39 protein-coding genes, 1 tRNA gene and 1 pseudogene are annotated in these 57,671 nt (G+C 43.1%); 30 read left to right on the forward strand and 11 right to left on the reverse strand.

From position 1 onward, the window contains the following. The first annotated feature begins 413 nt into the window (after window positions 1-413). The 10 genes from JFC08_RS09700 (at window position 414) to JFC08_RS09745 (ending at window position 14,349) form a co-directional block, all read left to right on the forward strand. Window positions 414-489: transfer RNA gene (locus tag JFC08_RS09700), tRNA-Trp, on the forward strand. Window positions 490-540: 51 nt separating this feature from the next. After that, complete coding sequence (gene secE / locus JFC08_RS09705; protein WP_083475710.1) at window positions 541-1,029, forward strand: preprotein translocase subunit SecE; 489 nt, start codon at window positions 541-543, stop codon at window positions 1,027-1,029. Between the two features lie 57 nt (window positions 1,030-1,086). Continuing rightward, on the forward strand, window positions 1,087-1,617 hold the full coding sequence (gene nusG, locus JFC08_RS09710) for a transcription termination/antitermination protein NusG (protein ID WP_045443893.1): 531 nt from the start codon (window positions 1,087-1,089) through the stop codon (window positions 1,615-1,617). Between the two features lie 91 nt (window positions 1,618-1,708). Further along, window positions 1,709-2,140, forward strand: coding sequence for a 50S ribosomal protein L11 (gene rplK / locus JFC08_RS09715; RefSeq protein ID WP_010201717.1), 432 nt, complete (start codon window positions 1,709-1,711; stop codon window positions 2,138-2,140). Continuing rightward, window positions 2,141-2,842, forward strand: a complete 702-nt coding sequence (gene rplA, locus JFC08_RS09720; protein WP_045443901.1) for a 50S ribosomal protein L1 — start codon at window positions 2,141-2,143, stop codon at window positions 2,840-2,842. 460 nt (window positions 2,843-3,302) lie between these two features. After that, window positions 3,303-3,830: a 50S ribosomal protein L10 gene (gene rplJ, locus JFC08_RS09725; protein WP_045443904.1), complete on the forward strand. Its 528-nt coding sequence runs from the start codon at window positions 3,303-3,305 to the stop codon at window positions 3,828-3,830. A 126-nt stretch (window positions 3,831-3,956) separates the two neighbouring features. Beyond that, window positions 3,957-4,328: a 50S ribosomal protein L7/L12 gene (rplL, locus tag JFC08_RS09730; protein WP_011514491.1), complete on the forward strand. Its 372-nt coding sequence runs from the start codon at window positions 3,957-3,959 to the stop codon at window positions 4,326-4,328. Window positions 4,329-5,120: 792 nt separating this feature from the next. Next, complete coding sequence (rpoB, locus tag JFC08_RS09735) at window positions 5,121-9,239, forward strand: DNA-directed RNA polymerase subunit beta (RefSeq protein WP_087814768.1); 4,119 nt, start codon at window positions 5,121-5,123, stop codon at window positions 9,237-9,239. A gap of 188 nt (window positions 9,240-9,427) precedes the next feature. Next, complete coding sequence (gene rpoC, locus JFC08_RS09740; protein WP_055124834.1) at window positions 9,428-13,660, forward strand: DNA-directed RNA polymerase subunit beta'; 4,233 nt, start codon at window positions 9,428-9,430, stop codon at window positions 13,658-13,660. A gap of 167 nt (window positions 13,661-13,827) precedes the next feature. After that, complete coding sequence (locus JFC08_RS09745) at window positions 13,828-14,349, forward strand: DUF6586 family protein (RefSeq protein WP_045443911.1); 522 nt, start codon at window positions 13,828-13,830, stop codon at window positions 14,347-14,349. Between the two features lie 185 nt (window positions 14,350-14,534). Here the strand turns inward: JFC08_RS09745 and JFC08_RS09750 are convergent, their stop codons facing one another. Beyond that, window positions 14,535-17,192 carry a penicillin-binding protein 1A gene (locus tag JFC08_RS09750; protein WP_198330546.1) on the reverse strand — a complete coding sequence of 886 codons (2,658 nt, stop codon included), beginning with the start codon at window positions 17,190-17,192 and terminating at the stop codon, window positions 14,535-14,537. 193 nt (window positions 17,193-17,385) lie between these two features. Between JFC08_RS09750 and pilM the strand changes: the two genes are divergently transcribed. From pilM to JFC08_RS09810, 12 genes and pseudogenes are all read left to right on the forward strand, one after another. Then, on the forward strand, window positions 17,386-18,441 hold the full coding sequence (gene pilM, locus JFC08_RS09755) for a type IV pilus assembly protein PilM (protein WP_198330547.1): 1,056 nt from the start codon (window positions 17,386-17,388) through the stop codon (window positions 18,439-18,441). Then, window positions 18,441-19,103, forward strand: coding sequence for a PilN domain-containing protein (locus JFC08_RS09760; protein WP_198330548.1), 663 nt, complete (start codon window positions 18,441-18,443; stop codon window positions 19,101-19,103). The genes pilM and JFC08_RS09760 overlap by 1 nt, the downstream gene beginning before the upstream one ends. Then, window positions 19,100-19,841: pseudogene (locus JFC08_RS09765) on the forward strand (type IV pilus inner membrane component PilO). The gene JFC08_RS09760 and the pseudogene JFC08_RS09765 overlap by 4 nt, the downstream one beginning before the upstream one ends. Next, complete coding sequence (locus tag JFC08_RS09770) at window positions 19,841-20,374, forward strand: pilus assembly protein PilP (RefSeq protein ID WP_055124829.1); 534 nt, start codon at window positions 19,841-19,843, stop codon at window positions 20,372-20,374. Before JFC08_RS09765 ends, JFC08_RS09770 begins: the two are co-directional and overlap by 1 nt. Window positions 20,375-20,401: 27 nt before the next feature. Further along, window positions 20,402-22,741, forward strand: a complete 2,340-nt coding sequence (locus JFC08_RS09775; RefSeq protein ID WP_198330549.1) for a type IV pilus secretin PilQ — start codon at window positions 20,402-20,404, stop codon at window positions 22,739-22,741. A 164-nt stretch (window positions 22,742-22,905) separates the two neighbouring features. Further along, the gene (gene aroK, locus JFC08_RS09780) at window positions 22,906-23,466 is read left to right on the forward strand and encodes a shikimate kinase AroK (RefSeq protein WP_045453412.1); all 561 of its coding nucleotides are present in this window, start codon (window positions 22,906-22,908) and stop codon (window positions 23,464-23,466) included. Window positions 23,467-23,584: 118 nt separating this feature from the next. Next, window positions 23,585-24,694, forward strand: coding sequence for a 3-dehydroquinate synthase (gene aroB / locus JFC08_RS09785; protein WP_198330550.1), 1,110 nt, complete (start codon window positions 23,585-23,587; stop codon window positions 24,692-24,694). A gap of 129 nt (window positions 24,695-24,823) precedes the next feature. Then, window positions 24,824-25,897: a hypothetical protein gene (locus JFC08_RS09790; RefSeq protein ID WP_198330551.1), complete on the forward strand. Its 1,074-nt coding sequence runs from the start codon at window positions 24,824-24,826 to the stop codon at window positions 25,895-25,897. Window positions 25,898-26,808: 911 nt separating this feature from the next. Continuing rightward, complete coding sequence (gene gltB, locus JFC08_RS09795; protein WP_198330552.1) at window positions 26,809-31,272, forward strand: glutamate synthase large subunit; 4,464 nt, start codon at window positions 26,809-26,811, stop codon at window positions 31,270-31,272. A 180-nt stretch (window positions 31,273-31,452) separates the two neighbouring features. Further along, window positions 31,453-32,874, forward strand: a complete 1,422-nt coding sequence (locus JFC08_RS09800; RefSeq protein ID WP_060491863.1) for a glutamate synthase subunit beta — start codon at window positions 31,453-31,455, stop codon at window positions 32,872-32,874. 162 nt (window positions 32,875-33,036) lie between these two features. Further along, window positions 33,037-34,272 carry an FUSC family protein gene (locus tag JFC08_RS09805; RefSeq protein WP_198330553.1) on the forward strand — a complete coding sequence of 412 codons (1,236 nt, stop codon included), beginning with the start codon at window positions 33,037-33,039 and terminating at the stop codon, window positions 34,270-34,272. 225 nt (window positions 34,273-34,497) lie between these two features. Beyond that, the gene (locus tag JFC08_RS09810; protein WP_198330554.1) at window positions 34,498-35,742 is read left to right on the forward strand and encodes an FUSC family protein; all 1,245 of its coding nucleotides are present in this window, start codon (window positions 34,498-34,500) and stop codon (window positions 35,740-35,742) included. A gap of 215 nt (window positions 35,743-35,957) precedes the next feature. Here JFC08_RS09810 and JFC08_RS09815 read toward each other — a convergent pair whose 3' ends face one another. Beyond that, window positions 35,958-37,079 carry an ABC transporter substrate-binding protein gene (locus JFC08_RS09815; protein WP_198330555.1) on the reverse strand — a complete coding sequence of 374 codons (1,122 nt, stop codon included), beginning with the start codon at window positions 37,077-37,079 and terminating at the stop codon, window positions 35,958-35,960. A 404-nt stretch (window positions 37,080-37,483) separates the two neighbouring features. Between JFC08_RS09815 and JFC08_RS09820 the strand changes: the two genes are divergently transcribed. After that, complete coding sequence (locus JFC08_RS09820; RefSeq protein WP_198330556.1) at window positions 37,484-37,747, forward strand: hypothetical protein; 264 nt, start codon at window positions 37,484-37,486, stop codon at window positions 37,745-37,747. Window positions 37,748-37,822: 75 nt separating this feature from the next. Here the strand turns inward: JFC08_RS09820 and JFC08_RS09825 are convergent, their stop codons facing one another. Next, the gene (locus JFC08_RS09825) at window positions 37,823-38,653 is read right to left on the reverse strand and encodes a Cof-type HAD-IIB family hydrolase (RefSeq protein ID WP_227681881.1); all 831 of its coding nucleotides are present in this window, start codon (window positions 38,651-38,653) and stop codon (window positions 37,823-37,825) included. Between the two features lie 300 nt (window positions 38,654-38,953). Here JFC08_RS09825 and JFC08_RS09830 point away from each other — a divergent pair, with 300 nt between their 5' ends. Further along, complete coding sequence (locus JFC08_RS09830; RefSeq protein ID WP_198330557.1) at window positions 38,954-39,469, forward strand: hypothetical protein; 516 nt, start codon at window positions 38,954-38,956, stop codon at window positions 39,467-39,469. A gap of 382 nt (window positions 39,470-39,851) precedes the next feature. Beyond that, complete coding sequence (locus tag JFC08_RS09835) at window positions 39,852-40,331, forward strand: BLUF domain-containing protein (RefSeq protein WP_198330558.1); 480 nt, start codon at window positions 39,852-39,854, stop codon at window positions 40,329-40,331. Window positions 40,332-40,546: 215 nt separating this feature from the next. Here JFC08_RS09835 and JFC08_RS09840 read toward each other — a convergent pair whose 3' ends face one another. Continuing rightward, window positions 40,547-40,906 carry a hypothetical protein gene (locus JFC08_RS09840; RefSeq protein ID WP_045443948.1) on the reverse strand — a complete coding sequence of 120 codons (360 nt, stop codon included), beginning with the start codon at window positions 40,904-40,906 and terminating at the stop codon, window positions 40,547-40,549. Between the two features lie 435 nt (window positions 40,907-41,341). Further along, window positions 41,342-43,648: a DNA topoisomerase IV subunit A gene (gene parC, locus JFC08_RS09845; RefSeq protein WP_198330559.1), complete on the reverse strand. Its 2,307-nt coding sequence runs from the start codon at window positions 43,646-43,648 to the stop codon at window positions 41,342-41,344. 551 nt (window positions 43,649-44,199) lie between these two features. Here parC and JFC08_RS09850 point away from each other — a divergent pair. From JFC08_RS09850 to JFC08_RS09865, 4 genes are all read left to right on the forward strand, one after another. Next, the gene (locus tag JFC08_RS09850) at window positions 44,200-45,927 is read left to right on the forward strand and encodes an AMP-binding protein (protein WP_055124813.1); all 1,728 of its coding nucleotides are present in this window, start codon (window positions 44,200-44,202) and stop codon (window positions 45,925-45,927) included. Between the two features lie 608 nt (window positions 45,928-46,535). Further along, the gene (locus JFC08_RS09855; RefSeq protein WP_198330560.1) at window positions 46,536-48,308 is read left to right on the forward strand and encodes an AMP-binding protein; all 1,773 of its coding nucleotides are present in this window, start codon (window positions 46,536-46,538) and stop codon (window positions 48,306-48,308) included. Between the two features lie 241 nt (window positions 48,309-48,549). Continuing rightward, window positions 48,550-49,266 (forward strand): ribonuclease PH, encoded by a 717-nt coding sequence (gene rph / locus JFC08_RS09860; RefSeq protein ID WP_198330561.1) that lies wholly within the window; start codon window positions 48,550-48,552, stop codon window positions 49,264-49,266. A 77-nt stretch (window positions 49,267-49,343) separates the two neighbouring features. Further along, a complete protein-coding gene (locus JFC08_RS09865) occupies window positions 49,344-49,841 on the forward strand; it encodes a hypothetical protein (protein WP_198330562.1) in 498 nt (165 codons plus the stop codon). Between the two features lie 120 nt (window positions 49,842-49,961). Here JFC08_RS09865 and JFC08_RS09870 read toward each other — a convergent pair whose 3' ends face one another. Continuing rightward, a complete protein-coding gene (locus tag JFC08_RS09870; RefSeq protein ID WP_198330563.1) occupies window positions 49,962-52,097 on the reverse strand; it encodes a WG repeat-containing protein in 2,136 nt (711 codons plus the stop codon). 214 nt (window positions 52,098-52,311) lie between these two features. Here JFC08_RS09870 and JFC08_RS09875 point away from each other — a divergent pair, with 214 nt between their 5' ends. After that, entirely contained in the window at window positions 52,312-53,082 is a 771-nt protein-coding gene (locus tag JFC08_RS09875) for a hypothetical protein (RefSeq protein WP_198330564.1), read from the forward strand. Between the two features lie 116 nt (window positions 53,083-53,198). On the opposite strand, the gene hemJ is transcribed toward JFC08_RS09875, so the two are convergent. The 5 genes from hemJ to JFC08_RS09900 all read right to left on the reverse strand — a co-directional run bounded on the left by hemJ (window position 53,199) and on the right by JFC08_RS09900 (window position 57,661). Continuing rightward, window positions 53,199-53,633, reverse strand: a complete 435-nt coding sequence (gene hemJ / locus JFC08_RS09880; RefSeq protein WP_045453451.1) for a protoporphyrinogen oxidase HemJ — start codon at window positions 53,631-53,633, stop codon at window positions 53,199-53,201. Window positions 53,634-53,722: 89 nt separating this feature from the next. Then, window positions 53,723-54,757 (reverse strand): biotin synthase BioB, encoded by a 1,035-nt coding sequence (gene bioB, locus JFC08_RS09885; protein WP_198330571.1) that lies wholly within the window; start codon window positions 54,755-54,757, stop codon window positions 53,723-53,725. Window positions 54,758-55,116: 359 nt separating this feature from the next. Further along, on the reverse strand, window positions 55,117-55,623 hold the full coding sequence (locus JFC08_RS09890) for an SCP2 sterol-binding domain-containing protein (RefSeq protein ID WP_198330565.1): 507 nt from the start codon (window positions 55,621-55,623) through the stop codon (window positions 55,117-55,119). Window positions 55,624-56,025: 402 nt separating this feature from the next. Next, window positions 56,026-56,427 (reverse strand): AciT family ciprofloxacin tolerance protein, encoded by a 402-nt coding sequence (gene aciT / locus JFC08_RS09895; RefSeq protein WP_227697720.1) that lies wholly within the window; start codon window positions 56,425-56,427, stop codon window positions 56,026-56,028. A 238-nt stretch (window positions 56,428-56,665) separates the two neighbouring features. Continuing rightward, window positions 56,666-57,661 carry a DUF368 domain-containing protein gene (locus JFC08_RS09900; protein WP_198330566.1) on the reverse strand — a complete coding sequence of 332 codons (996 nt, stop codon included), beginning with the start codon at window positions 57,659-57,661 and terminating at the stop codon, window positions 56,666-56,668. Window positions 57,662-57,671 lie beyond the last annotated feature (10 nt).

The following is a 57,671-nucleotide window of genomic DNA, read 5'->3' on the forward strand; positions in this document are numbered from 1 at the left end:
AGGCGCTGGTGTTGTTGCTAACGTACTAAACTAATCTATCCGTCTCAGTAATGAGATTGTAAGTTAGTCATAAAAAAGCCATCCTTGAGAAAGGGTGGCTTTTTTTAGATCAAATGATCAGGAAATATGGTTATTCTTCGATAGTATGAACATACCTTTCGTTATCTTAGCAACATGATTAGCCAGTTATATCTATAACGTTTAGAATTTACTTTCCAATCTATTGTAATTCTTAGCGGAGCTTGCTATATTAACGCTGCTTCTTATTAGTCGCTTGCATCTTCATTTTGTTAAAGCAATGATGATTCAATAGCACATTCAAATAAGAGTAAAACTAGGTAAAAATAATAATTTTACCGCTAAAGGCTTGCATTTTATATCAAATATTGTATAATGCTGTCCTTTACACCCATAGGCGATTGGCTCAATTGGTAGAGCATCGGTCTCCAAAACCGAGGGTTGTAGGTTCGAGTCCTACATCGCCTGCCATCTTCTTATCACATCTTTGTTATACCTCACCATCTCCGAAGCGAGTTCTTTATGAGCAATGATCAAGATAACCTCGAGACTAAGTTATCTGATGCCAAGGCGGGTGCTGGTGGAATGCTGTCTAAAGGTAAGCACATCTCAGCGGGCAATCAAACAACTGCTGTTGAAGTGGCTAAAACAGGCTCAATAAAAGATGTGGTACTGTGGCTACTTGCCGCAGCAGTATTAATCGGGGCGACGTTAGTTAATCAGTATTTACCTGGCTATTGGCAACCTGCCAACGATGTCTGGGTACGTATTGGTATTATCGTTGCCCTTATTGTATTCGCCTTAGTATGCTTGGCATTAACGCATCAAGGTCGCGCTTTTAAAATATTATTAAAAGACGCTGCTGTTGAATTGCGCCGAGTGACATGGCCAGGTAAAGATGAAACGTTTCAATATACCTGGCAGGTCATTGTCATGATTGCCATTGTTGGTTTTCTGGTTTGGTTATTAGATAACTTTTTCAATTGGTTCGTTGGCATCTTTATTGGTTAGTCGCACGTATTAGTGAGTCTTACCCCAAAATTTACTTATAATGATCAGGAGCGTGATATGCGTTGGTATATTGTCCAAGCGTTTTCAGGATATGAAAAGCAAGTACAGCGTTCATTAACTGATCGTATTAATCGTAGTGACTTTGCTGAATCATTCGGTGACGTATTGGTTCCTACTGAAGAAGTCGTCGAAATGAAAGACGGCAAAAAGCGTAAGAGTGAGCGTAAGTTCTTTCCAGGTTATGTATTGATCCAGATGGAAATGAACGACAATACTTGGCACATCGTTAAAGAGTGCCCACGTATTATGGGTTTCATAGGTGGTACACCTGAAACACCAGCGCCAATTACGCAAGTAGAAGCGGATCGTATTTTAAACCGTTTGAATCAGACTGAAACTGACCCACGTCCTAAGACTCTATTTGAGCCGGGCGAAGAGCTGTTGGTTATCGATGGTCCATTTACTGACTTTAAAGGGTTGGTAGAAAAAGTGGATTACGAGAAGTCTAAACTGCATTTAACGGTAAACGTATTTAATCGACCGACTCAGGTCGAGCTTGAATTTAGTAAAGTTGAAAAGCTAGACTAAATCAGCAAAAAAGTTCATCAACCGGGGAGCTGTTAGTCAATAAGGTTTATACCACATTGATTTGGCGCTATTACCCATTTAGGAGAAAATCATGGCTAAGAAGATTGATGGTTACATCAAACTACAAGTCCCTGCAGGCAAAGCAAATCCTTCACCACCGATTGGTCCAGCATTGGGTCAAAAAGGCGTGAACATAATGGCGTTCTGTAAAGAATTTAACGCTGCGACCTCAAACCAAGAGCCGGGTCTACCGATTCCTACTGAGATCACTGTATATAGCGATAAGTCTTTTACTTTCATCATGAAGTCACCACCAGCTGCATACTTACTACGTAAGGCTGCTGGTATCGCTAAAGGTTCTGGTACACCAAATACCGCTAAAGTCGGTAAAGTTGACCGTGCACAACTAGAAGACATCGTTAAGACCAAAGATGCAGATTTAACTGCTGCTGATCTTGATGCTGCTGTTCGTACCATCGCTGGTACTGCACGTTCAATGGGTATTACCGTGGAGGGTGTGTAAATGAGCAAGCTAACCAAACGTCAAAAAGAAATTCAAAGCCGTATCGTACATGAAAAGCAGTATACAGTTGAAGAAGCGGTTCAAATCCTAAACGATTTGCCACCTCTTAAATTCAAAGAGTCAATTGATATTGCGATTAACTTGGGTGTTGACCCACGTAAATCTGATCAAGTGGTTCGTGGCGCTACCAACCTACCTGCTGGTACTGGTAAAACCAAACGCGTTGCTGTATTTGCTCAAGGTGCTGCTGCTGAAGCCGCCAAAGAAGCTGGTGCAGATATCGTTGGTTTTGAAGACCTAGCAGAATCGATCAAAGCTGGTAACATGGACTTTGATATCGTTATTGCTGCTCCTGATGCAATGCGTGTTGTTGGTCAACTAGGTACTATCCTAGGTCCACGTGGTCTAATGCCTAACCCTAAAGTCGGTACGGTTACGCCTAACGTTGCTGAAGCGGTTACTAACGCTAAAGCCGGTCAAGCACAGTATCGTGTAGACAAAGCAGGTATCATCCACACGACTATCGGTCAAGTTGGTTTTACTGCTGAGCAAGTAATCCAGAATGCTGAAGCACTGATTGCAGATTTAAGACGTGCTAAGCCTGCTACTTCTAAAGGTACTTTCATTAAGAAAATTACCTTGTCTAGCACGATGGGTCCTGGTCTAAGTATTGATCCAGTTCCATATCGCACAGCAAAATAATTATATATGTGCCTTTATTTGACGATTTTAAATAAAGGCTGCAAAAATATTTTAAAGAATTAGGTCAGCGTAGCAAACGCTATGCTGTCTAAGACCGTAGGTAGAGAGTAGTTTAGAGTCATAGTTAGCGATCTTCGGATAGTTGTTTATGATGATAAGTCACTTTTGTTAATCGACGACAGATGAAAATCTTAGTTGTCCTACGCAGACGGTGGCCCACACAGTTTAAGACACGAGCGAATAGGGCGATAGGGTTATTTATAACCTTCAAACTATTACTCAACGTCATTCTGATAACGGTGCCGTAATCAGTCGTTACCAGTAGATACTTTTTTTATTAATTGAGTCCACTGGTAATGTGTCGTATCAAGTCAGTCTTAGCTTACAGTTTGAGCGCATAAAAACCTTGTTTTTGGCACTTTTATTATAAGTCGATTGATAAGATTAAAGGAGTCAACTTATGGCATTAACGCTAGAACAAAAACAACAAGTTGTGGCTGAAGTGTCTGAAGTTGCTGCTAATGCTTACTCAGCAGTAGCTGCCGAATATCATGGTATTGGTGTTGCAAAGCTTACTAAGCTGCGCGAACAAGCCCGTGAAAAAGGCGTCGTTTTGAAAGTGGTAAAAAATACCCTAGCAAAACGTGCGTTTGAAGGCACTAAGTTTGAGAGCATGTCAGACCGTATGACTGGTCCATTACTTTTGGCTTTCTCTATGGAAGATTTGGGATCTGCTGCTCGAGTTGTTTTCGAGTTCAGTAAAGATCACAAAGCTTTAGAGACCAAATTGGTATCAGTTGGTGGTGTTGTTTATGGTCCAGAAGAGCTAGAGCGCGTATCGAAGCTACCAACTCGCGACGAAGCAATCTCTATCTTGATGGCTACTATGAATGCACCAGTTACCAAGCTTGTTCAAACTATGAACGCTGTTCCTAGTAAGCTTGTTCGCACGGTAGCAGCAATCAAAGACGCAAAAGAAGCGGCATAATTGCTTGTTTTAACGTAACTTTGACATCGCCGATTGCACTTTACTGCCAACACTATTTGAAAATTTGGCAAGCAATACAAGCGATTTTAAAATCAATTAATTTTTATCAGATAACGGAGAGTTCTCATGGCACTATCTAAAGATGACGTGTTAAACGCAATCGCTGAAATGTCAGTAATGGATATCGTTGAATTAATCAGCGCTATGGAAGAAAAATTCGGCGTAACAGCTGCTGTTGCTGCTGCACCTGCTGCTGCTGGCCCTGCTGCTGCTGCTGCTGAAGAAAAAGACGAGTTTGACGTAGTTCTTGCCAGCTTTGGCGAGAAGAAAGTTGGCGTAATTAAAGCCGTACGTGAAGCTACTGGTCTTGGCTTGAAAGAAGCGAAAGATTTGGTTGAAAGCGCTCCAGCTCCAATCAAAGAAGGCGTTAATAAAGCTGAAGCTGAAGAGTTGAAAAAGAAACTTGAAGAAGCTGGTGCAACTGTTGAACTAAAATAAGCTTCGCTTATCTTAGTGTTTTACAAAAAAAGCTGGTAATGCCTTGCATTGCCAGCTTTTTTTTACTATAATTCGTAGCTTGACCTTTTGTGTCTGCCAACAGTCGTATGCAACATCACGGTGGATACCCATCAAAAGGACAGACGATATACATGCAAGCACACATGCCAGTTTTTGAAATCAGTTAATTTAAGCTAAACGTCCAGTGATGTTTGGCATTTTTTTGTGTCTGCATGCTTCCCCATTAACACTATAGTTTATACTGATTCTAAAAGTTATAGTTACCCCGATTATTATTAATTCTGAAAAGCTATTAAGTTTAGGTTGTCCGTTTCGCAGGGTATTACTGTCAGTAGTTAGGCTTATAGACGGTACATATCAGCGACGATATTAGTTTTGATAGAATTGTTGGTTTTGAAAGAGCCGGTTTTTTGAAAGAAAAATGACTAAATACAATCAGTTTTGATAGCAGATAACTTAGAAATACCCTTGAACGAGTCATTTTTTTCTTACCTTTATGAGTAAGTTTTGCTTAAAAAGCAATATGTTTTAGATAATGTGATATTGAATTTGGTTGTCTGAGTGGTCATATAGACTGACTTAGATACCGATCATAAAATGAAAGTAAGGGTGCTAAGTAAGCACTGATAGCAGAAGTAGTAATTGACAAAAGATATCAACTGAACACGATTACCTGTTTTATATTATCGTTTACGTCGCCAAGTTTGCATCGTATTTATGCACGCTGGCCACGCTTTTAATTTGTTTCCACGTTTACTGTAAGGACTCTCGATGGCATATTCTTATACTGAAAAAAAGCGTATTCGCAAAAGTTTTGCTGAATTGCCCACTGTGATGGACATTCCCTATTTACTGTCTATTCAAGTAGATTCTTACGAGCAATTTTTGCAAGAGCACAAAAAGCCAAAAGCTCGTGAGAATACTGGTTTGCAAGCTGCGTATTCCTCTATTTTCCCAATTGAGAGTCACTCTGGTAATGCAGAGCTACAATTCGTTGAATATTATTTAGGCACGCCTGAATTCGATGAGCGTGAGTGTATCTTGCGTGGCTCAACATTTGCTGCGCCGATGCGCGTCAAAATCCGTTTGATCATCAAAGACAAAGACAGCAAAGATAAAGACAGCAAAGCGGCTATCAAAGATATCCGTGAGCAAAGCGTTTACATGGGCGAGATGCCGTTGATGACGGCTAACGGTACTTTTATTATCAATGGTACTGAGCGTGTTATCGTCTCTCAGCTACATCGTTCACCTGGTGTGTTCTTTGATCATGATAAAGGTAAGTCGCATTCAAGTGGTAAAGTGCTTTATAACGCGCGTATCATTCCTTACCGTGGTTCATGGTTAGATTTTGAATTTGATGCCAAAGACTTAGTTTTTGCTCGTATTGACCGTCGTCGTAAGCTATTGGCTTCAATTATTCTACGTGCGCTTGGTCTAACAACGTCTGAAATCTTAGATTTGTTCTTTGATAAAGTAGCCGTTTATAAAGGTGAAGAGCAGTTCGAGATTGATCTGGTTGCTGATCGCTTGCGCGGTGAGATGGCTCAGTTCGATATCGTATCACCAGAAGGTGATGTCATCGTAGAGCAGGGCAAGCGTATTAATGCACGCCGTATTCGTCAGCTTGAAGAAGCAGGTATGACGAAGATTGCGATACCTGATGAGTATCTCTATGAGCGTATTTTAGCTGAAGATATCGTGGTGAATGACGAAGTTATCGCTAAAGCGAATACTCTAATTGACCATGAATTATTGGTTAAATTAAGCGCATTTGAAGCCAGCGAGTCTATCAAAGAGTTCAGCATTCTATTCACTAATGATATCGATCAAGGCAGTTATATTGCCGATACGCTACGTGCTGATAGTACGTCAAGCCGTGAAGAAGCATTGATTGAAATCTATAAAGTCATGCGTCCAGGTGAGCCACCAACGGTTGAGACCGCTGAAAAACTATTTGACAGCATGTTCTTCAACGCTGATCGTTATGACTTATCGAACGTCGGTCGTATGAAGTTTAACCGCCGTTTAGGGTTAGAGTTTGATAATACTGATGATCCAGACATCCAACGCGCTCGTAGCGTATTGACCAATGCCGATATCGTTAATGTCCTAAAAGAATTGATTGAGATTCGTAACGGTCGCGGTGAAGTCGATGATATTGACCATTTAGGTAACCGCCGTATTCGTTCGGTCGGCGAGATGGCAGAAAACCAATTCCGTGTTGGTCTAGTACGTGTTGAGCGTGCAGTCAAAGAGCGTTTAAGCTCAGCGGAATCTGATAACTTGTCACCACAAGATTTGATTAACTCAAAACCTGTTGCTGCTGCGGTTAAAGAGTTCTTTGGTTCAAGCCAGTTATCGCAGTTTATGGATCAGAACAACCCATTGTCTGAAGTTACCCATAAACGCCGTGTCTCAGCTCTAGGACCCGGTGGTCTGACCCGTGAACGTGCAGGCTTTGAAGTACGTGACGTACATGATACCCATTATGGTCGCGTATGTCCGATTGAGACTCCTGAAGGTCCAAACATTGGTTTGATTAACTCACTAGCGACTTTTGCAAAGACCAACAGCTTTGGCTTCTTAGAAACGCCTTATCGCCGTGTGGTTGATGGTAAAGTAACAGACGTTATTGAGTATCTATCAGCAATTGAAGAAGTTGGTACGGTCATTGCACAGGCTGATTCACCAGTAACCGCAGAAGGCGCGTTATCTGATGAAATGGTTAGTGTGCGTAGCTATGGTGAATTCGTGCGTATGCCGCCAGAAAAAGTGACGCATATGGATGTGTCGCCAAGTCAGGTAGTATCGGTAGCAGCAGGTCTAATTCCATTCTTAGAGCATGATGATGCTAACCGAGCGCTTATGGGCTCGAACATGCAGCGTCAGGCAGTTCCTACGCTACGTGCTGATAAGCCGTTAGTAGGTACGGGCATGGAGCGTCACGTTGCTCGTGACTCTGGCGTTTGTGTTATTGCTAAGCGTGGCGGTGTGATCGAAGACGTTGATGCCTCACGTGTTGTGGTTCGTGTCAATGAAGATGAGATGATTGCTGGTGAAGCTGGTATTGATATCTACAACCTCGTTAAATACACGCGTTCTAACCAAAATACTTGTATCAACCAACGTATTATCGTCAACCAAGGTGATGCTATTGCTGTAGGCGATATCTTGGCTGATGGTCCGTCAACGGATCTTGGTGAGCTTGCATTGGGTCAGAACATTCGCATCGCATTTATGCCGTGGAATGGTTACAACTTCGAAGATTCAATCTTGCTGTCTGAAAAAGTGGTTAAAGAAGATCGTTTCACGACCATTCATATCCAAGAATTGACTTGTGTGGCACGTGATACCAAGCTTGGAACCGAAGAGATCACTGCGGATATTCCAAACGTTGGTGAAGCTGCTCTATCAAGCCTCGATGAAGCAGGTATCGTCTATATCGGTGCTGAAGTGGATGCTGGTGATATTCTAGTTGGTAAAGTGACGCCAAAAGGTGAAACGCAACTGACGCCAGAAGAGAAATTGCTCCGGGCTATCTTTGGTGAAAAAGCGGCTGATGTTAAAGACACGTCACTACGTGTACCAACGTCAAGCAAAGGTACGGTTATTGACGTTCAAGTCTTTACTCGTGACGGCGTTGAAAAAGATGCACGTGCAAGAGCGATTGAAAAATCACAGCTTGATAGCTATCGTAAAGATTTAAAAGAAGAGCTACGTATCTTTGAAGAAGCGGCTCGTGGTCGTATTGGTAATCTGTTAGATGGTCAAAAAGTCAGCGGTGGTTCTGGTCTAAAAGCTGGTACAGTGATGGCATTGGCTGATATGAAAGATATGAGCCTTGAGACCTTACTGGATATCCAACCAGTTGAAGAAGAAATCTCTGAGCGTCTAACGCAAATCGCTGAGTACTTGGTTGATAAGCAAAAAGATATCGATGTGAAGTTTGCTGAGAAAAAACGCAAATTAACCGCTGGTGATGACTTACAACATGGCGTACAAAAAATCGTTAAGGTATATCTAGCGGTTAAGCGTCGTATTCAGCCTGGTGATAAAATGGCGGGTCGTCATGGTAACAAAGGTGTGGTATCGCGCATTATGCCAGTTGAAGATATGCCTTATGATGAAAATGGTAATACCGTTGACATCGTCTTGAACCCACTTGGTGTACCATCGCGTATGAACATCGGTCAGGTTCTAGAAACGCATTTGGGTATGGCAGCGAAAGGTTTGGGCGAGAAGATCGATGGTATGCTCAAATCGCAAGCAGCGATCAAAGATTTACGTGACTTCTTAGACAAAATCTATAACCAAGTCGGCGGTGAGCAAGTTGATCTTGATAGCTTGAGTGATGATGACATCATGGCGCTAGCAGATAACTTGCGCGCTGGTGTACCAATGGGCACAGCAGTATTTGACGGCGCAAGAGAAAGCCAAGTTAAAGACCTGCTAGAGCTTGCTGGTATGGACCGTGATGGTCAGCAGACGTTGTATGATGGTCGTACTGGTCAGAAGTTTGACCGTAAAGTAACCGTTGGTTATATGTATATGCTCAAACTTAACCATTTGGTTGATGACAAAATGCATGCGCGTTCAACAGGTTCTTACTCATTAGTGACGCAGCAGCCACTCGGTGGTAAAGCTCAGTTTGGTGGTCAGCGCTTCGGTGAGATGGAAGTCTGGGCACTAGAAGCTTACGGCGCGACTTATACGCTACAAGAGATGCTGACTGTGAAGTCGGATGACGTTGAAGGCCGTACGCGTATGTACAAAAACATCGTTGATGGTGAGCAGTATATGGATCCAGGTATGCCTGAATCGTTTAACGTACTGACCAAAGAAATCAAATCATTGGGTATTAATATTGAGTTAAAACAAACCCATTAAGCACGGCTGATTGAGACTATCGTTAACATGGTCTCAGTTGATTATTATCCTTAGTGGTCAACCTAAAAGCAGTATGCGCATCGCTGCTGCTTTTAGTGATTTGTCTCAACCCTATTCATTGCCTTCATTCATCTTATTTGCGTCAATAATACGCTATCAGATGATTATAAAGATAACGGAGAAGCAACTTGAAAGATTTACTCGATATCATGCAAAGCCCTACCGGCAACGGTAATCAAGAGTTTGATAGCATTCAAATTACTTTAGCCTCACCTGACGTCATCAAGTCATGGTCACATGGCGAAGTGAAAAAGCCTGAAACTATTAACTATCGTACGTTTAAGCCTGAGCGTGATGGTCTATTTTGTGCCAAAATCTTTGGTCCAGTAAAAGACTTTGAATGTTTATGTGGTAAATATAAGCGCCGTAAGTTCCAAGGCGTTATCTGTGAAAAATGTGGCGTAGAAGTGACGACTGCGAAAGTACGTCGTGATCGTATGGGTCATATTGACCTAGCCAGTCCAGTGGCGCATATTTGGTTCTTAAAGTCATTACCAAGCCGCATCGGTCTATTGCTAGACATGACGCTACGTGATATCGAGCGCGTTCTATATTTTGAAAGCTATATTGTTACTGAGCCAGGTTTGACTTCTCTAGAGAAGTATCAACTGCTTGATGATGAAGACTATTATAAAGCCCTTGAAGAATTTGGCGATGAATTCACTGCCAAAATGGGTGCTGAAGCGGTTCAAGACCTATTGAAAGATATCGATTTAGATCTTGAAATCGATGATTTGCGCGAAGCAATTCCGCAAACTGGTTCTGAAACCAAGCTTAAAAAGATGTCTAAGCGTCTTAAATTATTAGAAGCCTTCCGTGACTCTAATAACAAGCCTGAGTGGATGGTGATGAATATCTTGCCAGTACTACCACCAGATTTGCGTCCGCTAGTACCACTAGAGGGTGGCCGTTTTGCGACTTCAGATCTAAACGATCTATATCGCCGCGTGATCAACCGTAATAACCGTCTAAAGCGTCTGCTTGAGCTGAGCGCCCCTGATATCATCGTACGTAACGAAAAGCGTATGTTGCAAGAATCAGTGGATGCCTTGCTTGATAACGGTCGTCGCGGTCGTGCGATCACTGGTAGTAACAAGCGTCCATTGAAATCTTTGGCAGATATGATCAAAGGTAAGCAAGGTCGTTTCCGTCAGAACTTACTTGGTAAGCGTGTCGATTATTCTGGTCGTTCGGTGATCGTTGTTGGTCCGACGCTACGTCTACATCAGTGCGGTTTACCAAAGAAAATGGCACTTGAATTATTCAAACCATTTACTTATAACAAATTATTGTCTCATGGTTTAGCCACGACAATTAAAGCTGCCAAAAAGATGGTAGAGCGTGAAGAGCCGCAAGTGTGGGATATGCTGGCCATGGTTATCCGTGAGCATCCAGTACTCTTGAACCGTGCACCAACGCTTCACCGTTTGGGCTTGCAAGCATTTGAGCCAGTACTAATCGAAGGTAAAGCAATCCAATTGCATCCGCTCGTTTGTACCGCGTTTAACGCCGATTTTGATGGTGACCAAATGGCCGTTCACGTGCCATTGACGCTAGAAGCACAGCTTGAATCACGTGCGCTAATGATGTCTACCAATAACATCTTGTCGCCTGCGAACGGTGATCCAATTATCGTACCGTCGCAAGATGTAGTACTGGGTCTTTACTATATCAGCCGCTCGTCTATCAATGCCAAAGGCGAGGGCATGATTTTTGCCACCGTTAATGAAGCATTGCGTGCGATTGGTTCAAACGATTTGCATGTAAACGCTAAGATCAAAGTGCGTGTTACTGAGACGCATATTGATGAAGATGGCAATGAGACTAAAGAAATCAGCTTAAAAGAAACGGTTGCAGGTCGTTTATTGATCTGGAACATCATGCCTAAAGGTATGTCTTTTGATGAATGTAACCAAGAGATGACGAAGAAAAACATCTCTCGTTTGATCAACTCTTGCTACCGTAAAGTTGGCGTTAAAGAAAGTGTCATGTTTGCTGACCAATTGATGTATCTTGGTTTTGCCCAAGCGACATTGTCTGGTGTGTCTATCGGTATTGATGACATGGTCATTCCACCACTGAAAAAGCAAATCATCGAAGTGGCAGAAGGCGAAGTTCGCGAAATCGAAGATCAATTCGAGCAAGGTTTTGTGACCGCTGGCGAGCGCTATAACAAAGTGGTTGATATCTGGTCACGTACCAATGACAAAGTCGCTAAAGCGATGATGGACAACTTAGCCACTGATAAAATCATGAACGCCAAAGGTGAAGAAGAGGAGCAGAAGTCATTCAACTCTATCTTTATCATGTCAGATTCTGGTGCTCGTGGTAGTGCGGCTCAGATTCGTCAGTTGGCTGGTATGCGTGGTTTGATGGCTAAGCCAGATGGTTCAATCATCGAAACGCCAATTAAAGCAAACTTCCGTGAAGGCTTGACCGTACTTCAGTACTTTATTTCAACGCATGGTGCCCGTAAAGGTCTTGCGGATACGGCACTGAAAACGGCTAACTCAGGTTACTTGACGCGTCGTTTGGTTGATGTGGCACAAGATTTGGTTATTACCAGTGATGACTGTGGTACTGAGCAAGGCTTGCTCATGAAACCACATATTCAAGGTGGTGAAATCATTGAGAAGTTAGGCGAGCTAGTACTAGGTCGTGTGACGGCTCGTGATGTGACTTACAACGATGATGCTGATAAGGTATTGATTCCAGCAGGTACTTTGATCGACGAGCATTGGGTAAACGTGCTTGATAACAATGCGATTGATGATATCTGGGTACGCTCAGTTATTACTTGTAATGTCGAGCATGGTGTTTGTTCACAGTGTTACGGTCGTGATTTGGCTCGTGGTCATAAAGTGAATATCGGCGAGTCAGTCGGTGTTATGGCTGCACAGTCTATCGGTGAGCCGGGTACTCAGTTAACGATGCGTACATTCCACGTGGGCGGGGCAGCAAGCTCAGCATCAGTGGATAACAGCATCTCAGTTCGTAGTGCTGGTCAAGCGCACTTTGAAAACATGAAAACCGTTCAACATACCGATGGTCACTTAGTCATCGTATCGCGTTCAGCTGAAATCGCCTTGACCGATGAGCTTGGTCGTGAGCGTGAACGTTATAAAGTGCCTTATGGTTCTAGCGTGCTTGTGAAACACGAAGATCAGGTTGATGCTGGTCAAACCATTGCTAAATGGGATCCGCACACGCATCCTATTATCACAGAATTTGCTGGTACTGCACGCTTCAGTGAGATTACTGATGGCTTAACTGCTACCGTAAAAGTTGATGATGCGACGGGTATGAGCTCATTTGAGATTCTTGCTACTCGTGACCGTTCAAGTTCAGCAAAAGACTTACGTCCTGCGATTATCTTGAACACTGACGAAGGCAAAGAAGTGGTTTACTTCTTACCAGCTGAAACCATCATTCGCGTCAGCGATGGTGAAAAAGTAGCAGCCGGTTCGATTTTGGGTCGTGTACCACAAGCTTCTTCAGGTACTAAAGATATTACCGGTGGTCTACCGCGTGTTGCTGACTTGTTCGAAGCACGTCGTCCAAAAGATCATGCCATCATGGCAGAAATGACAGGTGTGGTTAGCTTTGGTAAAGAGACTAAAGGTAAAAACCGCTTCATCATCACCAATGAAGATGGTGAGATTCATGAAGAGCTAATCCCGAAATGGCGTCAAATCAACGTCTTTGAAAACGAAACGGTAGCACGTGGTGAAGTGATCGCTGATGGTCCACAGAACCCGCATGATATCTTACGTTTGAAAGGTCAGACTGCGCTTGCTGATTACATCGTTAACGAAGTACAGGATGTTTATCGCTTGCAGGGTGTAAAAATCAACGATAAGCATATCGAAGTGATTATTCGTCAGATGTTGCGCAAAGTTGAGATTACCGATGGTGGCGATTCAAACCACTTCAAAGGCGATCAAGCAGAGTACTCTGATATCAAAGCATTGAATGCGAAGCTGGAAGCGGAAGATAAATTCCCAGTACAGTTCGAGCGTCAATTACTAGGTATCACCAAAGCAAGTCTGGCAACAGAAAGCTTTATCTCAGCAGCATCGTTCCAGGAGACGACCCGTGTACTAACTGCGGCTGCCGTGACTGGTAAAGTGGATGAACTACGTGGTCTGAAAGAGAACGTCGTTGTTGGTCGCTTGATTCCTGCTGGTACTGGTCTTGCTTATCATAAAGCACGCAAAGAGAAAGCGGAGCAAAAACTGCTAGATAAAGATCTTAAAGCAGGGTTTGACAATGCAGCATTTGATATGTCAGCGAGCACGGATAGTAAAGACTTTGCAAGCTTTGATGAAGCCTTTGCACAAGAGCTTAATCAGGATAATTAATAGTATTAAGCGTCTTTGATTTATTGTTAATTTGATAAAAAGCCAGCCTGAGTTGCTGGCTTTTTTGTGTGTGCAATAAAGTGAGAAATGCATGGTACTGTTATCCAAAAAAATAGTACACTGGAAAATATGCCCTAATTTACACTTCATATAAGGATAAGTCGCAAATGGCAGGTAAAACCCGCGTTGCCAAATATCAAGCAGATCGAACCAATCAAAAACTGTATTTCTGTCGTCTATCCTGCCAAGCGGCGGGAAGTACCGATGATAAGCAGCTATACCAAGCCCATTGTGAAACTGCTATTTTTCATCTATACGGTGCCTTTCTCGCATTTACCCAAGAGCTAGGTTATTTTTATAGTTTAAACATGAGCGCACCAACATTGTCAGATATTGAGCAAGCATTGAGCGAGCGTACCCAAGTATCGCCTGAGATTCAGCGATTACAGCAGTTACAGCAGCAGGGTTTTTTGGCCAATATAGAGCGTGCGTATCAGCGTTGTCTGTACGCCGTACCGCCAGATACTATTGTAGATCAAACACCAAGCAATACTGCCTCACCTGATCTTATTGTTAACGTTGTGACCTTGTCGAATCAATGGCTGCCAGATGAGACGACCATACGAGAATGGCGTCAGCAGTTTTTAGAGCTGATTGAGCAACTACGTGCTGGTATGGTTGAGTTCTAAAAATAGTTATTAAAATTTTATCTCATTTTTATCACCATTTTTAAAATGAAGACATGTCCTAGTTGACTGATGACTGTCCTTTAATAGAGTGGTATTGAGCAAAGTATTGAGTATAAAAAAGGCTTATTTAGCGAGTGCCAAATAAGCCTTTTTTTGTGTCATAAGTTTATATTATTAATGGTTGTCTACTCTGGTATCGGTGGCATGCGCTCAACGGGTGTTACCGATAAAGGGTTTTGCGGCACGCTATCATTACTACGACTGTTACTAGGTTTGGCTGCTTGAGAGCTAGTTTGTGCTTCAACAGGCTCAGCTGGTGGTGATTTACGCTGTTGAGCCTGCGTCTTAACTGGTTTTTCTGATTCGCTGCTATTCGTATCTTCATCATCGGCCAGAATACCATCATCAGTCATTTCTATAATTTTTTGCTTTTGTTTTTTCGATTTGGCGCGGTTATTGATAGATACCCATTGATGAGGCGTGTCTTTAAGTTGGGCTTTCATAAAATCCATCCAAACAGGTAGGGCTGCCACACCACCATATTCGCGACGACCCATGGTTGATGGTTGATCAAAACCCATCCACACGACAGTTGCATTGGTAGGATGAAAACCTGCAAACCAAGCGTCTTTTGCTTCATTGGTGGTACCGGTCTTGCCACCAATATCATCACGTCCTAAAGCCTTTGCTCGTACTGCCGTACCACGCTGTACGACATCACGTAAGATATCTGCCATCTCAAAAGCGACTCTGGGTTGTAAGATTCGAGGTGCTTGCTTAGCCAGTGCATATTGAACCGCTGGTGCTTTTAAGCGATCGGCCTGTGGGCTAGCATCATAAACCTTTAAATTTAGCGCTTTACCGTTTTGTTCAATGCTATCAATATTATCACTGTTTTCTAAGTTTTGTTCTTTAACCGTCACTTCATCATCGATAACACTGTCTTCACTTTCAATTGATTTCTTATAATCTTCGATGAGATTTCTATTGAGGTCTTCAAGTTTTTCATTGAAGCAGGTGGCACACGCTTGGCGTGGGTTTGCCTGAAAGAGAAGGTTATTATTATAATTATAAATTTGTTCGATAAAATACGGCTGTACACGGTGACCACCATTCGCGAACGTGGCATAGGCTGTTGCCATTTGTAACGGTGTTGCTTGTCCTGCACCTAACGCTAACGACAAAGTCGTCGGTAGCTTTTCTTTATCAAGTCCGAATTCATCTAATAGGTCGCGCGTATCAGAGATACCAATGGCTTGTAAGAGACGAATAGAGACTAAGTTACGAGATAAATACAGTCCACGGCGTAAAGTGATTTCGCCTAAAAAACGTTGATCAGAATTTTTCGGTTTCCAGTCACCCACTTGAATCGGTCGATCCGAAACAATGCTATCTGGGCGATAGCCTTTTTCTAGAGCAGCGGTATAGACAAGCGGTTTAATGGTTGAGCCTGGTTGACGCCAGCCTTGTAGAGCACGATTGAATTTACTGTGATTAAAGTCAAAGCCACCGACCAATGCCTTAACAGCGCCAGTTTCTGGATTCAAGGAGACCAGACTTCCTTGTAGTTTGGGAATTTGTCCCAGCTGCCAATTACCATTCGCGGTCGGTATCAAACGAATGATATCGTTTTTATTGACAATTTGGCGGGCGTTGTCAGGAAAGTAACCGATACGATTGGCAGAAATATACTTGCGTGCCCAGCTCATCCCAGACCAACCAACGGTCACATTTTCACCAGAGGGCATTGTCGCCTCAAAACTGCGAGCATTGACCTTGGTGACTTTGGCAGGAGTCATATTGCTATAGCGGCGGAAATTTTCTAGCGGTTCATCATTTGCTTCAGCCCCGCGCCAGCCATGACGATGTTCGTAAGCCACTAAACCTGTCAGTACCGCCGCTTCCGCATCTGTCTGTGCTTTGCTATCAACCGTAAGGCGTACTCGCCATCCACTATGCATCACTTGCTCACCATAGCGATCAACTAAGGTAGAGCGTGTCATTTCTGCCAAATACGGCATATTGACGTCGAGCTTCTCTTTATAGAGGTTAATGCCTACTGGTGAGCTGATCGCTTCGTCGCGTTGTGCTTTGCTGATATAGCCTAACTCGTGCATGCGTCCAATAATCCAGTTGCGGCGAGTCAGCGCGCGACTGGGATTGGCAACAGGATTATATTTAGAAGGGGCTTTGGGTAGACCTGCCAACATTGCTGTTTCAGCAATTGTGAGGTTTTCTAGGGATTTACTATAGTATTTTTTGGCCGCGGCGCGGATACCATAAGCGCCTTCGCCTAGATAGATTTTGTTGACATAAAGCGTCAAGATATCATTTTTACTGAGCTCATCTTCTATTTTACGTGCTAAAAATAGCTCGACCAATTTGCGATTTAAGGTGCGCTCTGGACTTAAGAAATAGTTTTTGGCAACCTGCATAGTAATGGTAGAGCCGCCCGTTTGGCTGTCGTCATCAGTTACTACTTCTGTCACCGCGCGACCAAGACCTTTAATACTAATACCACTGTGCTGAAAAAAGGACGCATCTTCTGCTGCTAAAAAAGCGTGAGTCAAATTTTCAGGAATATCTTCAAAAGTAACAGGTAAAGACAAACGGTTACCATATTGGCCAATGAGTTTGTCATCACTACTATATATCTGTAATGGCATCTCTAAATTCGCTGTTTTAATCTCTTGAATACTGGGCAGGGTAGGCGATAAATACATCGCCATCCCATAAAAACCAATGGGCACAGCAAGTGCTAAGATAACTGCCAATGCCAAGCAGGCAATAACAAGCCCCACCAAAAAGTGAATGAGACGGGCGGTAGCATTTTTTTTGGTCATAAGAAGACTTATCAATTAAAATTTGCAACAGATAATGTATTATACCTTGAACAAAATCAGCAGGTCATAATAAATGTGTAAGTTGACCTTAATAACTTATTTAAATGCTTGAATCTATCTGTTAAGTAAAGTATTGTACTGAATTATTACAAATAACTATCAGATTGTACACTTAATATAAGGTATAGAGTTTGTGAGGCTATTTACTTCAAAAAGTCGACATTTGATTGGTGTTGATATCTGTGCCACTTCAGTGAAGTTGGTTGACATAGAGCGCCAACAAGGTATGTTTCATCTAAAATCTTATGGCATCGAAAGATTGCCAGAAGGTATAGTCGTCGATAAACTTCTTGTAGACACTGAAGCGGTCGGTCATATCATTGCTAACTTAGCTAAGCGCTGTCACGTCGCTGGTAGTAGTGCTGCAACTGCCGTATCAGGATCAGCAGTGATTACTAAAATTATTGATATGGATGCTGCGCTAAGCGATGTTGAGCGCGAAGCTCAAATACGTTTAGATGCTGATCAATACATACCTTATCCATTAGAAGACGTCAACTTAGACTTTGAAGTTTTAGGACCTTCTTTAGTAAGTGATGATATGGTGCAAGTCTTACTTGCCGCATCACGCTCGGAGAATGTTGACCAAAGAGTTGATGCCTTAACCTTTGGTGGTCTTCAAACGAAGGTTATGGATATCGAATCCCATGCGATAGAGCGTGCTTTCGGACTCATGGTAGATAACTTGCCAAATGCCCCTGAATTAGTGGCTTTGATAGATATTGGTCATAATCAAACGACTTTATATATCGCTAAGAACGGTGAGTTTATCTATAGCCGTGAACAACTATTTGGTGGTGTTCAGTTGACAGAAGCGATACAAAATCGTTATGGACTATCTGCTGAAGAAGCGGCTATCAGTAAGCGTGAGCGTACCTTACCAGATGACTACTACCTTGATGTATTGACGCCTTTCATTGAGAATACCATTCAACAAATTACTCGCTCATTGCAATTTTACTTCTCTTCAAGCCAATACAGTAGTATCGATCATGTGGTTCTTGCTGGTGGTAGTAGCTCTATTGCTGGTCTTGCTGGCATGGCACAGCAAAAACTTGGGGTAACTGTCAGTATTGCCAACCCTTTTACCAATATGACTATTGCACCAAATATCGATAATGAGCAACTGGCCATTGATGCACCAATTTTAATGGCTGCATGCGGTCTTGCGTTAAGGAGCTTCGACTAATGGCTCGTATTAACCTATTACCTTGGCGCCAAGAAGAGCGCGAGCGTCGCAATAAAGAATTTCTCACGTTAGTAGTGGCAGTGACTTTGCTTACTTTATTGGCTGCATTTGCTTCATGGAGCTACTTTAACAACGAGCTTGATGAACAACTTGATGCGAACGCATTGATTGAAAAAGAAAATGTGCTTTTAGATACGGCTTTGACTGAAATTGATAGTCTGGAGCAGCGCCGTGACGATATCATTTCACGTATGCAAGTCATTCAAGACTTGCAGGGTCGACGTCCTGTGCCTGTTCGTTTATGGGATGATCTTGCTAAAGCTATCCCGCCGGCACTTTATTTGAATAACCTCAAACGTGAAGGCGATGTTTTGACGCTGACAGGTCGAGCTGATAATCCAAATATTGTATCAAGTTTGATTCGTAATCTTGATGATAGTAAATGGATGGGTGATTCAGCCGTTAGTAATATCCAACAAAATATCAGTGCTTATGAATCTGCACCAGTGCTTAATAATACGGTCACCGCTGGTGAACAGCCGCGTCCTATTTATCCTGAAGACAGTTATGTACAGTTTGTGATCACGACCAAAGTACAGTCGGAAACAGCCGCTCCTGTAGAAGGTGCTGACGGTACCACTGTACCTGGAGGTGAGTTATGAAGCTTAACCGTAAAAAAAGCTTGATTAAAACCAAAAAAACGGCCTTGAAACCAAAGCAACAGTTTGATTTACAGGAGTTTCGCCGCAGTTTTGAGTCGTTAGACTCTGAAAACTACGGCAGCTGGCCATTACCTGTAAAGGTAACGGTAATAGGGCTTATCATTACGCTCATCGCAGCGTTGGCGTGGGCTTTACCGATTAGTAGTAAAATCGATGAGATCAATGCTGCTGAGAGCCAGCAACAAACGTTACTTGATAGCTATCGTGAAAAAGAATCACGCGCGCGTCATTTAAAAGCTTACCAAGAGCAAGTTGTCCAAATGGAAGCTGAGTTCAATACCTTACTCGATCAGCTACCAAAAGATACGCGTGTATCAGAGCTCAGAGCTGGTTGAGGGCATTAACATGACGGGTGTCGGCAGCAATATACGTTTTCAAGACATTTCAGTAGAGCCTGAGATTGAAAACGAATTTTTTATTGAGCAACCTATCCGCATTGCTGCTTTGGGCGAATATCATCAGTTTGGTAGCTTTATTAGTGGTCTTGCCGCCTTACCACGAATCATTACTATGCATGATTTTGAGGTTAGCAATCCGCAGCCGACATTGGATGTTTTACCGGAGCTTAATTTGGTATTACAAACCAAAACCTATCGTTCAAAAGAAGCTGACCCTGAGGGTGATGAAACGGTTGCTGTCACTGACGCTGCAACCACTGATAATGCAGGAGGCAACTAATGAATATTCAAAAACTGCCTACGCTATTGGTTTTAAGCATGGCTGTATTGTCCATGACAGGGTGTGCGGATCGCATTGGTATGGCAGAGCAATCAATGACCGATATCCGTAATCAGCCAGCTCAACCTATTGAACCACCGCCCAAAGCTGAGCTAGTAGAAGACTTTGTTTATAGTGCCAGCGCACAGCGCAGTCCATTCTTACCACCGAGTTTAGTCAATGTCCAAGGTCCTACCACTTCCATCGATGGTGTGCGTCCTGACATTACCAGAGTGAAAGAACCTCTTGAGCAATATGAGCTATCGCAACTGATTTTTCGTGGTGTCGTAATTTCACCTGAAGGTCAGCGATATGCGTTGGTACAACGCCCTGATGGTTCAGTCGCGAGTGTGAAAGTAGGTGATTATCTTGGACTAAATGACGGCCGTATTGTTGAAATCACGCCGACCCAGATTAACTTGATTGAAATTGTGCCAGACAGCCGCGCTGGGTTTGTTGAAAAACCCCAGTCGTTGGTTTCACCCATAAGCTAAGTCGGCAGATTTTTTGAGGAATAAATAATGACAGTACGCAATAACAAGGTAATGATGATGAGCAACCGCGTATCTTCTGCTTTTGCCATTTCAGCATTGGCAATCAGCATGGTAGCAGTGAGTAATAGTGCCCATGCCGCACAGCGCATTAACGAAGTTTCTGTGGTACAAACTGCACCATCAGTGACGCAAATGCGTTTGGGATTTGACGGTTTACCAGTGTTACCTGCCGCCTATCAGCTTGATAACCCTAGCCGTTTGGTACTAGATTTTGAAAAAGTGCAGAATGGACTTGCTAGTCGCTTTAATGAATACAATATTGGTATGATTGATAAGGTCACGACGTTGAATAGTGACAGTACTACGCGCCTGATTGTTGAGCTAAAACAGGCAGGTAACTATACGACATCGATTGAGGGTAACGATTTACTATTAACCATTACCGATCCTAATCGTCCAGTAATGACCAATGATCCTATCCAAGACGTACTCAATGACAATAATGCGATCACGACGACAGCAGTCGTTACACCGATTGTAGAAACCAGTAGTGCACCGGCAGTCAATATAGCCAGTAAAACGGTGGTTAAAAACCAAGTGCCTGCTGATACCATGGTGGTCAGAGTTAACCCATTATTAAGCCCACAACTTGCTGCATCGCAAGTGAGTAAGCAATATAGCTATGATGGTTTGAGTGCCGTCAATTTTGCCGCAGGAAATGATGGTGGTGGCAACGTTAGCATCGCACTTACCAATGAAGCCATTCCCGTTGATGTACAACGTCAAGGCAACAAGTTAGTGGTACGCTTAACGGGTAGCACCGTGCCAAGAAATTTATTGCGCCGTTTGAATATTAATAGTGGTCTGGTTGATAGTATTGATACTAAAAACCAAGGTCAGAATGGTGTAATCACTATTAATGTCAAAGAAGATTATGAGTATCAGGCTTATCAATCAGGCAATCAGCTGAATATTAATATCAGAAAACCTGAGCTACTACGTGAGCCAACACTTGAAGAAAAAGTCTATAGCGGTGAAGCGCTATCTATGGAGTTTCAAGACGTTGAGATTCGTAGTGTCTTAGATATCCTAGCGCAGTTCACAGAAATGAATATTGTGGCTAGTGATTCAGTCGCGGGCAATATCACCTTACGCCTGATTAATGTCCCATGGGATCAAGCGCTAGATATTATTCTAAAGAGTAAGAATCTTGGTAAGCGTGAAAATGGCAATGTCATTTTGGTTGCGCCTTCCACCGAGCTTGCTGAGCAGGAAGCACGTGAGCTTGAAGCACAGCAAGCAGTTGAGTCTTTTGCGCCATTACGCACAGAATATATTCGTCTTAGCTATGCAAAAGCGCCAGATGTTTTGACACTTATTTCTCAAGGCAGTGGCTCATCAGGTGGCAGCAATGCAAATGCTGCTGATAACAATACCTTATTGTCTAATCGTGGAACGGTAACGGTAGATGAACGTACCAATACTTTAATTATTAAAGATGTGGCTGACAGTATCGAAAATATCCATAAATTGATTGGTAAAATTGATATTCCAGTCCGTCAGGTCATGATTGAAGCGCGTATTGTGAGTGCCACTGATAGCTTTAGTAAAGAGATTGGGGTTCGTTGGGGTATCTTGTCAAATGGTGCTGCTAACAACCGTAATTTATTGGTCGGTGGTAGTAATCAAACGCTATGGGATTTAAAAGACTTCGATGTAGAAACGACGACGGTAAATGGTCAAACAGTTTCTTATCCTTCATACGATATTACTCGTCCTGATAACTTAAACGTCGATTTAGGGGTTGCCAACCCTGCTGGTAGTATTGCCTTTGGCTTGCTTAGCATGTCAGATGTGATGCTTGATCTTGAATTGTCAGCACTGCAAGCGGATAATCGCGGTGAAGTGATTTCTACGCCGAAGATTCTGACAGCAGACAAGCAAACGGCGAAAGTCTCTTCAGGGACGCAGATTCCTTATCAAGAAGCGTCTGCCAGTGGAGCAACTACCACTAGCTTTAAAGAAGCAGCATTGAGTTTAGAGGCCACACCAAATATCACCCCAGATGGTAAAATCGGCTTGCAATTGTTAATCACTAACGGTACGCCGACCATTATTAACAATCAGGTTGCTATTGCTGAAGACTCTATTTCGACCAATGTTATTGTTGAAGATGGTCAAACGGTTGTGTTGGGTGGTGTCTTTAAGAATCGTACCAGCAATGGTGTCGATAAAGTACCTTTCTTAGGAGATCTGCCTTATATTGGTCGCGCTTTCCGTAAAGACGTGCGTAGTAATTCTAAAGAAGAGTTATTGATATTTATCACGCCAAAATTAATCAATGATGGTATTAGCCGCATAGATTAATCATTTATTGATTGGTTTTCGCTCAAAAGAAGCAAGCATCAACGCTTGCTTTTTTTATGGGAAAATTTTCATATTGATTGAATTTTACTAACAATAATCAACGCTCATTACTAGCCAGAATATCAATGACGTTGTATCATAGCTAATTTAGCTGAGTAAGTATTATGGTGGAGGAATTGCCGTCGGTGTTTTTAGTAGGGCCGATGGGAGCAGGGAAGACAACCATCGGTAAATTGCTGGCTAAGCAGTTGGGGCGCACCTTTGTAGACAGTGATTGGTACATTGAATCGCAGACAGGGGCTGACATTGCTTGGATATTCGCTAAAGAAGGCGAGGCGGGCTTCCGTGAGCGTGAAACGCGCGCCATCGATGAGTTGACTCAAAAAGACCAAATCGTCTTAGCGACAGGTGGTGGCGCTGTGATGTGTGCTGAAAACAGAGCGTTTTTGCATCAGCGCGGTATCGTGGTTTATTTGAATGCGCCAGTTGATGTGCAAATGGCTCGCACGGCTAAAGACAAATCACGACCACTGTTACAGCAGCCAAATCCTAGAAAAATCTTGCAAGATTTATATAGCACTCGTGATCCCTTATATCGCCAAGTCGCTCATATTATTATGCCAACTGGTCATACTTATCCCCGTCATATGGTCAATCAGCTTTTACAGCAACTAGAGTCATTTACTGACTCGACTGCTATAGCACCAGAAGATAAAGAAAATTAACCATAATGATAAACTTTATCAAGGCGTGTCCTCATTTAAAAATGGCGATAAAAATCAGGACGCGCCCTAGTTAAGCTCAGCTACTTTTATCTCATTCAAAATGCTTAGGGAGTGTTTAATGGCAACGCCACTGTTTCATGACGGTTTAACGGTTCATACGCAAAGCCATGACTATCCAATCGTCATTACTGAGAAAACAGCGATAAATCACAACAGTATGGCAAAGATGATCACACCTTATATTCGTGGTCGCCAAGTATTGATTGTCACTAATGATACTGTTGCGCCTTTATACCTAAACGCTTTAGAAAAAGAGTTAACAGAGCAGTTCACTGTGCGTGTTTGCGTATTGCCAGATGGTGAGCAATATAAGCATCAGACCAGTATCAATCAAATTTACGATGTATTGATGGCAGCGCATTTCAATCGTGACGTTACGCTTATTGCTTTAGGTGGTGGCGTTGTGGGCGATATGACGGGCTTTGCTGCTGCAAGCTTTATGCGTGGTGTAAATTTTATCCAGATTCCAACCACGCTACTGTCACAAGTGGATTCGAGCGTTGGTGGTAAGACGGGCATCAATCATCCTCAAGGCAAAAACATGATTGGCGCTTTTTGGCAGCCGCAAATGGTACTCGCTGATATGAGTACGCTCAAGACTTTGCCAGCGCGCGAGTTGTCAGCTGGGTTGGCTGAGGTCATTAAATACGCGCTCATTATGGATATCACGTTCTTAGATTGGCTGGAAGTCAATCTGCCGGCGATGATGGATTTGGATTTAGCGGTACTTGGTGATGCCGTAAAACGCTGCTGTCAGTATAAAGCCGATATCGTCGCGCAAGATGAAAGAGAGTCAGGCGTGCGAGCATTGTTAAATTTTGGTCATACTTTTGGTCATGTCATTGAAACCCATGAAGGCTATGGTAATTGGCTACACGGTGAGGCAGTTGCTGCTGGCATGGTACAAGCCGCAGAGTTATCACAGAAAATGGGTTGGTTAACGGCTGAGGACGTTGCTCGTATTAAGCGTATTTTAACCTTAGCAAATTTGCCTATCACCCCGCCACGCATTGATACACAAACGGCGCTAAGCTTGATGGGACATGATAAAAAAGTGAAACACGGACAAATCCGCCTGATTTTGTTAAAATCACTAGGTCAGGCCGTATTGACCAATGATTTCGATGAAGATCTTTTACTCGAGGTATTGTCACAACACCGCGTATAATGTCTTAAAGCTTTAGTGCTCATGAATACTCACTGAACTCAAGGGTTTAAAGCAGACTGGCTCGCCGCCATTCTACTTACTGCGCATCTCTTGAATGCGGTCAACTTTATTTTCACCAAGGATACTCCCATGGCAGCTTCAAGAACGACGCCGCGTACCGCTAGCCAGTCATATCGCCGTCAAGCGTTGATTTGGCTGATAATGACCTTGCTGCTGGGTGTGGTTACGGCTCTGATTTGGATGTTTAGTCAAACGCCAGCGATGGGTGCCAAAATTGAAAATGCCCCCATATCAGCACCGCAACCATTGAGTGCTGAGCTTGAGCAGCCCTTAAAAATAGAGTCGTTACACGAGCTTGATACCGACGTGCAGCCCATTAGTTTTGATACGACGGTACGTGATTTGCGCAATTATCCTGCTGAGTTTAAAGACAAACGTTATTTGTTGGCGAATAAAGGTAAGTGGACAGTGCAGGTGATGAATGTCGCCGAAAACGATGTGATTGTCAGTTATCTAGAAGGCCGCGCAGACCGTAATAAATTTGCTTATTTCCGTTATCTTGACGATGAAAATCAAGTCCGCTATATGTTAACTTATGGGCTCATGAGTAGTCCACAAGAAGCGGTTGGCGCGGCAAAACTGATAGACTTTAAGTTGCCAGCCAATGTGCGTGTGTTGCCAGAAGAGATCAATCGTTATGTCGGTATCATCGATAATTATGAACGCCCTGATCCGGTTAAAGATTTGAGCACCAGACGCACACGTTCTGTTGATTTAAAACCGACTAAGCGCGAAGTGCCAGTGCGCCAGCCACTGCCAGAAACGAATAATGGGGACAATGCTGGTCGTAGCAGTCAAGAAACTGCCAGTAACAGCGACAATGAAAGTATCCGTCAGTCAGCGGACACCTCCGATACTTTATCGGTCACTGAAGAGCGTATTGTTGGCAATGAAGAGGAGGTCTCCTCTGTTACCACGCCTAAAAATGAAGGTAGTGGAACTAAGTCTGAACCAGAGAATAAAAAACCAGTGACATCAGGCACTGAAAATACCACTAAAAAACCCCCAGTAGTCGCAACACCAAAGCCGCCAAGTAGTACCAGTAGCACAAATTCTGGCGCAAACGCTACTAGCAAGAATACCAATCCTCCTAAGAGCAACAATGACAGCATAAAAACATTGATAGAAGACAAAAGTAATTAGAGTGTGTTTGTCCTTTGATCATATCGTTGATAGCTATGATAACCTCGTTACTACTATGATTGACAAAAACCCACTGACAAGCTGGTTAGTGGGCTTTTTTGTGGAGCATCATAAAGCATATAATTAGTACTAAAAATACGTTTTCAAGAGAAGTTGATCTTAATTAAGTATCTCAACTAAGCCTTGTCACAGATACTATGTATCAAAATTTGCATAGAACATTTAATCATCCTATAACCAATAGTAATAAGTTCTCTTACAAAATATGGTGGGTGAATCGATAGAAAAGACTAGATTTTTTGTCCGTCATTAACTAATATAACTGTGGGCGACGATCTGTATAGTTATCGTAAAAATTGTTTTTTAACAATGAATTGGTAAACTTCTATCATTTAAAAGATACGTTACTAAAATTTTTTGTCTCAAGCGTTGTCACTTGCTATCTATAATTAAGCTATCGCAAGTGGCGCAACCTCTCTTATTATCGCTCTCTTTAGAGTGAATGAAGCGCTTGATTACAGAGCGTCAGATATTCAAAATTAATCAAATGCACGGTTATTACATGCGTAGTCAATCAGTCTGGATTGCTAGGCATGGTGTGATAACAAGTGACACTCAAGATAGCGACATTGCGTTATTGATGATTAGGTAACGGGTATACAGGGCTGTATGTCATTGCCAAGGGCGACCGTTTACTATCTTTTAATATGTTAATGATCTATTGAAACATCATTCAATGACTGGGAGTGCCAGAGCTTTCACCTTAGTCTCAAAGTATGATGTCTATGAGCGTCACACCATTTATTAATTCGGATATACGAATATTAGTTATTAGCCCGTTCTGCTTACGGTCTTCAGTTTATGATCTGCATTGGATGCATAAATTGCCCGTTCACCTAAAAGGACTAGCCATGTCAATGATTTCCTCGCAAACCCACCTGGCCACGCCAGATGATTTTTCTGATAACTGTGGTTTTGGTTTGATCGCTCATATTGAGGGACAAGCCAGCCATGATTTGGTAAAAACTGCTATTCATAGTCTAAGCTGTATGACTCATCGCGGCGGTGTTGCTGCTGATGGTAGAACGGGTGATGGTTGTGGTCTACTACTGGCGACGCCTATTGAGTTTTTTAGAGGCATTGCTGCTGAGCAAGGGTTCGCGATTACTGACAACTTTGCCGTTGGTATGATCTTTGTCAATTTAGATGAGACAAAAGCTCGTGATAGCCAGCAAGTGCTGAGCGATGAGATTGTCGCCCAAGGATTAGAGGTTGCTGGCTGGCGTGATGTGCCGCTTGATTTGAGCATTGTCGGTGACATTGGCCGTGAGACTTTACCTGATTTTAAGCAAGTGTTTGTCAACGCACCCGATGATTTAGCAGCGGACGACTTTAATCGTAAACTGTTTGTCGCACGCAAAAAAGCAGAGCAGCGCTTGGCTGATGATGAGCTGTTTTATGTGTGCTCATTAAGCTGTCAGACGATTATCTATAAAGGTTTGGTGATGCCATCAGACTTGCCAGCATTTTTCTTGGATCTACAAGATGCTCGTTTGGCATCGCATATCGTGGTATTTCATCAACGTTTCTCCACCAATACCTTGCCGCGTTGGCCCTTGGCGCAGCCATTTCGTTATCTTGCCCACAATGGCGAGTTGAACACCATCACAGGCAATCGCAACTGGTCTGAGGCACGGACGCCAAAACTAAAATCAGAAAAACTGCCCAATTTGAATGAATTGACGCCACTGGTGAACAGTACGGGATCTGACTCATCAAGCTTAGATAATATGCTTGAAGTCCTCATGTCAGGTGGTATGAATCTATTCCATGCGATGTCAATTCTCGTGCCACCTGCTTGGCAGAATGTCGATAGCATGGATATGGATTTGCGCGCCTTTTATGAGTTTTATTCGCAGCACATGGAAGCGTGGGATGGTCCAGCAGGTTTGGTGATTCAAGATGGACGCTATGCGGTCTGTATGCTTGATCGTAATGGTCTACGCCCATCGCGCTGGGTGACAACTAAGAACGGCTATATCACCGTTGCTTCTGAAGTTGGTGTGTGGGATTACTCGCCAAAAGATGTGTTGGCAAAAGGACGCGTTGGCCCTGGTCAAATGCTCGTTATTGATACTTTAACGGGTCAAATTTTAGATACTAAAGCGATTGCGACGTTACTGAAAAAAGCCCATCCGTACCGTAAATGGCTGCGTGAAGAAGCAACCCGTATCCGTGATGATGAGCGTTTAGAGGAAGAGTTAGCAGCGCAAACATGCCGTGGTAATGAGCTAAAAACACTGCAAAAAATGTATCACATCACCAATGAAGAACGCACAGAAATCATCCGTCCTAATGCCGAAAATGCGCAAGAGCCAGTCGGTTCGATGGGTGATGATACCCCTATGGCAGTGCTGTCGCAGCAAATCCGCCATGTCGGTGACTTCTTTCGTCAGCAGTTTGCACAGGTGACCAATCCACCGATTGACCCATTGCGTGAATCTATTGTCATGTCGCTACAGACTTGCCTCGGCGCTGAGACCAATGTGTTTGCACCTTCAGCACGCGACGCGCATCGTATTATCTTATCGTCGCCTGTACTATCAGCCAGCAAGATGCAGCAGCTTGAGACCTTGGGTGATCCAGCCTTTAAAATGGCGCGTATTGATTTAAACTATGATCGCACCCTTGAGTTATCAGAAGCCATCATGGCTATCTGCGAGCAAGTGGCTAACAGCATCCGAGCTGGTCACACTTTGATTGTGTTGTCTGATAAAGACATCGATGCCAATAAAGTACCAGCCAACGCCATCATGGTAACGGGTGCGGTGCATCATTATTTGATTGGTCAAGGTATTCGTACTGATGCTAATTTAATCATTGAGACTGGTTTGGCGCGCGACTCGCATCAAGTGGCAGTATTGATTGGTTTTGGTGCGACCTGCGTTTATCCTTACTTGGCTTATGATGTTATTGATGACTTAGTAGCGACTGGCGAGCTGCTTGGCGATCCGATTCAAGCGCGGGTTAATTTCCGTAAAGGCTTGGATAAAGGCTTGCTAAAAATCTTATCAAAAATGGGCATATCGACCATTGTCTCTTATCGCGGTGCGCAGTTATTTGAAGCAGTGGGTCTCTCTGAAGAAGTGGTAAGTTTATGTTTCAAAGGCGTACAGAGTCGTATTAAAGGTGCGACCTTTGCTGACTTAACTGCTGATCAAGCGCAGCTAGCGGCGAATGCTTTTAAGCGCCGCGCGCCACTCGATCAAGGTGGCTTACTGAAGTTTGTCTTCAACAAAGAATATCATGCCTTTAATCCAGATGTCATTAATAGCCTACATACCGCAGTTCGTACGGGCGATTATGATAATTATCGTCATTATGCTGATTTGGTTAATAGCCGTCCTGTGGCGACCTTGCGTGATTTATTGCAATTAAAAACAGATAACTCTATCGACGTTAATGACGTAGAGGATATCTCAGCTATTCTGACACGCTTTGACTCGGCGGGCATGTCGTTAGGGGCATTGTCACCTGAAGCCCATGAAGCGATTGCCATGGCGATGAATACCATCGGTGGACGTTCAAACTCTGGTGAGGGCGGCGAAGATCCAGTACGTTATGGCACGCTGCGCAACTCGAAAATTAAGCAAATTGCCTCTGGTCGTTTTGGTGTGACCCCAGCTTATTTACGTTCAGCTGAAGTGATGCAAATCAAAGTCGCGCAGGGTGCCAAGCCGGGTGAGGGTGGTCAGCTGCCGGGTGGCAAGGTCAATGCTTTGATTGCGCGCCTGCGTTATTCAGTACCGGGTGTGACGTTGATTTCACCACCGCCGCATCATGATATCTATTCTATCGAAGATTTGGCGCAGCTCATTTTTGACTTAAAACAAGTCAATCCAGATGCCTTGGTATCGGTGAAACTGGTCTCACGTCCGGGCGTTGGTACTATCGCGACTGGCGTGGCAAAAGCCTATGCCGATTTAATCACTATCTCAGGCTATGATGGTGGCACAGCAGCCTCTCCGCTATCGTCTATCCATCATGCAGGGTCACCATGGGAGCTAGGACTTGCTGAGACCCACCAATCACTACGAGTAAATGGCTTGCGTCATAAAGTTCGTATTCAAACTGATGGTGGTCTAAAGACAGGACTTGATGTGGTAAAAGCCGCTATCCTTGGGGCAGAAAGCTTTGGCTTTGGTACCACGCCGATGATAGCCGTTGGTTGTAAATACCTACGCATTTGCCATCTTAATAATTGCCCGACTGGGGTTGCGACGCAAAAAGCCAAGCTACGTGATGAGCATTTCATTGGTGAAGCGGAGATGCTCATTAACTTCTTTAAATTTGTAGCAACGGAAACGCGCGAATGGCTTGCCGCCCTTGGTGTGCGTAGTATGGAAGAGTTGGTCGGACGCACTGACTTGCTTGACGTGCTAGAGGGCAATACCGATAAGCAGCGTCATTTAGATTTAACGCCGTTATTGTTTAGCCATCCAGCCAGTAGCGGCAAAGCGCAAACCTGTCAGGTTGAGCGTAATGAGCCGTTTGATAAAGGCTTACTCGCTGAACAGATGATTAGTGATATGCTGCTCAATATTCGTCAAGGTAATGGCGGCGATTATAGCTATTATGTCGGTAACTGTGATCGCTCTATCGGCGCGCGTATCTCTGGTGAGATTGCGCAAGTATGGGGCAACCTTGGCATGAGTGATATGCCAATTAAACTGCATCTGACAGGCACTGCTGGGCAGAGTTTAGGCGTCTGGAATGCAGGTGGTCTAAATATTGAGCTAGAAGGCGATGCCAATGATTATGTCGGCAAAGGCATGGCTGGCGGTGAGATTGTTATTTATCCACCAAAAGACTCAAGCTTTACGGCGCAAGAGACCGCCATCATTGGTAATACCTGCTTATATGGCGCAACGGGCGGCAAACTATATGCAGCTGGTACCGCTGGCGAGCGCTTTGGAGTACGTAACTCTGGCGCGCACGCAGTCATCGAAGGCACAGGCGATCATTGTTGTGAATATATGACAGGCGGTATTGTCACTATTCTTGGGCGTACGGGTCTCAACTTTGGGGCAGGTATGACAGGCGGCTTCGCTTATGTGCTCGATATGGAAGGTGATTTCTTTGACCGTTGTAACCATGAGCTGATCGATCTTAACCGTATCTCAAGTGAGCAAACCGAAGAGCATCGTATTCATTTGCAGCAAGAGATTGAAGCGCATGTTAATAAAACAGGCAGCGCGTGGGGTCAGACGATATTGGCTGACTTTGAGCACTATGTTCGTAAGTTTTATTTGGTGAAGCCTAAAGCGGCAAACATTGCGAGCCTTCTCAAGACCACCATGGCTGACCCACAGTAGCTTTGCTTGGATTATCCAATGTTCCGCTTTTAAAAACCTTTTAACTCAGAGGTTTTCAGCAGGTAAGTGACGGTCACGATATAAATCTCTTAATTTTGCGATAAATGAGACATCGTTGACTGTCACCGCCCACTTTAAAAAAGCTTGATATAAAAAGCCTCATATTAAAGAGACAATACCATGGCAAAACGCTTAGAGAATAGTTTTCAGTTTTTAGATGTACCACGGTTAGAGCCGACCAAAAAAGACATCGCCACGCGCTCAACGGAATTTGTTGAAATTTATAAACCGTTCGAGAGTGAAGCCGTTGCGCAGCAGTCGCACCGCTGTCTAGAGTGTGGTAACCCTTATTGTGAATGGAAGTGCCCTGTACATAACTACATTCCTAACTGGCTCAAATTGGCCACCGAAGGGCAGATATTTCAAGCGGCTGAATTGTGTCACCGCACCAATACGTTGCCTGAGGTCTGCGGCCGCGTCTGTCCACAAGATCGCTTATGTGAAGGCGCTTGTACCTTAAACGATGGCTTTGGCGCTGTGACCATTGGTAATGTCGAAAAGTACATTAACGATACCGCCTTTGCACTTGGCTGGCGTCCGGATATGTCTGATGTGGTTTGGACAGACAAAAAAGTCGCGATCATCGGTGCAGGGCCAGCAGGTTTAGGCTGTGCGGATATACTCGTTAGAAACGGCGTAAAACCAGTTGTGTTTGATAAGCGTCCTGAAATTGGTGGTTTACTGACTTTTGGTATTCCAGAATTTAAAATGGAAAAGGACGTCATGCGTAACCGTCGTGTCATCTTTGAAGGCATGGGCATGGAATTTCGTCTTGAGACAGAAATCGGTACTGACATTAGTATTGATGAACTATTAAGCGAGTATGATGCGGTATTTATGGGCATGGGTACTTACACTTATATGCGTGGCGGCTTTGCTGGTGAAGAGCTTGTCGGTGTTCATGATGCGCTAGATTACCTGATTGCCAACGTCAATCGCTGCAATGATTGGGAAAAAAATCCTGAAGAATATATCGACTTTAAGGGTAAAAGAGTGGTAGTGCTAGGTGGTGGCGATACTGCGATGGATTGTAACCGTACCAGTATTCGCCAAGGCGCTGAGCAAGTAGTCTGTGCCTATCGCCGTGACGAAGAGAACATGCCAGGTTCGCGCCGCGAAGTGGTCAATGCTCGGGAGGAAGGCGTTGAGTTTCTATTCAATCGTCAACCGACAGAAATCATTGGCTTAAATGGTAAAGTGAATGGTGTGAAAGTCGTCACGACTCACTTGGGTGCGCCAGACAACCGTGGTCGTCAGCGTCCTGAGCCGATTCCTAATTCAGAAGAAATTATCCCATGTGATGCCGTAATTATGGCTTTTGGCTTCCGTCCTAGCCCTGCTGACTGGTTTGAGTCTCAGCAAGTGGCAATGGACAGCTCTGGTCGCGTGCTGGCAGCGGAAAAGCAAACCTTTAAATTCCAAACCAAAAACCCCAAGATATTTGCTGGTGGTGATATGGTACGTGGTTCTGATTTGGTCGTGACTGCGATTTGGGAAGGTCGTGAAGCCGCTGAAGGGATTTTGGACTTCTTAGAGGTATAATGGGTTTGGTTTACATCCAATTATTGATAGCTCTATTTAGATCTCAAACGTCTTTTGCCTTTTAACAGGTAAGAGACGTTTTTTTTGATATCAGCAGTACATGATGGTTCGATATTACTTTTCATTGACTATATATTCTTCAATTAATAAGAGTACCTGTGCGTGAAACCAAAAATTTGGCAACGATTTACTGCACCATTCATTGAACCTTATGCGCGCTATCAGCACGCTGATATCTTGCACGCCATACGTATCGGTGCAGCCATTGTACTTGCGCTGTTAGCCAATCAAATAAGCCATTTTCCACACGGAGAATGGACGACGATCACCGTCTTTATTATTTTAGGATTGCTACAGTATCAAGGCGCTATTTATACCAAAGCCAAAGAGCGAGTACTAGGCACGGTTTTGGGTATTGTCGTGGCATTTGCAATCTTATGGTTCAATAAAGGGACGGGTGCTTGGCTAGGGATAGAGTACCTTCTTATTGGTATCGTCAGTGGGATTATTGGTTATTTTTCGGTCAGGCGGCTAGGGTATACTGGGTTACTCACTGGCATTACTATGCTGATGATCGTCTCTAATTTGAATCAAGTTAATATGGCGCAAGATGGTGTCTATCGCGCACTCAATATCTTAATCGGTACAGGTATTGCGGTCATGGTGACAGTGGTCTTACCTCTTAAATCTACCTTGATGTGGCGATTCTTATTGGCAAATAATTTAGAAGCCTGTAGTACGCTTTATGCCGGTGTCGGACATCATATCGATGCTGAAATAGTGGCTCCCAATTCGCTTGTCTATACTAGGGCGACAAGCTCAGCTAGCCTGTCTTATCTTCAAAGTAGCGCTACTGCAGATATGCCTGTTAATAAAACGTTGATAAAATCGCTGCAGCAAATAAACAAGCGACTACTCGCAGTACGTCCACATATCGCTGCAACAGCAAGCGAGTCCGGCATTCATAAAGAGACGATAGAAACGATTCAGCGTACCCATCGCAATATCATCGGTACCATCGATTTGTTACTCAGTGCAGCACCGCGTTTGGCGAATATCGATATCGACGATGATAATCATACGCTACTGATTCACTATCAACACGAGCTCACCCAAGCAATGCAGCATATCGCGGCAGTACTACGCAGTCCAAGCGATCAGACTTTTCGACCTATTACGCGCATTGCGCTATCAGAATATCCTAGCGTACAGTATGCAACGTTTGAGTGGCAAGGATATTTTTGGTTGACGCAAACGTTGCAAGCACAACTGCAACAGTTAAGTGATCTGCTACAAACGACCAAACCGCAGTGGTATGCTGCTTCTGGTCTGCGCTATCAAAGGCGTGAGCAGCGTAGAATGAAAGAGCAGGGGGGCGAGTCCGATTTACACTTGTAAATATAGGAGATGCTGGCAAGTATTTGTCAGCACCTTTCAGCATTACCAATAGCCAAATGCTATGTTGGTAGGGTGTTTTTTTGTCGTTATGTGCTAGCATGTTTTGACCTTCAGCGTCTTTTATCTTTTAATAGGTAAAAGGCGTTATTTTTTGATCATGACTTTATCAATAGTTAAGCCAGTAGCTACAATTTAACCGACTTTTTATTCCTTCACTTATAAGAGATGCCCTGCGTGAAACCGACTTTTTGGCAACGATTGACCGCCCCGTTTGTAGAGCCTTATGCCCGTTATCAGCATGCAGATGTTTTGCATGCCATACGTTTGGGTCTGGCTGTACTTATTGCGCTCTTGTTAAATGAGTTTACGCACTTGCCGCATGGTGAGTGGACGACCATTACTGTGTTTGTGATTTTGGGTTTGTTGCAATATCAAGGGGCGATTTATACCAAGGCTAAAGAGCGGATATTGGGTACTTTGCTTGGGGTAGTGGTCGGGCTTAGCTTCTTATGGCTGATTAAAGATATCGGTGGCTGGCTGTGGTTATATTATGGGCTGATTGGCATTATCAGTGGCATCATCGGTTATGTGGCAGTCAAGCAATTGGGCTATATCGGTCTGCTGACAGGTATTACCATGCTGATGATTGTGTCGAGTCCTGACCACAGCAATATTACTCAAGATGGCTTATATCGCGCGTTCAATATTTTGCTTGGTGCAGGAGTAGCGGTGGCCGCAACGTTAATTTTACCGCTTAAATCGACGTTGATGTGGCGGTTTTTGTTGGCCAGTAATCTTGAAACCTGCAGCAATTTGTATGCAGGGGTTGGCAATCATATTGATGCGGATGTCTTAGTGCCCAAGCCGTTTAAATATAGTAAGGCGACCAGTTCGGCCAGTATTATTTATCCATCGAACAGTTCTATACCAGATACACCGGTCAATAAGTCCTTGGTGAAAGCATTACAAAAGATTAATAAGCGTTTGCTTGCCGTGCGTCCGCATATTGCAGCGACAGCAAGTGAATCGGGCATTGAAAAGGAAACACTAGAGACTATTCAGCGTACTCATCGGAATATTATTGGTACCATTGATTTACTGTTAAGTGCGGCACCGCGTTTGGCTAATATTGAAATTGACGATGAAAACCATATTTTGCTTATTCATTATCAGCACGAATTGACGCAAGCGATGCAGCATATGGCGGCGGTATTACGTAGCCCAAATGATGAAGTATTTCGTCCTATTACCCGTATCGCGGTATCAGAATATCCAAGTGTAGAAAATTTAGGCTTTGAGTGGCAAGGCTATTTTTGGCTGACCCAAACTTTGCAAGTTCAATTGAAGCGACTTAGTGATTTATTGCAAACGACTAAGCCAAAATGGTTTGCCGCCTCTGGTCTGCGCTATCAACGCCGCGAGCAGCGCCGTATCGAGCACAAAGGCAGTGAAACTGATTTGCACTTATAAATATAGTCAATCCTATATAAATCAGATACGGTGTCAGGCTCGCTTAGTCTACTATTGGTAGTACTTTCGTTCGCCTTCCTTGTATCCAAATTATATTGAACCGACTATAAAAGCTAAATAGAAGCCAATAAAGAATAAATAAAAAACGCTGACTCTCCCAAGTCAGCGCTTTTATTTAAACAATATTTTAGGGTGTGTTCTTCTAGCCTTCTATATTAACGACCAGTTTTTAGCTTATCCCAATACTGCTGATAGACTTGCAATGCCTCATCGCCGACATCTTCTTGGAATTCCGCTTTTGCCAGTACGTCTTTGCTCGGATAGATGGTTGGATTGTTTCTCACCTCTTCTGGCATCATCTCACGCGCAGCCATATTGGGTGAGGCATAACCAATCTCTTCGCTGACGATTTTAGAGTTCTCAGGACGCAGCAAGTAGTCAATAAACTTGTGGGCTGCATCGACTTGTTTGGCGTTTTTCGGAATCACAAAATTATCCATCCACAAGATAGCGCCTTCAGTTGGATATTTATAAACCAAGCTGGTCAAGCCTTCGTTATTGGCGATAATTGCCTCGCCATTCCAACTCATACCAACCGTGGTTTCGCCTTCCATATAAGGCATACGCGAGGCATCCGAGTTAAAGGTCTTCACATTTGGCATCAAGGTCGTGAGCTTCTCATAAGCGGCTTTGATTTCGTCAGGATTTTTACTATTACCTGAATGCCCAAGGGTCAATAGCGCCATGCCAAACACTTCGCGCATATCGTTCATCAGCATCACTTGCCCTTTATACTCAGGACGCCATAAATCGTTCCAGCTATTTACGGTTGCAGGATCGACCTTGTCACCATTAATGGCAAGACCGGTGCTGCCCCACATATAAGGAATTGAGTATTTGTTCTCTGGATCAACCTTGGTATTGGTAAAAGACGTATCAAGATTCTTAAAATTGCTCAATTTGGATTTATCGAGCTCTTGCAGCAAGCCTTCTTTGGCCATTTTTTCGACATAATATGTTGATGGGATGGCTAAGTCATATTGGCTAGAGTCATCGAGCAATTTAAGCTTGGCATACATGGCTTCATTAGAGTCGAAAGTGGTGTAATTGACCCGAATGCCTGTCTCTTCAGTAAAGCCGTCAAGGATTTCTTGCGGCATATACTCTGACCAGTTATACAGATTGAGCGTTTCAGCACTCGCCGCTGTACCATCAGCCGCCGTATTGTCTGACTTACTACAGCTGGCAAGTGCTAGCCCAACAGCCACGGCTAATAGTGCTTTTGGTAATATACGAGCGCTACGAGCAATGTTGTGGGGCGATAATAAATGAGTCAAAATATCTCTCCTAAATAAGAATGATGCAAATGAGTAAAAAGTTAAATGATAGATAATGGAAGCTAAGGGCTAAATACTAAGTGCTGAATATAAGGTATCGAGCCAGTTGTGAAACTATTATGGCTATGATTGTTAAGAATTTAAAGGGCAAGAAAGAAGTTCGTTCTTCATAATATTGTTAAAAGTGGCGCTGATGAATGGCTGAAGAATGTATAAAATTAAAAATATGAGATTTACTGCTGAATTTGAGTAAGATAATAAGCGTAAATAATCATGCTATGATGAGAGCTGCTTTACCCTTAAGCCATGAGTTTACAACGTGGTTTTTATAAGATGCAAAGAGTACCGATAAAATAAAAATAATCGAATGTTAATTAAATGGTTCGAATTAAAAGAGGCAAAAGATGAATAATCGTAAACGCGCTGGACTGATTACTGCTGTGCTTGGCATAATTGCCTTTATGACCATGTTTAACGCTGGCTCGCCGACACCTATCGTTAATTGGCCGGTTGAGACGTACATGGGTTTGGCATTTACGATTGGCTGGCTGAGTAATGTGCCTGTTTGGTTGGCCTATGTGCTGGCAGCGGTGGTGCTTATTTTGATTGTTGTCGGATTTTATAAAATCGGTAGTTGGCTTTATAGTTTAATGACGAAGCATGGTTAGATTTATCTGGGGCGTGTCCTTATTTTAAAAATGAGGACACGTCCTAGATAAATAGCAATTTGCAAAGTCTGATTATTAAGACGCAATATGAAACTGCTCAAGCACCGACTGAATACCGCGCTCCTCAATCGTACCCGTGACAAAGTCTGCGCGCGCAATCAATTCTTGCTTTGCATCGCCCATTGCTACTGCATAGCCAACCAAGTCAAACATCTCTAAATCATTCATTCCATCACCAAACGCCATACACTCACTGGCATCTACCCCATAATATTGACAGACGTCTTTAATGCCTCGCGCCTTGGATGCCTCTATCGGTAAGATATCTGCGCCGATATGATGCCAATGGACGAGCTTTAACTCGTACTGGGCAAAATCGACGTCCTGCATTTTCTCTTGTTGATTGTTAAAAAATACTGAGCATTGATAGACGGTATTCCCTTTATGGTATTCAGGGTCAACGATAGAGTTTGGCGTGATGGCATTAAACTCGCGCAAGCGCTCATTTTCACCTGACCATGCGATATGGGTGGCAGAGTCAAACTTATGAATCAACTCGCTCTGCTGGCACAGACGCACGATGGTATCCGTTTGCTCAGCGGACAACGGATAGTGGCTAATCCGACCCTTTTTATCAAAACTATACTGTCCATTCATACAAATAATCGCATCTAAGACATCAGCTTCGAGCAAGGCTAAAATATCTGCTGGCAATATGGCTTTGGAGCGTCCCGTTGAAATCACCAGCTTAATATCAGTACCTGCAAGCTGCTCAAGGGTCGCTTTGTTGTGTTCGGCGATGATGCCATTGCGGCTCAAGGTATCATCGATGTCAAAAAAGATGATCTTGGGTGTCGGAGTGTTGATAGTCATACTTTCTTTGGCGATTTTGTCTTCGATAAACATGATGATCCTATTGTTTTTTAGTCGTTTCAATACCAATGATTTAGATACTACTACAACACACCCAAAGAGATAAATACCTATAAAGTAACCTGCGATGATGCAAATTTGGCTACTGCTGCGGTATTCGCTTTGCTGGCGGTGCGATTTATTAATGCTTATTCCAAAGGTTAACAAAAACCCTAAACGATATAATTAACTTAAGAGTGGCTATTTATTATAAGGTTGAGATTAACGATCAATATCAGTTAACAAAATGATGAACGGTTTTTATCAGTGTATTCGCTACCTAAAGGAGCTAGTATGAAAATTTTTACCTTAAAATCAGTCACCGCTTTGACGGCATTGGCAACATTGGCACTATCTTCCAATGCCTTTGCAATGGATGTTAAGTTTAACGATGCTGCTTGGAATGGCAAAAAAATACCTGAAGGGCAGCAGTGTCTAAACTATGATGGCAAAAATCCAGCCACGCCGAGCATGACGGTCTCAAATATTCCGGTGGGTGCGGAGAGCTTGGTTTTCGTTTATAACGATGTGAGCAATAAACGTATGCAACATGGTGGACATGGCATTGTAGAATTTAACCTACCAGAAGGTGCTACGAGTGCTGAGATTCCACGTGTGTTTGGGCATACTTATGAAGTGCCAGTCGGGATTGAGATGGTCGCGGAATATCGTAGCCGTGCAGGGGAAGCGGGAGGGGCGTATAAACCACCTTGTTCAGGTGGCAAAAACCATCTGTATACGGTAGATGTGCAGGCATGGCAAGGCGATAGTGTGCTTGCTGAGACAACGGTTGAGATGGGTCGGTATTGATTTGATGCCTTGGTCGTTTTAATGAGCGTAAAAAAGCCGTCTATACCGTGTGTATAGACGGCTTTTTAGTAAGAGTAAGTGATGTTTGCAACGTCTGAGCTATGAGTAAGCGTGGGTTAGTCGTATGTTAGGGTTGAGACCGTGCTATAGGAATATATAGATTAGGCTTGTTAACTATTAGAATAATGATATCGCAGTCATTGTACCAATTTTTATAGTACAATTGTACTCTGAGAAGTATAGGCGTCATATTTCATTAAAATTCCAATGGTTATTTCTAGAAATACAATGATGCTAGATGACAAAAAACCACTAAGAAAAAAAATTTTATTGATTATACTTTATCTTAAATTAGATCAGGTTTTTATAAATAAGGTTTCTCATGACTATAGCGACAAGCCATACTCCAGAAAGCAAAAAAATAAATGGCGAGCATATTCTTATCAACATGATATATATCGCCAAAAATGTCGACCTAGATTCGGGAATCGAGCTGACTCGCGCACTTGAGTATTGGCGAAGGTATTTTGAAGAAAACAATATAGCTTCAGCTTTAGTCATTAGTGAAGGTTATTTCGTTCAAAGTTTTCAAGGGACAAGGCCCGCTATCAATATTGCCTTAAAAAAAATACTTGACGAGCATTCAACTATTTTTCCCAATATTGTTAATATAGAGGAAATAGAGTCGCGTCAATGGAATGGGTTTTTAGTGAAACATCTAACATCAAGCGCTGAAGATGAAGAGTATGCCCTCAAAAGCTTCTCAGCAGGTTCTGATTATAATCCCTATCTAATGACAAGTGCTCAGATTAAGAGCTTTTTGACATCGATTTTTAAAGATGCTGAATCCAATAAGCCTTAGATAAGGTCTCTATTATAGCTAGCGTAAAAAAGCCGTCTATATATTGTGTAGGCGGCTTTTTGATGAGAGTAGGTTATGTTTCATATATAGATAAGATGTGCTAACTTAGTAATGAGGTAAAGTCTTGGTTGATGCTCGTAACATTTAACTGATAAGAACAACTTGGTCGGTATTATCTAATCAGCCCTACATGGTAAAAGCCCAGCCTAGGGTTGCTAATCTCGATGCTCCCAAACAACAGCAATCTTAGTACCTAGTATGTTTTCTAATTCTTGTAATATTTCTGGGCGAATAGATATGGTTTCATTAATATCGCTTTCAAATTCTTCGTTGTCATTGTCATCTAATTGCCAAAATCTATTAGTTGCTACAAAATCTCCAGCGGTCATCATAAATGGGCTAGTAATAATAATATCTGAATGGGTTAGTTCTAAATTTTCAACTGCATCAAAATAGGGTTCATGTTCACACTCAATAATATTTCCGTCAAAAAGCGAAAACGCTTTTTCTTTTTGTTCGTCGCTTATTACATGGTCTCGTTCTTTAACATAAATATAAACATGTTGCTCACTCACAATATACTCCCAAAAAGTTAAATAAATTTATTTTAGTTACTTGGAACTTAATTAATTCCAATTCGATTTTAAATATACTGATTATGTCAAAATTTAACTAGGGCGTGTCATCAATTAGATTGTGAGGCTCAAAATGAGAAAAATTGTAGATAAACAAGGAAGCAATTGCCGTTAATATGAACATATTGACAAAATTGCTGACGATGTTTAGCAAAATTTAGCCACTTTAAGACCACTAAACGTACTAATGTGCTAATTGATGACACGCCCTAATCTACAATAATATATTTTAGAAAATATAAGCATGGATAGGTTAGCTATATGGTGCGCCCAACACACTAACATAATAATAATCTCTAAAAATGGTGCACGGGGCGCACCATACGTCAACTAGGCTATTAATCGAGCTTACTCAAGCTCAAATAGCCAAACCAATCACCCAACCTCAACACTCGTCACATTCTGAAAGCCACGTGGCAGCTGACCACCACGATTGCCGCGCACACCCGTATAGTTAGCCAAATCATTTGGCTTGAGTGTCACATGGCGTTTGCCAGCAGTAATGATTAGGCTGTCTTGCTGACTGAGTGGCGTGATTGTAAGCACTTCTTCGCTTTCTTTTAACTTGATAAGTTTATTGCCTTTACCGCGTGCCTGTTCAGGTAAATCATCGAGGGAAAATATCAGTAAATATCCAGCATTGGTCACGACAGCGATATGGTCAGGCGCTACCTTTGCATGGGTATTGTCACCATCAGCATTGGCAGTCGTTTCTACTGGCGCATCGATACGCGTAACAGGGAGCAATCGACTATCAGCCGCTAGGTTAATGATGTTTTTACCCGCTTTTTGATTGCTATCAAGATTGCCGATGGTGTTGATAAAACCATACCCTGCGGAGCTAGCGAGGATGATGCGCTGATTGTCAGCACCAGTTAATAGCTGCTCAAAGCTAGCACCTGCTGGTGGTTTTAACACACTGGTCAGAGGATCGCCTTGACCACGAGCCGAAGCAAGGCTATGCGCGTCAATACTATAGCTGCGTCCTGTGCTATCAAGCACGTATATTTTCTCATTGGATTTGCCACGGACGTGCGCTTGATAGCTGTCACCTGAACGATAACTCATGCCAGCGGCATCGACGTCATGACCTTTGGCAGCACGAATCCAACCTGCCTTTGATAGGATGGCAGTGATCGGTTCGCTCGGTACAAGGTCAGATTCTTTTAATGCTTGCGCTTCTTCGCGCTCTGCGAGTGGTGATACGCGTTCATTGCCATGTTCTTTCATATCGGCTGTTAGCTCGTCAATCATCAGATTGGTCAGACTGTCTGGATTGTCCAGATACTCTTGAATGATGGCGCGTTCGGCAGCCAGTTCATCTTGCTCGCGGCGTAGCTCAATTTCCTCTAACTTTGCTAGCTGACGCAAACGAATATCCAAAATAGCATTGGCTTGAATCTCAGTGAGGTCATAATCTTGCATTAACGATAATTTTGGATCGTCCTCTTCACGAATGATGCGAATGACTTCGTCGATATTAAGATAAGCAATCAGCAAACCTGCGAGGATATGTAAGCGCTTGTCGATTTTATCGAGGCGATATTGTAAGCGACGGGTGACCACTGAACGGCGACAGATTAGCCATTCATCAAGGATTTCTTTTAGGTTTTTAACCTGCGGCTTACCGTTTAGGCCAATCATATTCATATTGACGCGATAATTGCTTTCTAGATCCGTACTGGCAAACAGATGGCTCATGACGCGAGCGACATCGACCCGTGTTGATTTTAGCTCAAGTACGATACGGCAGGCATTTTCGTGATCTGACTCATCATGGATATCGGTAATCCAAGGCAGTTTTTTATCCGTCATGAGCTTAGCGATTTGCTCTTGGATTTTGTTGCCTGAGACTTGGTAAGGCAGCGCGTCAATGATGACGAGATTTTTCTCTTTAGGGTCAACATGGAACGTCGCACGCATTTTATAGCTACCGCGTCCAGTCTCATACATCGCTTGCAAATCTTTTTTGCTGGTTATGATTTCAGCAGGGGTTGGTAGATCAGGCGCTGGTATTGATTGGGTAAGCTGCTTAACCGATAGCTCAGGATTTTTAAGCAAGCGAATCGCTGCACGCACCACCTCATTAAGATTATGCGGTGGGATATCGGTTGCCATACCGACCGCGATACCTGTCGTACCATTTAATAAAATATTGGGCAGGCGCGCAGGTAGGGTGGTTGGCTCTTGCATGGTGCCATCAAAGTTGTCTTGCCAATCGACCGTGCCTTGTCCAAGTTCTGCAAGCAAGGTATTGGCATAAGCCGACATTTTGGCTTCGGTATAACGCATGGCGGCAAAAGATTTAGGATCATCTGGGCTACCCCAATTACCTTGACCTGTAATGAGCGGATAGCGATAGCTGAACGGCTGCGCCATGAGCACCATGGCTTCATAACAAGCGCTGTCACCATGCGGATGGTATTTACCCAAGACGTCACCGACGGTACGCGCAGATTTTTTCGCTTTTGCCGTTGATTTTAGCCCCAGCTCACTCATGGCGTAAACAATGCGACGCTGGACAGGTTTTAGGCCATCGGCGATATTTGGTAACGCCCGATCCATGATGACGTACATCGCATAGTTGAGATAGGCCTGCTCAGTGAACTCTGCGACTGAGCGAGTATCCATCGGTTCATTAGGAATAATAGGGTCAATCGTATGATCAATAACATCGGACATAAAATAGGGTTCACTTATCAGTTTTAATAGGTATAGATAATTGGTGCAAGCGTACAAATAGGATAGCGCTATCGTAAAGGATATTGGCAAAATTAAAAAGGCATAAGTCAGAATAGACGACAGGTCGTGACGTGCCGGGTAATGATAAAGAGAGTACACAGCGTAACTTTGTGACCTTAACAGAGCTTGCTACTGCCCTTGATAGTAAAGGTAAAAAATAGTTAACGATAAAACAATATAAAGAGTATTAATGAATAAATGTTCGCTAATAAATCGCTGAAAAATTATCGCTTATCGCTATTAAGGTTTTGATAACTAAGATATTATTGACCGTCAAGACAGTTTGCGAACTCAAGTAGCAATCTTTTATATTGAGTAGTCTGTATAAAGTGTGTATGTTAATGAACAGAGGGCTATTTACCGCTATATTGTTTGCTCATCACCATATGATTGCCTCACAGCCAAGCCTGCGCTCTGAGTTTTTATATTTTTATCACACTGTGATTCGCATGGGTTGACGGTAGCGTACTATTACTAGGAGAGAAAAGATTATGGAAAATCACAGTAACCTAATTCGTCGTAACGATAAAGTATGGGTCAAAACTTACGAAAAGCTTGGTATTCAATACGACATTGAGATGCCAGCCGCTAATACTTCTTTAATCGATATATTTGAGCAGAATTTTACGAAGCACGCTGGCAAGACAGCGTTTGTCTGTATGGATGCAAAACTCTCCTACGAAGATTTAGATCGTTATAGCAAACAAATTGCTGCCTACTTGCAATCACTTGGCTTAAAAAAAGGCGATAAAGTCGGCGTCATGATGCCAAATATTTTGCAGCTACCGGTTGCCGTATTGGGTGTGCTGCGTGCTGGCATGACCTTGGTTAACGTTAACCCGCTTTACACCTCAAAAGAGCTTGAGCATCAACTAACAGACTCTGATACCAAAGCATTATTTATTTTAGAGAACTTTGCCAAAACGTATGAAGACATTGGTAAAGACTTGGTTGACCATGTCGTCGTGACGTCGATGGGTGATTTGATGAGTCCATTAAAAGGCTTTATCGTTAATATGGTCGTGCGTCACGTGAAGAAGCTTGTACCTGACTATAACCTTAAAACCAGCACCAACTTCAAAACGGCGCTGAATCGCTTCTCAGCCAAAAATTACAAACGTCCAGATAACATCTGCCTTGATGATATTGCTGTTTTGCAATATACCGGCGGTACCACAGGTGTTGCTAAAGGGGCGATGCTCACGCATGGTAATTTAGTCGCCAACCTGATTCAATGTGATACCTATCTTGGCGATGCTTTTGATAAGTTTGAAGGTATGGATGAGCAGCCAGTTATCATGACCGCCTTGCCGCTATATCATATCTTCTCATTTACCGTTTGCGGCATGTTTGGCTTATATCGCGGCTGTATCGGGTTACTGGTACCAAATCCACGTGATGGCGCAAGCTTAATCAAAGCTTATAAAGATTATCCACCAGCGTTTTTCCCAGCGGTCAATACGCTGTTTAATGCGTTGGCAAATAGCGATCCATTCAAAGCCTTAGATCATAGCAAGCTTGAAATGTCGATGGGCGGTGGCATGGCAGTATTAAAAGACACCGCTGACAAATGGCAAAAAATTACTGGTAATGTGATCGTACAAGGCTATGGTCTGTCAGAGACTTCACCTGTGGCGTCAGCAAACCCAGAAGGTACGGGCGAATTCTCAGGCAATATTGGTCTGCCGATGCCAGCGACAGACATGGCTATCTTGGATGAAGAAGGCAATGAGGTCGCACTGGGTGAGCGCGGCGAGATTTGTGTTCGTGGTCCACAGGTTATGAAAGGCTACTGGAAACGTGATGATGCTACCGCTGAAGTCATGACCTCTGACGGTTATTTCCGTACGGGTGATATCGGCGTGATGGATGAAGAAGGCTACTTTAAAATCGTTGATCGTAAAAAGAATATGATTTTGGTATCTGGCTTTAACGTCTATCCAAACGAAGTCGAAGATGTGATGTCAGGTCATCCAAAGATTTTGGAGTGCGGTGTCATTGGTATCGAAGATGAAAAGAGCGGCGAAGTGCCAAAGATTTATGTCGTGCGTAGTGATGACAGTTTGACTAAAGAAGAAGTGCTTGCTTATAGCAAAGAGAATTTAACTGGTTATAAGCGTCCTCGTTATGTTGAGTTCATCGATGAATTACCAAAATCAAATGTCGGTAAGATTTTGCACAAAGATTTGCGCGTGCTGGAAGAAAAGAACCACGGTTAATCAACTAGCCTTCAGCGCCAGAGTATTTTTATGAGTGTCTGCTACTGTTTGTTAGGCACTCGTAAAGTCATCATGATAAGTCACCACGATACTAATGATAAAAACTAAAGCTACAAACTAACGCTACGAATTAAATCTGCAAGAAACTATCAGGATGCTAAGTTGTCGTGATAGTGGTGGTTGTGATACTGGGTGTCGTGATCCAAAAATGGTAAGGTTGCTGGTATGCTGCCTTATCATTTTTTGTATTTATTGCTTTTTTTGTCGCTATGACCCAGTCAGGTAGAGATAGAGAATTTTTAGCAAAACTGCTATAGTGCTTACCGACATATTTGTCTATTTATCGACGAGATGACGTTAGTTTTGCGCTATATCTCTGATAAAACTATCAGGAATAATGTGGTTTTTAATTCGGAAATTCCGAGTTATTGTGCTATTTATCAAGGACTTAACGTTGCGCTTTGATTGACAAAGCTTGTGAATGACAAACCTTTTTTGTTACCACGTTTTTTATTCACAAGCTTCTGCTGTCATTGATCAATCACAAAAAATAATGGTGTTTTCATTAGATTATTCTACGTTTTTAACGGTAACATTTAGGGAAAATTATGACCGACAGTATCAATAAAGAGACCACAAACGATAATGCTGCAATGAATAATAAAGACAGCGTATTTCCTACTATGCCGACGATAGATAGTGACAGCCCCTGGTTGAAAACTTATGAGCGTTATGGCATTGATGCGACTATCGATATGCCTGATGACAATACCTCTTTACTTGATGTGTTTGAGCGTAACTTTAGCCGTTATGGGAAAAAAACGGCCTATATTTGTATGGGTGCATCGATCAGCTTTAAGGAATTGGATTTATACAGTCGCCAAATTGCCAGTTACTTACAATCATTAGGCTTGGTAACAGGTGATAAAGTTGGGGTGATGATGCCCAACCTCCTGCAATATCCAGTGGTTGCTTTGGGGATCATCCGTGCAGGTATGGTGTTGGTCAACGTCAACCCTCTATATACCAGCCGAGAGTTATCGCATCAGCTGCATGATAGTGGCACCAAAGCCCTGTTTATCGTAGAGAACTTTGCGAACACCTATCAAGAGGCAGAAGACAAAGGTCAGGTTGAGCATGTCATCGTTTGTAAGATTGGCGATATGCTAGGAACAGTGAAAGGAGCCGTTGTTAACCTCGTTGCGCGCCATGTCAAAAAAATGATTCCGGCTTATAGTCTGCCACACAGCGTGAGTTTTAAGCACGCTTTAAATGCAGTATCAGCCAGCAAATATAAGCGCCCTGATTTGAATTTAAGCGACGTGGCATTATTGCAATATACGGGCGGTACGACAGGGGTTGCCAAAGGTGCAATGCTGTCCCACGGTAACTTAGTTGCCAATATGCTACAGATTAGTGCATTGATGGACAGTGCATTTGATGATGATGTTGATGACAATGATGTCATCCTGACGGCACTACCGCTATATCATGTATTCTCATTTATGGTCTGCGGCATGTATGGCATGTACCGAGGTTATGCAGGCTTGCTTATCCCAAACCCTCGTGATTTGGATGGTTTGATTAAAGAGATGGCCAAATACAAACCCGCCTTTATCCCTGCGGTGAATACTTTGTTCAACGGTCTAGTACACAAAGACGGCTTTGCAGACTTAGATTTCTCTAACCTAAAAGCGTCTATCGGTGGCGGTATGTCTGTCTTGCCAAGCGTGGCAAAAGAGTGGCATAAAATCACTGGTCTGCCTATCGTGGAAGGTTATGGTTTGTCAGAAACTTCACCAGTGGCTGCTTTTAACCCGATGACCATTGCTGAATTCACGGGTAAAATTGGTATCCCTGCCTCTAGCACCGATATAATACTAATCGATGATGATGAAAATGAAGTCGCATTGGGTGATCGCGGCGAGATTTGTGTCAAAGGGCCGCAGGTGATGATAGGTTATCAAAATCGTCCAGAGGAAACAGCTGAAACGTTTACTGCCAATGGCTTTCTGAAAACTGGCGATATCGGTATTATGGACGAAAAAGGATTTATCAAAATCGTTGATCGCAAAAAAGACATGATTTTGGTCTCTGGTTTTAACGTCTATCCGAACGAAATTGAAGAAGCCATGAGCGAGCATCCAGCTGTGGTAGAATGCGGCGCTATCGGTATTCCAAACGATGACCGCGGTGAAGAGCCCAAGTTGTTTGTGGTCAAAAAAGGCGATGTGACTGAGCAAGAGTTGCTTGATTTTGGCAAAAAGCAACTGACTGGTTACAAGCGTCCGCGTCACATACAATTCGTCGATGAATTACCAAAATCAAACGTGGGTAAAATCCTGCGTAAAGAATTGCGTAAGATGGAAGGGTTAGAATAAAGTTGGTGCTATTTCTTTGTTAAGCCAATGACTGGCTCAAGTAGCGGCGCAATAGCTCGAACGAATCTTGCTATTGCGCCGCTGCCACGTTAGGATATCTCAATATTTACGTCTGCTATGGCATCCAATCATTATTTATTTTAGCTTATTAATAGTTTGCTAGATAAATGATGGTTAGCCACATAATGATAGACACCTCATTTTATGACACCGCCTTTAAAACATTGTACTAGGGATTTTTATGCGTATTGACAATCGTGAGCTTGACCAACTTCGCTCGATCAGCTTTGAGCGCCATTATACTAAGCATGCCGAAGGGTCAGTGTTAGTCAGCTTTGGTGATACCAAAGTATTGTGTACCGCTAGTGTTGAATCTGGCGTACCGCGTTGGCTCAAAGGTAAAGGCAAAGGTTGGATCACTGCTGAGTATGGCATGCTGCCACGCGCGACCAATACTCGTAACCAACGTGAAGCGGCACGCGGTAAACAATCAGGTCGTACCCAAGAAATCCAGCGTTTGATTGGTCGTAGCTTACGAGCGATGATTGACTTGAGTAAGCTGGGTGAAAATACCATTTATCTTGATTGTGATGTTTTGCAAGCTGATGGCGGTACTCGTACTGCTAGTGTGACGGGGGCTGCTATTGCGCTTATCGATGCATTAGAGAGTATCCAAAAAAGCAAAAAATTCAAGGCAGATCCACTGATTGGTTTGGTCGCTGCGGTCTCTGTTGGTATGAAAGACGGCAAAGCGTATCTAGATCTAAACTACGAAGAAGATGCCAGCTGTGATACCGATTTGAATGTGGTTATGACCCAAAAAGGCGAATTTATTGAGCTACAAGGAACAGCGGAAGAAAAGCCATTTACCCGCGCTCAAGCCGACGATATGCTGATTCTTGCCGAAAAAGGCATCGCTGAGTTGATTGCCATGCAAAAAACAGCCTTAGGTTGGTAGTCCTATTGATGACTACTTGCTCATCGTATTTTTATTAAAATTTTACTTTCTTATTACTCTGTAACAGGTAGTCATGCATGCTCAAGCTGACAGACGATGGTGCCAAAATCACGCTACAAGATCAGCCCAAAACGACTGAAGAGGGCATGTTTTGGTTTGGCTCAGCATTATTAATAGGAGCAGTGGCGGTTGCTTTGGCAATGAGTCTGCTGCCTGAGCGCTTGGCTATAGGGGCATTGGCGCTACTGATTATTGGTAGTTTTATCTTTAATCGAAAACGCCAACAACAGAAAAAAGCCATGGCTGGCGTTATCAGTAGCGGCATCTTGTGGCTGCGTGCTGGTGAGCTGGTGCATGACAATCAAGGTAAGCGTCAGCATATTCAGTTGACCGACGGTGATAAAATCATGCTTATTGGTGAGCAATTACAGATTATTGATTGTGATGATATATGCAAATACCGTATTAGTGGCTTTGATAGTATCCAAGAGGCAACCGCCGCCAAAGCTATTTTGCAAGGTCAAGCATTGGGCAAGCGCCATGTAAATATCAAGATGGGTGATAATACGTCCTAGCATTAAAAATCTAGCATGGTATCTAGATATCATAATATGTACTGACGTAACGCAATCACTTGAACCTCACCGAATATCTGAAATACTCAGCGAGTTACTTTATTTTGTGGCTTTAATTTATTAAGGTAGCTTCTCTATAAGAATAGATTCTTTCGTTTTTTTGTTGAAAATGAATTTTTGCTTATCGCCTACAAAGTGTAGTTCATCCTTATAGCCGTAATCGAGCGGCTCGTCTTTAAAGTCTATAGGAATGATGATTTCTCCTTTAGCGTCAATTAATCCCCATTTTTCTTCTGACTGAACGACAATGCTGTCATTATTTAATGCTGTGATTTTAGAGAACCGCTTATCAGGATGAAGGCGCTTGCCTTGAGCATCATATAGGCGCCAGTCTCCTGGGTCAGAAAACCCTACCATTGTGGTCGTCATACTATCTGTCGTTGCACTATCAAATATACTAAACTCTTTTATATCGTGGTATTTGATAGGCACTATGGTCTTATTGGTGGAACTTATCATACCCCATGCGTTTGGTTTTGCCGCAAAGTAGGTCTGCGCCCCAATTTGCATCAGTCTATTGTACATGGGCGGTATCAGCACGTTGCCTTTCACATCTATCATGCCAGTCTTACCGTTTTTACTGACCCTATAGCGATTAGGATTATCATAAGTAATCCTGTCAAAGGGTAGCGGTAAAACCTTACGACCTTGTTTATCAATAAACCAGTTTTTATTGTCTATTTTGGCAACCGCAATACCGTCATGAAATGCTTGTGCATGCTTATAAATGTTTTTAATGACCAGCGTTCCAGCAGTATTTATATATCCCCATTTGCCGTCTTTTTGAACTGCTGATAGGCCATCACTAAATGGAGATATATCTTCATATACGATAGGAGTCATGAGCTGTTCTTCTTTATTAGCCAAACCTTGTAGACCGTCACGTGCCACTAAAAATAGCCCATTGAGTGAGATGCCTTCATAATCATAGTCATCAGACAAATATATCTTCCCAGACGAATCAATGACTCCTTGATTATGGCCTTTTGCGATAGAGCCATAGCCATTTGCATAACAGCAAATTAGCATATCATATTCAGGGGGTATCAGGATGCTGCCGTGACGATCGATAAGCCCGTACTTGTCCTCTTTCCTGATCGTTCGAACACCTGATTCATCATCTGGATATCCCAATTTATCGTATTCTACTGCTAAAATGATTTCGCCAGCACCATTAATGAGACCGTATTTTTTGTTTTTTTCAACCACTCTCAAATCTTGTTCATCGGCGGTACTAATATCAGCGTATTCAACTGGAGCGATAAGTTGACCCGCGGAGTTGGCAAGGCCGTAAAGATTGTCGTTTTTTAATTCGTATTTTTTATCGTCAAAAACGGAGATGTTATCGTAGTTGGCTGACGATACAATCTTACCTTCGTTATTAATAAAGCCAACCTTGCCATCCTTTTCGAATGTTTCTACTCCAACCTCATCGGGATAGAAGCTAGGTAGTTGGTCAAACTCAAAGGGATGTAGAATATTGCCTTTTAAATCTATGAGCCCCCATTTGTCCTCCTTCTTTGCTTTTAGCATCATAGGACGATGCGAAAACGTTTTAATCTCTTGATACTCAATTGGGCTCAGTAGATTTCCTAGTTCGTTGGTTAGACCATATCGGTTACCTATAGCAACTTTGCCGTAATAAGGCTCTCTACAACAAAATAATCGGTCGTATTTTGCAGGTAAGACAATATGACCTTTTTCGTCAATTAACCCTTTTTTCTCCTGTTTTGAAATCAAGGCTCGATTGTGATTGTGGTCATTATCTAGACTGTCAACCCAATCATACTCCAAGGGCAATACGATGTTTCCAAGAGGATCAGCCACTCCATACTTTCCGTCTTGATTTAGACGAAAGTAGTGATTGTCATAGAGCGTAATGCCATCATAAACGGTCGGTAAAATCTGTTTTCCTTGTTTGTTGATGATACCTTTTTTACTGCCACTAGCCACCCCTAATAGCGTGTCATTAATATCAATAAAGTTGTCGAACGCATAGTCTGTTAACAGCGCCCCTTTTTCATTGACTAAAGCCCATAAGGTGTTATCAAGCGTTGCCACCATTAATTTATCTTCGCGTAAACAGCCTACGTAGGTAGCACCATTCACTGACGGTTTGACGCACTCTTCATTGGCATGGACCATAGAAGTGGGTATAAAAATACAAACAATAATCAGTTTTTTAATCGATAACACGCTATTTCCTAAGTTTTTTATCGTTTGGATGAATAATAACTCAACTAAATTTTAATAGTAAGGCGGTCTTAAGGTTTTCTTATAATGCATTTGGGTTTGAGAATGTATTCACAAAGCTTGCAGCGTCATGTCTAAATGGTTTATAAGTAAGATTAGAACATCCTATTATTATGGTTTATGTTGTCATTTATATTTTATTGACAAGGAGTTGGTCATGTCGCGTTTGCCTGTGTCATTGTCTATATCGCCGTCGGTTACCGCGTCGTGCAGTCTTTTATTGTTTACCGTTGGCCTAGTAGGTCAGGCTCATGCCGATAGTATGAGTGCGCTGATCGCCCAAAAATCTGTGCAATCTGATTTTAGTGCTCGCTATACACCTTCATACTCTTCCGTGCCCTCTGCGAAGGTCAGCACGCGTTCTACCATTCAACGTGCAGGAACTTATCGCTCAAATTCTGCCAGTACTCCACCAGTGATTCAGACATCCTATCGTTATCCTGAAGTAGCGCGTCAAGCGCCAGCAGTGATGCCCGCTTTTTTATCGGGTAATTATGATAATGTCGATAGCGAGTATTTACCGTTACTGAGCAGTGCGGAGATGCAGAGTAGTTTGGCCGCACGTGAAGTGGTTAGCACCGCACGCAAGATGGCGCTGAACGAGCGTGCGATCATTCAAGGTGGCTGCTGGGACTATCTCAATGCCGTGTTTAAACGCGCTGGGGTGACACGTGATACCATTCATAAAGGTACTTATGGTCAAGGTCCGTATGCCAATAGTGGCGAGATTGAAGTTGGAGATTGGCTCTATTATATCAATCATGGCTACAATGGCGTCGAGCATAGTGGACTGTTTGTCGGCTGGGTTGATGAGCGCGCAAAGCAAGCACTGATCCTCAGCTATGCGGGCGAAAACCGCCGCGAACCTGCGCGTTACCGTGTTTATGATTTGAGTAATGTCTATCAAATCATGCGCCCTAGTGTTTAAGGTGTCATATTTATGATGTCCTAAAAAAAAGCGTCCGTTACTTTAATAAGTAATGGACGCTTTTAGTTTAGAGCTATTCAGATTTAAAAATCAGTTATGGGCATATTTACTGAATTTTAGAAGGGCTTTACTACTACTAAGATGACGATAATGACCAATGCAAACACTGGTACTTCGTTAAACCAGCGCCAAAATTTATGCGTCTTATAATGCGGATTATCCATTAGCTTTTTACGATAAAAGCCACAAGCACCGTGATAGCCAGAGAGTAGCACCACTAATAATAGCTTGACGTGTAACCAGCCTTGGGTTTTATACACCTCCCAGCCTAGCCCTAACATCCATAGACCGAAGACCCATGTGGCTATCATTGATGGCGTCATAATACCGCGATAGAGCTTACGCTCCATAATAGCAAAGCGTTCGTGGCTAATGCTATCATCACTCATCGCATGATAGACAAACAAGCGTGGCAAATAAAATATCGCAGCAAACCAGCAGACCATCGATATAATATGCGCCGCTTTAATCCAGTTGAAATAATCTGCCATCACATTCTCTCTTACGATTTAATATTTTATCATCAATAATGTCGGCAAGCTTAGCGCAGATTATTCAATAATGGTAGCGATAAAAAACGCTACTCTGCCATCACTACTTGCGATTGATGACCGCTCATCGCATCCATCACAGGCAATACTTTGGGCGCTCTTGGCGCGGCAAATTGCTTTGTTAGACCAAGCTCACGCATGAGTCTGTCATCGCCTGATTGGCTTGCATTGCCAGTAGTCAGCAGTTTATCGCCATAAAAGAATGAGTTGGCACCTGCCATAAATGCCAAGGCTTGCTCAGAGTCGGACAAGCTCTCACGGCCAGCAGACAAACGCACATAGCTGGTCGGGCAGCAAATACGTGCTACGGCAATAGTACGAATCCATTCAATCACTGACAGTTGACCTTCTGCCAAGACTTTATCGCCAATCGGTGTGCCTTTAATGGGCACAAGTAGGTTGACCGGAATTGACTCTGGCGCTTTGGGCATTTTTAGCAGCTCATGTACCCAATCGATACGGTCGTCACGGCTTTCGCCCATTCCGACGATATTGCCACTACAGACATTGATGCCTGAGTTACGCACGTTATCTATGGTATCTAAGCGCTCGTCATAGCTTCGCGTGCTGACGACTTGCTCATAATAACGACGTGAAGTATCTAGATTATGATTGTAATAATCGAGTCCAGCATCCGCCAGTTGCGTCGCTTGATTAGTATCTAACATACCAAGGGTCATACAGGTCTCAAGCCCTAACGCTTTGACTTCTTTGATCAGCTCAACCACATAAGGCATGTCTTTGGCACTTGGATGTTTCCATGCTGCACCCATACAAAAGCGTGACGAGCCACTGGCTTTGGCACGTTTGGCCGCAGCAATGACTTTATCCACTTCTATGCGCTTCTCTGCTTGTAATTTAGTCGTGTCGCGGTGGTGACCGGATTGTGAGCAATAGCCACAATCTTCGGGGCAGTTACCTGTTTTGATCGACAACAAAGTACTAATTTGTACTTCATTGGCAGTGAAGTGCGCCCGATGTATCGTTTGCGCTTGCAACAACAAATCCATTAAAGGCAAATCAAACAGTTCGGCGATTTCTTCGCGGCTATGCTTACGGGTCATTTGTTGGCTGGCGGTGGTATCCGTTGTTAAGTTGTTTAAAAAGTCATTGTTCAAGCCGCTGTGGCTGTTATTTTTATTATTAAACGTGTCAGTGGGGCTACTGGCATTAGGCTCTGAGATGTTAAGTAATCCTGCCATCATATAATTCCTTTTATAATAGTTTTTGCAACAATCATTTTGAAGAGAATAGTAGTTAAAAGAGTTGTGTATAAAGCCATAAAATTTTAGGTAATAAAAAAGGCTGCGATATAGTATACCGCAACCTTTTTAGAAAATCAGAACACTGCGAAAGAGTAAAGTAACTGAGCGCTAAATAATCGTGATCTGTTTTCTTTATTTATATCGATCTATTTACGTCATTATTTGCCAAGTTTGTGCTTAGCAACCCCAATCCAATGGTTGGCAAGTTTTTGTGCTTTATAAGCATAAGGCTTGGCTTTTTGGATATAAGGTTTACATTCTTCTGGAACAGCTGGCACGATATGCTTAGCAAGTTTATTGAACCACATCATTAGGCTGTAATCGCCTTCGATGCTGAGGTTGCCTTCTTGTACAGCAGTCATAAAGGCAGGAAGATTGCCTTTGGTCAAAAGCTTAACACCTGTCATCGAATCTTTGAAATTGATGGTGAGGTCTGCTTTTTTAGCATGACCACTGTATTGGCTGAAGCTACCATTATCAAAGACAAAATAACGGGCGATATCCGCTTCAGTGCTGGCAAGCTCAATCGTCACATTGCGATCAGCGAATAGTGCTTTCACATCTTCGTTATCACTATCAGCAAGCATGGACAAACGATAGCCAATCACAGCCAATAGCACATCTAACGGATCAGATTTAATATCTAATACAGGAACAGTAAACATAATCGAACTCCTAAAGAATGAGACGCAAAATAATGCGTACTTTATAACAATTTTTGTGACAAATATATAACTAGATTATAAACGATAGAGAGGTTGCTATTCTTTAGGAGTTACGTAGAGAGCGTTAAGTATCTTGTAACATCCAATGACGTCATCTGAATTAGAACAAGTTGTTAATATTTATAAAAATGACAGTAGAAAAGAGAATGGTAACGAAAATGAATGCTCACACTACCTATGCTAGATTGAGCGAATTTGACGGCAGGTTAATCGTAATTTTTGGACGAGATACAGTCGAATAAAGATAATGTAATACAGGCTATATAAGAGGTAAGTAAAAGTACTGTAAACAGAGAATGAACTAACCTGACAGCGTCGCTCATTGATATAGACGCGACTCTATCAGTGGAAGCGCGGTTGGTAGTCGTCATCATAAACAGGCGTGTGCTCGATATAACGTGCCGCTTGCAATTGACGTTGCAGCTGAACGGATTGACTGACATCCTCGTAACGTAGTGCCCGATACAGCACCCAGCCCGCTAAAGGCAACCAACTGATACCCATGGCGATGATATAGCTGTGCCATTCTGACAGCTCTGATAGCATAGGACGACCCGCCACAATGCTTTGAATCGCCTCAACTGCTAGCCAATATGCCATACCACCAAATAGATACCAGAGCAGCCAGCGCTGTGAGGATAAGGCAAGCGCTAAAATCAAGCCTGCCAGCAAGCTATAACCAAGCAGTGCCGCCGTGCTCCACGTTTCTATACCAATAATCGAAAATATAGTCAGTAACATCATTCATCTCGCTATTCATAAGGTGAATTCCAATAGGGTCATTATGAAAGTTTGGGGAACAAAGCTAAAGAGGGGACAAGCGACTTTGCGACAACCGTTGACGTTTGGTTTTTTAGCGCATTTTGATGATTTTGTATGGCAAGGTTTAAGCATAAGCGCCGCAAGGATGGGCGCTTATTATTAAGAGTGTATAGGAGGGTTTTTGGGTTTTAAAAGAGACTGATGCAGGTTTAAGGTAGGGTTAAGCGCGATTGCTACGAGTGCCCCACCAAGACAATAGTGAGACTAAAATCGCGCCTAGCAGCATCAGTCCTACAGTGGTTAGCCAATGTGGACCAGTAGGATATTGCCATGGCATCACGTTGTTTATCGCGTCACTATTAAGCGCGCCTAACGCATCTACTTTCCATGGCCATACTTTCACAAGCGAGCCTGCGATAAAACCTGTGAGCAAGGCCAAAGTTGCCTGATAGTAGCGAGACAATAACCATTTAAGTGCGCGAGTAAATAATAACAATCCCGTTGCCATACCCGCAATGACCGTGAAGATTATCGTAAAGTTAAGGCTATGTACGGCTTCTAATACTGCGTCATAAGCACCTAATAGTAATAAGATAAAAGACCCAGATATACCGGGCAGTATCATGGCACAAATAGCGACTGCCCCTGCAAAAAACAAATAAGGCAAGCTTGGTGTGGTCGTGAGTAATGGTAAGCTGCTAATGACCACAGCGGCAACAAGACCAGTCACGAAGAGTGCTGCCCGCCCTATATTCCAACGCTGAATCTCACTCAATAATATAAATACCGTTGCGACAACCAGTCCAAAAAAGAACGACCAAATAAATAACGGTTGATTATCCAATAGGTGTTTGATAATACCGGCTAAAGTAGCAAAACTGGTGGCGATTCCCAATAATAAAAACAACAAAAAAGTGGCATCAACCTGTCGCCACACTGCAACCAAACCTTTGATTCCGCCTTCCTGTCGAAATATCTGCCAGAGATTGGGGCCGATGCTACTCAGGGCGTTAATCAAGCGCTCATAAATACCAGCAATCAGCGCAATGGTGCCGCCAGAGACACCTGGTACGATATCCGCTGCCCCCATGGCCATTCCTCTGATATAAACCCCAAATAGTTGCTTTGGACTATCGGAGGATGCAGCAGTGCTGCTCTTATCCAGTGGTTGTGGCGCTGACGGCTCATTTTGCCGCGGTGATGGTGATGCCGTCATGGACAATCCT

Origin of the sequence: Psychrobacter cibarius (assembly GCF_016107535.1) — a bacterium.
Lineage (GTDB): Bacteria > Pseudomonadota > Gammaproteobacteria > Pseudomonadales > Moraxellaceae > Psychrobacter > Psychrobacter cibarius.

What these genes read in the sequence shown, in the direction of transcription:
- secE (WP_083475710.1), top strand. Translation starts at nt 541, where the DNA reads ATGAGCAATGATCAAGATAACCTCGAGACTAAGTTATCTGATGCCAAG.
- nusG (WP_045443893.1), top strand. Translation starts at nt 1,087, where the DNA reads ATGCGTTGGTATATTGTCCAAGCGTTTTCAGGATATGAAAAGCAAGTA.
- rplK (WP_010201717.1), top strand. Translation starts at nt 1,709, where the DNA reads ATGGCTAAGAAGATTGATGGTTACATCAAACTACAAGTCCCTGCAGGC.
- rplA (WP_045443901.1), top strand. Translation starts at nt 2,141, where the DNA reads ATGAGCAAGCTAACCAAACGTCAAAAAGAAATTCAAAGCCGTATCGTA.
- rplJ (WP_045443904.1), top strand. Translation starts at nt 3,303, where the DNA reads ATGGCATTAACGCTAGAACAAAAACAACAAGTTGTGGCTGAAGTGTCT.
- rplL (WP_011514491.1), top strand. Translation starts at nt 3,957, where the DNA reads ATGGCACTATCTAAAGATGACGTGTTAAACGCAATCGCTGAAATGTCA.
- rpoB (WP_087814768.1), top strand. Translation starts at nt 5,121, where the DNA reads ATGGCATATTCTTATACTGAAAAAAAGCGTATTCGCAAAAGTTTTGCT.
- JFC08_RS09745 (WP_045443911.1), top strand. Translation starts at nt 13,828, where the DNA reads ATGGCAGGTAAAACCCGCGTTGCCAAATATCAAGCAGATCGAACCAAT.
- JFC08_RS09750 (WP_198330546.1), bottom strand. Translation starts at nt 17,192, where the DNA reads ATGACCAAAAAAAATGCTACCGCCCGTCTCATTCACTTTTTGGTGGGG.
- JFC08_RS09760 (WP_198330548.1), top strand. Translation starts at nt 18,441, where the DNA reads ATGGCTCGTATTAACCTATTACCTTGGCGCCAAGAAGAGCGCGAGCGT.
- JFC08_RS09770 (WP_055124829.1), top strand. Translation starts at nt 19,841, where the DNA reads ATGAATATTCAAAAACTGCCTACGCTATTGGTTTTAAGCATGGCTGTA.
- JFC08_RS09775 (WP_198330549.1), top strand. Translation starts at nt 20,402, where the DNA reads ATGACAGTACGCAATAACAAGGTAATGATGATGAGCAACCGCGTATCT.
- aroK (WP_045453412.1), top strand. Translation starts at nt 22,906, where the DNA reads ATGGTGGAGGAATTGCCGTCGGTGTTTTTAGTAGGGCCGATGGGAGCA.
- aroB (WP_198330550.1), top strand. Translation starts at nt 23,585, where the DNA reads ATGGCAACGCCACTGTTTCATGACGGTTTAACGGTTCATACGCAAAGC.
- JFC08_RS09790 (WP_198330551.1), top strand. Translation starts at nt 24,824, where the DNA reads ATGGCAGCTTCAAGAACGACGCCGCGTACCGCTAGCCAGTCATATCGC.
- gltB (WP_198330552.1), top strand. Translation starts at nt 26,809, where the DNA reads ATGTCAATGATTTCCTCGCAAACCCACCTGGCCACGCCAGATGATTTT.
- JFC08_RS09800 (WP_060491863.1), top strand. Translation starts at nt 31,453, where the DNA reads ATGGCAAAACGCTTAGAGAATAGTTTTCAGTTTTTAGATGTACCACGG.
- JFC08_RS09810 (WP_198330554.1), top strand. Translation starts at nt 34,498, where the DNA reads ATGCCCTGCGTGAAACCGACTTTTTGGCAACGATTGACCGCCCCGTTT.
- JFC08_RS09820 (WP_198330556.1), top strand. Translation starts at nt 37,484, where the DNA reads ATGAATAATCGTAAACGCGCTGGACTGATTACTGCTGTGCTTGGCATA.
- JFC08_RS09825 (WP_227681881.1), bottom strand. Translation starts at nt 38,653, where the DNA reads ATGTTTATCGAAGACAAAATCGCCAAAGAAAGTATGACTATCAACACT.
- JFC08_RS09830 (WP_198330557.1), top strand. Translation starts at nt 38,954, where the DNA reads ATGAAAATTTTTACCTTAAAATCAGTCACCGCTTTGACGGCATTGGCA.
- JFC08_RS09835 (WP_198330558.1), top strand. Translation starts at nt 39,852, where the DNA reads ATGACTATAGCGACAAGCCATACTCCAGAAAGCAAAAAAATAAATGGC.
- parC (WP_198330559.1), bottom strand. Translation starts at nt 43,648, where the DNA reads ATGTCCGATGTTATTGATCATACGATTGACCCTATTATTCCTAATGAA.
- JFC08_RS09850 (WP_055124813.1), top strand. Translation starts at nt 44,200, where the DNA reads ATGGAAAATCACAGTAACCTAATTCGTCGTAACGATAAAGTATGGGTC.
- JFC08_RS09855 (WP_198330560.1), top strand. Translation starts at nt 46,536, where the DNA reads ATGACCGACAGTATCAATAAAGAGACCACAAACGATAATGCTGCAATG.
- rph (WP_198330561.1), top strand. Translation starts at nt 48,550, where the DNA reads ATGCGTATTGACAATCGTGAGCTTGACCAACTTCGCTCGATCAGCTTT.
- JFC08_RS09865 (WP_198330562.1), top strand. Translation starts at nt 49,344, where the DNA reads ATGCTCAAGCTGACAGACGATGGTGCCAAAATCACGCTACAAGATCAG.
- JFC08_RS09875 (WP_198330564.1), top strand. Translation starts at nt 52,312, where the DNA reads ATGTCGCGTTTGCCTGTGTCATTGTCTATATCGCCGTCGGTTACCGCG.
- hemJ (WP_045453451.1), bottom strand. Translation starts at nt 53,633, where the DNA reads ATGGCAGATTATTTCAACTGGATTAAAGCGGCGCATATTATATCGATG.
- bioB (WP_198330571.1), bottom strand. Translation starts at nt 54,757, where the DNA reads ATGACCCGTAAGCATAGCCGCGAAGAAATCGCCGAACTGTTTGATTTG.
- JFC08_RS09890 (WP_198330565.1), bottom strand. Translation starts at nt 55,623, where the DNA reads ATGTTTACTGTTCCTGTATTAGATATTAAATCTGATCCGTTAGATGTG.
- aciT (WP_227697720.1), bottom strand. Translation starts at nt 56,427, where the DNA reads ATGATGTTACTGACTATATTTTCGATTATTGGTATAGAAACGTGGAGC.
- JFC08_RS09900 (WP_198330566.1), bottom strand. Translation starts at nt 57,661, where the DNA reads ATGACGGCATCACCATCACCGCGGCAAAATGAGCCGTCAGCGCCACAA.